The organism is Dankookia sp. P2 (genome assembly GCF_050632255.1).
Lineage (GTDB): Bacteria > Pseudomonadota > Alphaproteobacteria > Acetobacterales > Acetobacteraceae > Paracraurococcus.
The window spans coordinates 1,302,365-1,356,851 of the sequence record NZ_CP192581.1 but is presented as its reverse complement, the minus strand read 5'-3'; the positions used below and the strand labels follow the sequence as shown (position 1 = coordinate 1,356,851).

The window sequence follows — 54,487 nt, the reverse complement described above, 5'->3', positions numbered from 1 at the left end:
TTACAGCAGCTACACCTCGATCATACCGCTGCGGAACGTGGTGATGACGCGCGATGCCGAGCGGGGCCATGGCGCCTTCAACCGGCAGCGCTATTCGAACCCGGCGGTGGATGCGCCGCTGGCCGAGGCGCTGGCGACGATGGACGAGGAGCGGCGGCGCGACCTGACCCAGGCGGCGATGCGCGCGCTGCTCGAGGACAAAGGCGTCATCCCGGTCATCAATCTGAAGAACGCCTGGGCCGGGCGGCGCGACCGGGTGGTCTACGACCCGAGCCCGCCGAACATGACCGAGCCGCGGCTGGCGCGCCCGCCGGGTTGACCCGCGGTGGTGGCGGACGGAGGCTTGCCGGGACCATCCGCCAAGGACCCTCGTATGCCCGACGCCGCCCTGCTCGCCCGCCTCGCTGCCGCGGTGGAGGCGAGATTTCGAGCGAGAGGTCGCCTTCCTCGGCGACCTCGTCCGCTTTCCGAGCACCAGGGGCAACGAAGCGCCGCTGCAGGACTGGATGGCGCGCCAGCTTGCCGCGCGCGGCTATTCGGTGGACCGCCACACCCTGGCCGACGTGCCGCTGGCGCAGCACCAGAAGGCCAGCCCGATGGTCGAAGCCGATCCGGCGAAATCGAGTGCAGGTGGTCGCCACCCACCGCGCCAAGGACCCGACCGGCCGCAGCCTGATCCTGCAGGGCCATATCGACGTGGTACCGGAAGGCCCGGCCGATATGTGGACCTACCCGCCCTACAGCGCGACCATCAGGGATGGCTGGATGCATGGCCGTGGCGCGCATGACATGAAGTCGGGCGTCGCCGCCATGGTCTTCGCCATGGATGCGTTGAAGGCTGCCGGCCTCGAGCCCGCCGCCGATGTCCATGTGCAGACCGTGACGGAGGAGGAGAGCACCGGAAACGGCGCGCTCTCGACCCTGCTGCGCGGCTACCGGGCGGAGGCGGCGCTGGTGCCGGAACCCACCGGCGGCACCATCACCCGGGCGCATACCGGCACGCTCTGGTTCCGCATCGCGGTGCGTGGGGTGCCGGTGCATGTTGCGGTGGCGCAATCCGGCAGCAACGCGATTCTGTCCGCCTACCACCTGATCCAGGCGCTTCAGGAGCATACGAAGCGGATCAACCAGGAGGCCAAGGCGCACCCCTGGTACAAGGACATGGAGAGCCCGCTGAAGTTCAACCCCGGCATCATCCGCGGCGGCGATTGGGCGAGCTCCACCCCGGCCTGGTGCGAAGTGGACTGCCGCATTGGCCTGCTGCCCGGCACCGACGTGGCCGAGGCCCGCGCGGCGGTCGAGCGCTGTGTCGCGGAAGCCGCGAAGGGCGACAATTTCCTCGCCAACAACCCGCCCTCCGTCACCTGGCACGGCTTCCTGGCGGATGGCTACGTGCTGGAGCCGGGCAGCGAGGCCGAGGCGGTGCTGGCGGCGGCCCATACCCAGGTCTTCGGCGAGGCGATGCCCGCCCGGATCACCACCGCGGTCAACGACACGCGCTTCTACGGCCTCTATTTCGGCATTCCCGGCCTTTGCTACGGGCCGAAGGGGGAGGGGCGCATGCCTTCGACGAACGCACCGAGCTGGCGCATCTGAAGAAGACCACCCTGTCGATCGCCGCCTTCATCGCCGATTGGTGCGGCACCCGCCCGCTCGCCTGAAGGCTTGCGCCTGCCGGGGCATCCCTGACAAAGACCGGCCTTCCAGTTCGAGGAGGATGGTCATGCCCGCATCCGATGCGCGCGCGGCCCGGCCAGGATGGCGGCCGGTTGCCGTCGCTGCCGCCCTGCTGCTGCTGCCGGCCCTTGCTTCGGCGCAGGATGAGCCGAGGCCGCGGGCCGGCGCCGCGGCGCGGCCAGGCGGCGGGGCGGCCGGCACCCTGAGCTTGGCGCCGCTGCAGTCCGAACCGGGCTGATATCTGGGCCGAGGTCCGCAGCTGGGGCAAGGGCAAGACGCCCTCGGCCAGGCCCGAGCCGTCGCGGCGGAAGCCCGCCGCGACGGCCGATCGGCCGAGCGCCCGCCCGAGGCGACCGCGCCGAAGCCGCGTCGGGCGCGGCCCTGCGCCGCCGGGGCCGCCGGCTGTGGGCCGGGCCGGGCGCCAGTCGATCCCGGCTAGACCAGAAATTCCGGTCGGGTCAGGAGATTCCTGGTCTGGGCTTGGTTCAGCCGGCCACGCACGCCCCGAATGTTCCCGCCCAGGACAATCGCGGGCTGGCCCCTGCCATCCCGAATCACCCCGATTTATCACCCGGTCGCCCCGGGGCCGAAGCTCCGCAGGAAAGGCTTGACGGGCAGGGTGCGATCACGGCCCTATGTGCGAACATAATGGCAACATTGGCTTTCCGCCTGGGGTTTTTGCGCAGCGATTTTTTTGAACCCAACACCCGATATGGTGTTAGGATGGCAGTCTCGCTCCAATATCTTGTGTAGGAACCGTCCAACATGCAGTGCTCCGGTCCGGGGGATTGAGGGGGATGTGACCGTGTTCGATGCGGTACAGTTGGAAGGGGCATCACCAAGTCCAGGTGGACCGGACGCGCGACGCGCTGCTGACCGACTTCGGCAAGGCGACCGCTGGACGACCGCTACCTGCTGCCAGGTGAGGGCTACCAGGACCTGTTCGCCCGCGTCGCCAGCGCCTTCGGCGACGATGCCGCGCATGCGCAGCGGATCTACGACTACATCAGCAAGCTCTGGTTCATGCCGGCGACGCCCGTGCTGTCGAATGGCGGCACCACGCGCGGCCTGCCGATCTCCTGCTTCCTGAACGAGGCCTCGGACAGCCTCGACGGCATCGTCGGCCTGTGGAACGAGAATGTCTGGCTGGCCGCCAAGGGCGGCGGCATCGGCAGCTACTGGGGCAACCTGCGCGGCATCGGCGAGAAGGTCGGCCGCAACGGCAAGACCTCGGGCGTCGTGCCCTTCATCCAGGTGATGGATTCGCTGACCCTGGCGATCTCCCAGGGCTCGCTGCGGCGCGGCTCGGCCGCCTGCTACCTGCCGGTCTCCCACCCCGAGATCGAGGAGTTCATCGAGATCCGCCGGCCGACCGGCGGCGACCCGAATCGCAAGGCGCTGAACCTGCACCACGGCGTGCTGCTGCCGGACGCCTTCATGCGCGCGGTCGAGGCCGACGAGGACTGGGCGCTGACCAGCCCGAAGGACGGCGCGCTGGTGAAGAAGATCCCGGCCCGCGCGCTCTGGATCCGCATCCTCACGGCGCGGATCGAGACCGGCGAGCCCTACCTGATTTTCTCCGACCAGGTGAACCGGGCGATGCCGGCGCACCACAAGCTGGCCGGGCTCGAGGTCAAGACCTCCAATCTCTGCTCCGAGATCACCCTGCCGACCGGCCGCGACCAGCATGGCCGCGACCGCACCGCGGTGTGCTGCCTGTCTTCGCTGAACCTCGAGACCTGGTTCGAGTGGAAGGACAACCCGCGCTTCATCCCCGACGTGATGCGCTTCCTCGACAACGTGCTGCAGGAGTTCATCGACACCGCGCCGGACTCGATGGCGAAGGCGAAGTACTCCGCCATGCGCGAGCGCTCGGTGGGCCTCGGCGTCATGGGCTTCCACAGCTTCCTGCAGGGGCTGAACGTGCCCTTTGAGAGCGTGGTGGCGAAGGTCTGGAACAAGCGGATGTTCAAGCACATCCGCGAGCAGGCCGACATCGCCAGCCGCATCCTGGCGGAGGAGCGCGGGCCCTGCCCGGATGCCGCGGAATACGGCTTCATGGAGCGCTTCTCGAACAAGATGGCGATCGCGCCGACCGCCAGCATCTCCATCATCTGCGGCGGCGCCTCGCCTGGGATCGAGCCGATCGCCGCCAATGTCTACAACCACAAGACGCTGTCCGGCAGCTACATCGTCCGCAACCCTTACCTGAAGAAGGTGCTGGCGAAGCACGGGCGCGACGATGCCGAGACCTGGACCACCATCACGGTCAACAAGGGCAGCGTGCAGCACCTGGACTTCCTCACCGAGCAGGAGCGCGCGACCTTCCGCACCGCCTTCAAGCTCGACCAGCGCTGGGTGGTGGAGCATGCCGCCGACCGTACGCCCTATATCTGCCAGAGCCAGTCGGTGAACCTCTTCCTGCCGGCCAATGTCCACAAGCGCGACCTGCACCAGATCCATGTCATGGCCTGGAAGCGCGGCGTGAAGTCGCTGTACTACTGCCGCTCGCTGTCGATCCAGCGCGCCGACACGATCAGCGAAAAGGTGGTCGGGCAGGGCGACGTGATGGCGGCGCATGTGCCGCAGCCGCGGCCGATGGCGATCATGGCCAAGGCCGGCGAGAGCACGGATTACGAGGAATGCCTCGCCTGCCAGTAGGCAGGCCCATTCCGACGGGTTCCGCTTGATCCAGGGCTGTCCCCCGCATGGACAGTCCCCGTCCCGACCCTACATCCCCCAAGCACAACGAATGACGGGCATCATGGCCGACGGCAATTTCCTCCCGACCAGCATCCGGTCCGCTTCGACCTGCTGACCGCCAACCCGGTCTACAAGCCCTTCCGCTATCCCTGGGCCTATGACGCCTGGCTGATGCAGCAGCGCATCCACTGGCTGCCGGAGGAGGTGCCGCTCGCCGATGACGTCAAGGACTGGCAGAAGAACCTGACGCCGACCGAGAAGAACCTGCTGACGCAGATCTTCCGCTTCTTCACCCAGGCGGATGTCGAGGTGAACAACTGCTACATGAAGCACTACTCCCAGGTCTTCAAGCCGACGGAAGTGCTCATGATGATGTCGGCCTTCTCGAACACCGAGACGATCCACATCGCGGCCTATTCCCACCTGCTCGACACGGTGGGAATGCCGGAAGTCGAATACACCGCCTTCCTCAAATACAAGGAGATGAAGGACAAGTTCGACTACATGCAGGCCTTCTCGGTCGCCGACAAGACCGAGATCGCGAAGACGCTGGCGGCCTTCGGCGCCTTCACTGAGGGGCTGCAGCTCTTCGCCTCCTTCGCCATCCTGATGAACTTCCCCCGCTTCAACAAGATGAAGGGGATGGGGCAGATCGTCTCCTGGTCGGTGCGCGACGAGACGCTGCACTGCCTGTCCATCATCCGGCTGTTCCGCACCTTCGTGCAGGAGAACCCGGAGATCTGGACCGAGCAGCTGCAGCGCGAGCTCACCGAGATCTGCGCCACCATCGTCGAGCACGAGGATGCCTTCATCGACCTGGCCTTCGAGCTGGGAGGGGTCGAGGGCCTCGATGCCGAGCAGACCAAGCGCTACATCCGCTTCATCGCCGACCGCCGGCTGCAGCAGCTCGGCCTCGAGCCGCATTACAACATCGAGAAGAACCCGCTGCCCTGGCTGGACGAGATGCTGAACGCGGTGGAGCACACCAATTTCTTCGAGAACCGCTCGACCGAGTATTCCCGGGCGAGCACCGAAGGCAGCTGGGAGGATGTCTGGGCCTCCAGCATCGGCCAGGACTGGTCGGCGGCGCCGGCGGCGGCGCGAATAGCCCGCCATCCTTGGGGCAGGGACGGGCCTGCCCCGCTCAAGACCCCGCCGCGAAGAAACATTAAAAATCCGTTATGCGTGCCGGGGCCATGCGTGCTGGCCCGGGCCCCTTCCCGCCGCCACACGACGGGCCATGCTCAGGATCATCCGTCTCCTCGCCCTTCTTCTGGTCGCGCTGCTCGGCGGCGTCTGGGCCTATGCCTGGGTGACCCGCGCCCCGGGCGAGGGGCTTGGCGAAGCCTTCGCCGTCCGGCTGGGCCAGGTCTTCGGCGGCCAGATGCCGGTGCCCGGTGCCGGCGGGGTGCAGCTGCCGCAGGGGCTGGCGCTTGGGGGGCCCTTCAGCCTGGTGAACCAGGACGGTCAGCCGGTGACGGAGCGCGACTATGCCGGCCGCTGGATGCTGGTGTATTTCGGCTACAGCTTCTGCCCCGATGTCTGCCCGACCAGAGCTCGGCACCATGGCCGCGGCGCTCGACGCGCTGGGCAGCACGGGTGAGGCGGTCACGCCGGTCTTCATCACCGTCGACCCGCAGCGGGACACGCCGGCGGCGCTGGCCGATTATGTCAGCCGCTTCCATCCGCGCCTGCAGGGGCTGACCGGCACGCCCGAGCAGATCGCCGAGGTGGCGCGGCGCTACCGCGTCTATTATGCGCGCACGCAGCGGCCGGACATGACGGACTACCTGATGGACCATTCCAGCTTCATCTACCTGGTCGGCCCGGATGGCCGGGTCCGCTCGCTCTACCGCCCGGACCTGCGGCCGGAGGAGATCGCCGCGGCGGTTGCCGCCCAGATCAATGGTCGCCCAGGCTAGCCGGCGACCGTGCCGGAGGAAAGCCTGCCGGAATGAAGCGCTGGTCCGACCACACCTCGACCGATATTGCGGCGACGCAGCCATCGGAATATCGGTTTGGTCGGCCCCGGTTGCGCGCCTGTGGGTTTGATATGTTTTTTATGCCATAACCTGGAGGCCCGGCGCCGACCGGCCGGATCTGGAGATGAGTATGATGGTGGACGAGGCCTCGGACCTGGAAGGCGCCCGCGATGCCGCACGCGGCGCGGCGCCGCGGCATAGCCGCCGCCTGTCCGACAAGATCCTGATCGCCTTTCACCATGCCTGCGACCAAGCGGATTACGAGGTCGCCGAGCAGCTGCTCCGGATCCTCGAGATGATGCTGACGCGCCGCCCCGTCTCGCCGGACACCAACCGTCGCCGCAACATGGAAAGCCTGGTCGCGGCGCATGAGCGGCTTTGGTACCTGCGTCACCCCGAAACCCAGGAAAGCTGAGCCGCTTCAGCCCGGCAGCGCCGCGCCGTCCCGCAGGATCGCCTCCGCCGCCGCGCTGAAGCCGGCGGCGTCGTGCAGCACCAGCCCGGGATCGACTCGCGCCGGCCCGCGCCCGCCCCGCCGGGTCTGCAGCAGCACCCGCTTGGCCGGCAACCCGGCGCGCGGCCAGAAGGGCAGCAGCCGGGTCCCGCCGCAGCCCGCGGCCGCGAGCGCCGCCATGGCCGCATCCAGTCGCGCCGCCGGCAGGATCAGGCTCAGGCTGCCGCGCCGGGCCAGCGGCGCCGCCAGGAAGCGGGCCCAGTCCGCCAGGCTCGCCTCCTCATGCGTCGCCGCGCGCCGAATCGCCTCGGGCGGCGCTGTGCCGCCCGGCCAGAAGGGCGGATTGGCGAAGGCATGATCGCAGGGCGGCAGCCGGCGGGCGAGCGTCAGGTCCCGCACATCGCCCTCGATCACCTCCACTCGGCCGGCCGGCCCGTTAGCCGCGGCATTCGCCCTCGCCAGGGCAGCCAGCCCGGCGTCGCGTTCGACCGCGAGGATCGCCAGCCCAGCCACCCGGGCGGCAAGGCAGAGGAAACCGGCGCCGCTGCCGCAGCCGGCCTCCAGCACCCGCTGGCCGGGGAGGGCGGGCACGCCGGCGGCCAGCAGCACGGCATCCAGCCCGGCCCTGAGGCCGCGCAGCGCTGCCGCAGCCGCACCCGGCCGCCCAGCAGCAGGTCCTCGGTCAGCGCCGCGGCTTCGGTCATACGGTCTCCTCGCCAGCCTCGCGCAGCACCCGGCGGGCCTGGGCGAGGTCCTCCTCGGCAACCACCAGACGGCGCGGAAAGGCACCGATCCCGCCTTCCAGCGCGCTGATATGCGCGTCCAACACGGTGCAGGCGATGCCGGCATCGCGCAGCAATGCCAGCAGGAAACTTACGCGCACGGGGTCCGTGCTCTCGGCGACGACACGCATTACGTGCGAAATCCTTGTTTTCCCTGCGCTTGCCGCCATCTGGGAGCGTCGTTATGGTGCCGCCCCTTAGGACTGGGTCAAGTGACGTGGACGCGGAAGTGGGTGCGATGTCGGTAGCATCGCCGATCAACAGGGCCGCGTCCGGCGGTGAGGATGCGCTGACGGCGCTCACGGCGCTGGTGCGTGCGGATCTCGAATCCTGCAATCGCCTGATCGTCGACAAGATGCAGAGCCCGGTGGCGCTGATCCCGCAGCTTGCGGCGCATATCGTCGCGGCCGGCGGCAAGCGGCTGCGGCCGCTGCTGACGCTCGCCGCGGCGCGGCTCTGCGGCTATCGCGGCAACCGGCACGTGCTGCTCGCGGCCTGCGTCGAGTTCATCCACACCGCGACGCTGCTGCATGACGACGTGGTGGACGAAAGCGCGCTGCGCCGCGGCCAGGCCAGCGCCAATGCGCTGTTCGGCAACAAGCCTTCGGTGCTGGTCGGCGATTTCCTCTTTGCCCGGGCCTTCGAGCTGATGGTGGAGGACGGCTCGCTGAAGGTGCTCGGCATCCTCTCCGCCGCGTCCTCCACGATCGCCGAGGGCGAGGTGCTGCAGCTGGTCACCCAGAACGACACCACGACGACCGAGGCGCAGTACCTCCAGGTGATCGAGGGCAAGACCGCCGCCCTTTTCGCCGCCGCCACCCGCATCGGCGCCGTGGTCGCCGACCGGCCGCTGGCGGAGGAGGAGGCGCTCGACACCTATGGCCGTACCCTCGGCACCGCCTTCCAGCTGGTGGACGACGCGCTCGACTATTCGGCGGCGCAGGAGCAGCTGGGCAAGACGGTTGGCGACGACTTCCGCGAGGGCAAGATCACCCTGCCGGTCCTGCTGGCCTTCGAACGCGGGACCGAGGCCGAGCGCGGCTTCTGGCGCCGGGTGCTGGAGGAGCGCGAGCAGGGCCCCGAAGACCTGGCCGAGGCGCAGCGGCTGATCGCCAGGCACGGCGCCCTGCACGACACGGTGGAGCGCGCGCGGCTCTATGGCGACCAGGCGCTGGCGGCGCTGCGATCCTTCCCGGATGGGCCGGAGCGCCGGGCGCTGGCCGACATCGTCGAATTCTGCATCGCCCGGGCGCGCTGACCGGCCGACCGCGGCATCTCCGCAGGGTGTGATCCCGCGACTCCGGCCGGATCGATGCCGGGCCGGCAGCGTATCATTGCGACGCCTTGGTATGCGGCATTAGCCTCACCGGCCTGACCGACTGCGGGAGGATTGCCACCATGACACGCCAGGCCTGGATGCGGCTCCGCCGGGGCGTCCTGTCGCTCGCCATCGGCTGGGCCACGATGTTCGGCGCGGCGGCGCAGACCCCGCTCGAGCGTGGCCGCTACCTGGTCGAGACCATCGCCGCCTGCGGCAATCGCCACACGCCGAAAGGCCCCAACGGGCCGCTGCCCGGCAAGGCGCTGGCCGGCAATTGGGTGGTGGAGGATGTCCCGCCCTTCCGCGCCGTGGCCCCCAACATCACCCCGGACCGCACCACCGGCATCGGCGGCTGGACCGATGTGCAGATCGCCCGGGCGATCCGCGAGGGCATCCGCCCCGATGGCTCGGTGATCGGCCCGCCCATGCCGATCGGCCTCTATCGCGGCCTGGCGGATGACGACCTGGCGGCGATGGTCGCCTATCTCCGCAGCGTCCCGGCAGTCGCGCAGGTCGCGGAGAAATCCACCTACCGCATCCCGCTGCCGACGGCCTACGGCCCGCCGGTCGGACAGGTCGCGGCGCCGTCGCGGAGCGATGCCGTGGCCTATGGCGCCTATTTGGCCGGGCCAGTCGCGCATTGCATCGAATGCCACACGCCGATGTTTGAAGGCGGCCGGCGCGACACGACGAAGGTCGGCGCCGGCGGGCAGGCCTTCGCGGGACCCTGGGGCAGCGCGGTCGCGGCCAACATCACCTCCAGCCGCACCAGCGGGCTCGGCGCCTGGACCGATGCGGAGATCGAGCGGGCGATCCGCACCGGCGTCTCCCGCGACGGCCGCCGGCTGCATCCGCCGATGGCCTTCGCCCAGTATCGCGACATCTCGGCCGCGGACATGATGGCGCTGATCGCCTATCTCCGCAGCCTGCCGCCGGTGGAGCGCTAACCCGGATCGCAGGCGGGGAGGGCGGCGACGGCGGCGAGCGCCATCAGCTCGGCGCCGACCCACCATTCCTGCCAGGCGCCGAAGCTCAGCATCGCCGTCACGCTGGCCGCGGCCAACACCGCGGTCGCCACTGCCGGGCGGGGCGACCGCGCCGCGGCCCCGCCCAGCAGCAGCGCCAGCGCCGCACCCAGCAGCGCGCCCGGCAGGCCGAGTTCCAGCCAGAGCTGCAGTGCGCCGTTGTGCGGATGCAGCGGCAGAAGCATCGCCGACGGCAGCCACAGCGCCGCCCCGGGGCCGGTGAGATGGAAGCGCCGGAGCGCCTCGGCGGTCGGGGAATCGCGATGGCCCGGGATTTCCCGGCTTGCCTCCATCCCCCAGCCGGCCAGCGGCCTTTCGGTGATCCGGTCGGTGACGAAATCCCAGATCAGCAGCCGGTGCGCCGCCGAGGGAGATCCCATCGGCCGGCACGCCGCGCGCCAGCACCGGCCCCAGCACCGCCGGCATGGCCAGGATGGCGAGGCCGAGACCGGCGCCAAGCAGCCGCGGCGTCCAGCGCGGCGCCAAAAGCGCCGCCCCGCCGGCCAGGCCGCCGGCCACGACCGCCAGCTTCGCCGCCTCGCCCGGCAACAGCACCAGCACCACCGCGCCTGCCGCTAGGATCGCGCCCCGCAGCCAGCGGGGCAGGCCGGCCGCGGCCACCACCGGCAGCCAGAGTCCCATGGCCGAGGCAGCGGGCTTGAGGCCGAAGGCGAGCGTGACCGGCACTTCCTTCAACCCGCGCACCGCGGCGCGGACGGCATGGCCAGTCATGGCATCGATCGCCGCCAGCGCCAGGCCGGCGACCAGCCCGGCGGTCGCGGCCAGCAGCAGCCGGCGCCGTGCGGGCGCGTCCTCGGCGGCCATCACCCGGGCGGCGCCGGCGCCGAGCGCCACGAAGCCGCCGATCTGCAGCGCGGTGCCGAGCGCCCGCAGCGGCTCCGGCGCCCAGAGCGCGGTGACCGCGGCCCAGCCGAACAGCGCCAGCGCCACCCAGGCGGCGGCGCCCTGCGGCCAGGGCCAGGCGTCGTGCCGCCGGCGATGCGCGACGACTGTCAGCAGTAGGGCGATGGTGGCGATCGGTGCGATCGCCTTGGACTGCAGCACGCCGGCGACCGGCGCGACGGCCAGCGCGACCGCGAGCGGCAGGCTCGGCGCGGCAAGGGAGGCAGGAAGTTTCATGGCGCCGCGTCGGGTTCCGGGAAGGGTATGCCGCCCCGGCGCGCCACGCCCAGGCTCGGCCCGGGCAGTCCGCTGGCATCTCGAGGAGGGGCGGGATGGCCGAGGCAGACCCGGCCAGTACGAGGGGTGGTTGCGGACGGGCCGGCGGCGATCCCGCAGGACCGCCGCCGCGTCGCGTCAGACCGCCGCGATGCTCTCGCGGCGCAGCTCGACGGCCAGCTCGTCGAGCGCCCGGCCGACCCGGTCGAGCATCTCGTCGATCTCGGCCTCGGAGATGATCAGCGGCGGGGAGAAGCCCATGCTGTCGTTCATCATCGCCCGCATGATCACGCCGTGCTTCTCGGACAGCTTGGTCAGCCGCGGCCCGACCTTCTTCGCCGGGTCGAAGTTCTTCGCGCGGGCCTTGTCCTCGACCAGCTCGATCGCCGCGACCAGGCCGACGCCGCGGACCTCGCCGACCAGCGGGTGCTCCGCGAAGCGCTCGCGCAGCGCCGCCTGCATGTAGGGCCCGACCTTCCGGACATGGCCCAGCATGTCCATCTCGTCGTAGATCTTCAGCGTCTCGATGGCGACTGCGGCCGGCACCGGATGGCCGGAATAGGTGAAGCCATGGCCCCAGGTGCCGACGGTGGACGATCCCTCGGCGATACCGTGGAACACCCGCTCGTTCACCATGACCGCCGAGATCGGCAGGTAGGCGGCGCTCAGCGCCTTGGCGCAGACCAGGATGTCCGGCTGGATGTTGAAGGTCTGGCTGCCCCAGTAATTGCCGGTGCGGAAGAAGCCGGCGATCACCTCGTCGACGCACATCAGAACGTCGTATTTCTTGAGCACCGCCTGGATCTTCTCGAAGTAGCCAGCGGGCGGGATGATGACGCCACCGGCGCCCATGAAGGGCTCGGCATAGAAGGCGGCCACCGTCTCCGGCCCCTCCTTCAGGATCACCTCCTCCAACTCGGCGGCCAGGCGGGTCGCGAAGTCCTCCTCCGACTCGCCCGGCAACGCGTTGTGGTAGTGGTGCGGCGTGCCGACATGGATGAAGCCCGGCAGCGGCAGGTCGAACAGCTTGTGGTTCGCCGGCAGCCCGGTCATCGAGGCCGCGGCGAGCGTGATGCCGTGATAGCCCTTCAGCCGGCTGATGATCTTCTTCTTCTCCGGCTTGCCGATGGCGTTGTGCATGTACCAGAGGATCTTGATGACGCTGTCATTCGCCTCGGACCCGCTATTGGCGAAGAACACCTTGCTCATCGGCACCGGCGCGCGCTCTATCAGCATCTCCGCCAGGTCCACCATCGGCTCGTGCGACTTGCCGGTGAAGGAATGGTAGAAGGGGAGTTTCCGCATCTGGTCGGTGGCGGCCTGCACCAGGCGCTCGTTGTCGAAGCCGAGGCTCGCGCACCAGAGGCCGGCGACGCTCTCGATGTAGTCCTTGCCCTGGTCGTCATAGACCCGCACGCCCTTGCCGCGGTTGATCACCAGCGGCCCGGTGACCAGGTGCGCCTTGTGGTCGGTGTAGGGATGCAGCGCATAGGCGACGTCGCGGGCGGCGGTGGGATTGCGGGGCGGGGTCATCGGTGGGACCTTCTCTGCGGGATGCGGCAGTCTAGGCCCGGAATGCGCGGCGACCCAAGACCGCTTGCCGCACGCCCTTGTTGGGGCCGGGCGGATGGACGCTGGCCCTCGGTGGGTGCCAAGGTCCGCCCCGCCGGAAGAGGGATGCGTGGATGCGACGGACAGGGCCCGGGGGATCGGTGGTCGGGCGGATGCCGCGCGTGATCGGGCGCCGCGCGCTGTTGGCGGCGCCGGCCCTGGTTCCCGCCGCCGCCCTGCTTCCCCACGGAGCCCTGGCCCAGGCCCGCCGCCACGACCTCGAGCCCCTTGCCCTGCCGGTGAAGCAGGACGACACGGTGGCGCGCGGCTACCGGCGGGACGTGCTGGTCCGCTGGGGTGACCGCGTCACCTTCGACGCCCCTGCCTGGAATCCACGCCGCCCGGACCCGGAGGGCGCCGCCGCCCATTCGGCTGGGATGCCAGGGTCGCCGCCATCGCGGTGCCGACCCAGCAGGCGGCCGACGGCATCCCCCGCGCCGTGCTGGCGGTGCTGCACCCGACGGTGGACCCGGCCTTCGCCTTTCCCGGCGGGCGCGACCAGCCGGCCGCGGCGGCGGCAATGCAGGGCGCCTCCCTGCTCAACCTGGAAAAGCGCGGCCGCGGCTGGGTGGTGGTGGATGGCGGCTTCCAGAGCCGGCGCCTGGGCGGCGGCACGCTGTGCCGAGCCGGGGGGCCGGCGGGGGGCGGCAGCGTCCGTGGCCTGCTGGGCCTGGCCGGCGGCTGCGTCACGCCCTGGGGCACGCTGCTGCTGGCCGAAGGCGACCCTGGCCCCTGGCTCGCCCGCCTGGGCAATCTCGACCCACGCTTCGCCAACGCCGCCGGCTTCGGCTGGGTGGTCGAGCTCGATCCCTTCGACCCGCAATCGGTGCCGGTGAAGCGCACCGCGTTGGGCCGCTTCGCGCATGGCGACGTGGCGGCGACGTTGTCCCGCGACGGGCGCGCGGTGGTCTACATGACCGATCGCCGGGTCGGCGGCTTCCTGTTCCGCTTCGTCTCGGCCGGTCCGGCCACTGGCGAGGACGTGCTGGATGCCGGCGCCCTGTCGGTGGCCCGGCTGGATGGCGACCGCTTCACCTGGCTGCCGCTGCCGGCCGGGGTGCCGGACCCGGTGGCGGCGGCGGCGCAGGCCGGCGGCAGCCCGCTGGACACGCCGTCCGGCCTCGGGCTCGACCCGACCGGGCCGCGGCTGCTGCTGGCCTGCCATGGCAGCCCCGCCCGCCCGGCCGGGCATGTGATCAAGCTGACGGCGGCCGGCGGCGACGACGGCGCGGCGACCGCCGGGGCGGTGCTGCTCTTCGCCGCCGGCGACCCGCGCAGCGCCGAGGCGCGCTACGGCCGCGCCGGCCTGCCGCCCGGCAGCGCCTGGCCGGAGAATCCGGACACCGTCACGGTGGATGCGCGCGGCCGTGCCTGGATCGGCACCGATCGCGGCGGCAGGGTGGGGCCGCAGGCCGAGGGGCTGTTCGCCTGCGACCTCGACGGGCCGGGACGCGGGGTGCCGCTGCCGATCTATGGCGCACCGCGGGCGGCCTCGGTCGGCGGCGCGGCGCTGACCCCGGATGGCGAGGTGCTGTTCAGCGCCGTCCGCCATCCCGGCGCGGAGCCGGGCGGCAATTTCGACCGGCCGGCGACCCGCTGGCCGGGATCCAGGCCGGCGTGCCGCCCCGCTCGACCCTGATCGGGCTGGTGCGGAACGGCGGCGGTCCGGTGGGCGGTCCCGGGGGCAGGTAACCCGCCTGCCGTCCGGCGTCCTCAGTGCGGCGCCATCACCGCGCGGACCGCATCCGCCAGGGCGGCGCAGGCGCGGCGGGTGTCGTGCTTCGCCATCTCCTCCCGTGCCTGGGCGATGCGGTTCAGCGCGGTCTGCAGCGCCGGTGACGTGTCGCCATGGCTGACCGCCAGGCGGATTCGCGTCTCGGCCAGGGCCAGGTTGATGCCGGCGGCGCGCTCATGGTCGTCGCGGATGTCGTGGTCGGCGCCGAGCAGCAGGTCGAGCACCTGCTTCGCCTCGGGCGAGGCATTGGCCAGCGGCAGCAGGTGCGGTGCCGGCGGGTCCTTCGCATGGTCCGGCCCGGTCTTCATGCGAGGGACAAGCGCAAAGGAGAAGAGGTCGAGATAGGGGTGCTGCGCTGCGGCTGTCGGCATCGATCACTCCTTGCTCCCACCGCGGATGTGCGTGCGGCCGGGCGGCGGGGCCGCGGCGATGCTAGCGCCGTTCCGGGCCTGGCCCGCATCACGCGCGCGTGTGCGGCGGACGGGGCCTCAGCGCAGCGCGAAGCGGACCGGCACGGTCAGTTCGATCGAGTCGCCGGCAAGCTCCGCCGGGGCGGCGGGCAGCGGCGAGGCGCGCTCGATCATCGCCAGCACTGCGGCATCCAGCGTCGCATCGCCGGCGCTGCGGGCCAGCCGGTAGCCGAGCACGGTGCCGTCGCGCCGCATCCGGAAGTGCAGCATGGCGACTCCTGGGCGCCGCGGTACCGGGCGTCCTGCGGGTAGGTCTTGTGCCGTTCCAGCGCGGCGAAGAGCCGGGCGACGTAGCTGGCCGGCGGCGCCGCGGCGGGGGCCTGCACGACCGGCGCCGCGGCGGCCAGCGCGGCAGGGGTGCGGCTGCGGCGGGTTGCGGCGGCGCGGCGGCCGGCCGCGGCGGGGCCGGGCGGTGCCGTTGTGGTGCCGGTGGCCGTGGCAGGGGCGGCGGCATCGGCAACTCGGCCAGGGCGGGTTCGGCGATCTCCGGCGCGGGCGGCTCCGGCTCGTCCGGGGCCGGCGTCGCCTCGGCAACCGGCGGCTGGTGTTCGGGCGGGGCCTCGGCCACCGGCGGCGGCTCGGCGGGCGCCGGCACGGCTTCCGGCAGCCGCGTCGGCTCGGGCGGCGCAGGCTCCGGCAGGGCGGCGGCCGGCTCCGGTGCCGGCATCTCCAGCAGCATCACCGGCATGGGCTCGGGCGCCGGCGCCGGCATGCCGAACAGCAGCACGAGGCCGGCCGCCGCATGCAGCCCGGCCGAGCCGGCCCAGGCCAGGCCGCGGCCGATGTGCCGCGGCGCCGGACCGCTGGCCAGGAGCATCGGGTGGGGGATCGCCTGGGCCATGGCTCAGGGCACCGCCACAGGCTGCGAGACCAGCGCGACCCGCTGGATCCCGGCCCGCTGGACCAGCGCCATGACCCGCAGCACCTCGCCATACTCGATGCCCCGATCGGCGCGCAGATGCAGCGCGCGGTCGGGCGATGCCGCGTGCAGCGCGACCAGCCGCGGCTCCAGCGCCGGTTCGGCGATTGGCTCCTGGCCGAGGAAGAGCTCTCCCCGCGCGTCAGGCCGAGCTCGAGCGGCGGCTCGGGCGGGGTGAGCCGCGCCGCGGCGGCGCGCGGCAGGTCGACCTGGATGCCTGCGGTCAGCATCGGCGCCGTCACCATGAAGATCACCAACAGCACCAGCATGACGTCGACCAGCGGCGTGACGTTGATCTCGGCGACCGGGCGGGCCTCGTCGGCGTCCTCGCCGCCGGAGAGGTGCATCGCCATGCCGGCTACTCCGCCGCCGCGAGTCGCGCCGGGCGGCGCGACATCCGCAGGGCCAGCGCACCGGCCGCCGCCAGCGCTTCCTGCCGGATGCGGTGCAGACGGGTGGTGCAGCGGTTGTAGGCGATGGTCGCGGGGATGGCGGCGACCAGGCCGATGGCGGTGGCGAAGAGCGCCTCGGCGATGCCGGGTGCGACCGTCGCCAGGCTGGTGTCCTGCCGCGCGGCGATGCCGGCGAAGCTGTGCATGATGCCCCAGACCGTGCCGAACAGCCCGACGAAGGGGCTGACCGAGCCGATCGTCGCCAGCAGCGGCAGGCCGGGCTCCGCCTCGCGCAGGGTCGCGGCAATGGCGGCGCGCATGGCGTGTTCCAGCCGGCCGCGGAACTCGCCGGCGGTCTCGGCGGCATCGCGGCCTTCGCGCCATTCGGCCTGGCCGGCGCGGAGCGTCGCGGCGGCGAGGCCCCGGCCGGCCAGTGGCTCGCCGGTCGCCGCGGCCTCGGGCGGCCCGGCCGCGAGCAGCCGCGCCTCCGCGCCAAGCCGCGCAAGGTCCGCGCCTTCTCGAGGATGATCGCCCAACAGGCGAGCGAGGCGACCAGCAGCAGCGCCATCACACCCTGCACGACCGGGTCGGCCTGCAGCACCAGGGTCACGGGGGAGAGGTCGGGGACGGCGGGGGTCATGCGGGTTTCCCGGGAATGAAGGCGGGCCGGCGAGCGCGTCGGCGATTGCGGCGGCGGAGCAGCCAGGCGGCAAGGCCGGTGCCGAACAGCAGCGGCATGGCGAGGCCGGACAGGAAAACCAGGACGCGGCCCGGCAGGCCGAGCGCGGCGCCGCCATGCAGCCAGCGCTGCAGCGCCAGCGCGTCCTCGGCGCCGCCACGGGTGCGCGGGCCGCGCTCGTCCATCACCGCGCCGGAGGCGGGATCGAGCGTCGAGACTGCTGCGGACGCGGAGCTCGGCATCCGAGCCCTCCGGCCGCAGGGTGACGGTCCAGGGCTGGCGCGGGCGGGCGGGCGGCATCAGGCCGGTGACCACCTGGCCCGGCAGGTGCCGCAGTGCCGCCGCGACGATCGCATCGGCGTCGGGCGCCGCCGCATCGCGCGCGGTGGCCGGGGCGGCCTCGCGGGGCGGGGCGTCGCGTTGCGGTGGCGGGACGATGCCGAGCAGGGGGCGGAACCAGCCGGGGAAGACGATGGCGACGCCCGAAGCGGCGACCACGGCCAGCATGACCGCGATCCAGATGCCGGCAAGGCGGTGCAGGTCGAGGTTGAGCAGCAGCGCCGGCCGCCGGCGCAGCGTCACCAGCGCCCGGCCGAGGCCGCCGCCGCGCCGGCCACCACAGCCAGATGCCGGAGAGGCAGAAGCCGAGGGTCAGCACGCCGAGCCAGCCCACCGCCTGCCGCCCGCCGAAATCGCGCAGCAGCAGGGTGTCGTGCAACTCCCGCGTCACTGCGATGAAGCCGGCGCGGGCATCGCGCTCGCCGAGCAGCGCGCCGGTCGCGGGGTCTAAGGTGGCGGTCAGGGCGCCGCGCGCGCCGCGGGGCGGGGCGACGACCCAGACCGGCCAGACCGCATCCGGCGGGCGGATGCTGCCGACCTGGTGCCCGCCGGCTTCCGCCAGCCGCTGGATCGCGGCGTAGGAGAGCGCCGGGTCGGGCGGGCCGCTCGGGCGAAACAGCGCGGGGTGCAGCGCCGCGTCGATCTCCCGCTGCCAAGACAGGATGCTGCCGGTGGCGCCGAGCAGGGCAAGGACCAGCCCGAGGGCCAGCCCCACCCAGCGATGCGCGAGCAGGAGCGCGCGGCGCGGGGTCATCGCGGCAACCTGTCGGTTCGGCCCGGCCGAGGCCGAGGGGAGGGGCGGCTTGGCATGCGACCGGCATAGAGCGAATGCGAGTTAGTCGCAAATACGCTTTCGTGTAGCGGGTCGGGACCTGACGCCGGGGTGAACCGCAGCTTACGCGCAGTTAGGCCCTTGCCAGGGCGGATCGCCTGGGCTCTACGCTATGCAAATGCGAATGAGTCGCATTTACTTTGATCCAGCAGGACGACCAGCATGCCAGGACAGCAGCCAGGACCGATCGAACGCGCCAGCGCCGGGCACCGCTGGTCCGCCATGCCGCCGCTGCTGGCCATTGCCCTGGCGATTCCTGCCGGCGCTCTGGCGCAGACCCCGCCGGCGGACGGCGCCGCCATCGCCCTGCCGGAGATCGGCGTGAACGCCGCGCCTGCCGTCACCTCCGGCTATGCCACCCAGCGCACCACCTCGGCCACCAAGACCGACACGCCGCTGCGCGACGTGCCGCAGAGCGTCACCGTCATCACCCAGCAGGCCATCCGCGACATCTCCGCACAGAGATCTCGGCGATGTGCTGCGCTACGTCCCCGGCGCCGGCTACGCGCAGGGAGAGGGCAACCGCGACACCCCGGTCCTGCGCGGCCAGTCCACCACCTCCGACCTGTTCGTCGACGGATTGCGCGACGACGTGCAGTACTACCGCGACCTCTACAACATCGACCGGGTGGAGGTGCTGCTCGGCCCGAATGCGATGATCTTCGGCCGCGGCGGCACCGGCGGCGTCATCAACCGCGTGACCAAGCAGGCGGATTGGGAGCAGCGGCGGGAGGTGCGGCTGCAGGCGGGATCCTTCGGCCAGTGGCGCGGCAGCTTCGATCTCGGCCAGGCGATCAACGAGAACGCCGCCTTCCGCGTGCTCGGGATGTACGAGGAGAGCGACAGCTACCGCGACGGCGTCAACCTCAAGCGCTATGGCATCAACCCGACCTTCGCCTACCGCATCGGCGACCAGACCATCATCCGCGCCTCCTACGAGTATTTCCGCGACGAGCGCGTGGCGGATCGCGGCATCCCGTCCTTCAACGGCCGCCCGCTCGAGACCGGTCGCGCCACCTTCTTCGGCGATCCGGGCCGCAGCCCGGTGAATGCGCAGGTCAATGCGCTGAACCTCGGCGTCGAGCACCGCTTCGACAACGGCGTGCTGCTGCGCAACAACTTCCGCTTCGCCGATTACGACAAGTTCTACCAGAACGTCTTCCCCGGCGCGGTCTCCGCCAATGGCAGCACGGTGGCGATCAACGCCTACAACAACGCGACCCACCGTACCAACCTGATCAACCAGACCGACTTCGTCTTCGACGTGACGACCGGCCCCTTCCGGCACAAGCTGCTGGCCGGCGTCAAGCTGGCGCGGCAGGAGACTGAGAATTTTCGCAATACCGGCTACTTCACCTCGGTCGGCGCGAATGCCACCAGCTTCACGACCTCGCTCGGCGCGACGCGGATCAACGTGCCAGTCAGCTTCCGCCAGAGCGCGACGGATGCCAACAACAGCGGCGTCGCCACCACCGCCGCGGTCTATGTGCAGGACCAGATGCAGCTGCTGCCGAATGTGCAGTTGATCGGCGGGCTGCGCTTCGACCACTTCAATACCGACTTCACCAACAACCGCACCGGGCAGGGCTTCGACGTCACCGACAACAAGCTCTCGCCGCGCATCGGCCTGGTCTGGCAGGCCTTCGAGCCGGTCTCCTTCTATGCCAGCTTCAGCAACACCTACCTGCCGCGGGCGGGCGAGCAGCTCGCCTCGCTCACCCTGGCGAACCAGTCGTTGAAGCCGGAGCAGTTCACCAACTACGAGATCGGCGCCAAGTGGGATGTGCGGCCGGACTTCGCGGTGACCGCAGCGCTGTACAACCTCGACCGCACCAATGTCGCGGTGACCGACCCGAACGACATCACCCGGTCCATCCTGGTGGACGGCACCCGCACCCAGGGCTTCGAGCTCGGCGGGCGCGGCCGCGTCACCGACAAATGGAGCGTGCTGGGCGGCTGGGCGATCCAGAATTCGGAGATCACCAGCGACCAGTCGGCGACCATCCGCAAGGGCAACAACGTGCCTTTCGTCTCGCACAACACCGTCTCGCTCTGGAACCGCTACGACTTCCTGCCGCAGTTCGGCGCCGGGCTCGGCGTGGTGCACCAGTCCGGCTACTACGCCGCGACCGACAATGCGGTGCGGATCCCGGCCTTTACCCGCTTCGACGCGGCGCTGTTCTGGAACCTGACGGAGCGCGTCGCGCTGCAGGCGAATTTCGAGAACCTGTTCGGCGTGAAGTACTACCCCGTAGCCAACAGCAACAACAACATTACGCCGGGCGCGCCGTTTGCCGCGCGGTTCGCGCTGACGACGCGGTTTTGACGGGAAGGTCGGGGAGGGAAACAGGTGTTCCCTCCCCGAACCCCACCCTTCCCTTTTGGAAGGCGGCTGCCGCCACGCGGCGAGTGCCAGCCTCGGAAAAATAGATGAGGGGTCCGGGGAGAATACCTTCTCCCCGGCCTTCTACTTCACCCGCCACTCCTCCACCCAGAGCGAGGTCGGGTTCAGGTGCCCGGTCGGCCGCACATTCTCCAGCCATTGCGGCCAGACATGCGCATCCGCCCGGAACCACAGGGGAAGCGCCGGCAGGTCCGCCGCGTAGATCGCCTGCAGCCGGGACCACAGGACGCGGCGCTTGTCGCGGTCCAGCTCCTGCGGAATCGCTTCCAGCAGCGCGTCCATCTCCGGGTTGCGGTAGCCCGGATAGTTCTGGCCGGACCAGTTGCGCGCCTCGGTCGGGATCTCCTCGGAATGCAGGTTGCTGCGCGGCACGCTCTCCGGCGCGCTGATCCAGGCGAAGAGCGCGGCGCCCTGGGACTTCCGCTTCGACAGCGTCTCGGCGAAGAAGACCCGCGGCGGCTCGTTCCTGATCCGCGCCTCCACGCCCGCCTGGCGCCACATGCCCTGCAGGACCTGCTGCACCGCCTCGCGCGCCCGGTTGCCGGCGGTGGTCATCAGCTCGATCTGCAGGCGCTCGCCGGCGGCGTTGCGGCGGATGCCGTCGGGGCCGCGGGCCCAGCCAGCCTGCTCCAGCAGCGCCGCGGCGCGGGCCGGATCGAAGTTCCACTGCGGGACGGCCGGGTCGTGCATCGGGTCGAGCGGGTTGACGCTGCCATGCGCGACGGTCTGCCGGCCCTCGAACAGCCGGGCGACGATCTGCGCCCGGTCGATGGCGAGAAGCAGCGCCTGCCGCACCCGGACATCGGCAAGGATCGGGTTGTCGAGCCGCAGGTCGAGATGCTCGTAGATCAGCCCCGGCTTGTATTCGACCTTGAAGCGCCCGGCGGTGCGGCGCTCGAGCGCCGCCGCCTGCTCGACCGGCAGGCCGAGCTCGCCGGCGATCATGTCGACCTGCCCGGCCAGCAGCTGCGCTTCCAGCGCCGCGGTATTCTCCACCGTGCGGACCTGGATGCGGCGGAAGGCGGGGACGGTGCCCTGCCAGGCCGGGTTGCGCTCCAGCGTCACCCCGGCGCCGGGCTGCACCGCGGTGACGCGGTAGGGGCCGGACCAGAGCACGGGGTTCGCCGTCTCGGTGTCGTAGGCGGTGCGCTGGCGATAGGTGCGCGGCTCCTGCGTCCAGCGCGCCCGCTCGACATGCGCCGGCAGCGGCTGGAAGTCGCCGAGCGAGGCGAAGTCGAAGGTCACCTTGTCGAAGCGCAGCGTGATCGTGCGCGCATCCTCGACGATGAGCTCGTAGGCAGAGCGGTAGAACTCCGCCGGGCCGAAGCCGGTCTCGGGATTCCGCCCGGCCTCCCAGGCGAAGCGCAGGTCCTCGGCCGAGACCGGCGTGCCGTCGCCCAGCGCGCATCGGCGCGCAGCCTGTAGGTGACGCGGAGGCCGGGCTTGCCCTCCGGCGTCGTCTCCCGCGCCGCCAGGCCGTTCTCCAGCGTCGGCAGCGTCTCGCAGGGAAAGGCAGGTCAGCTGCCAGTCGACGCCATAGGCGGTAACGGGGCGGCGGGCGAAGCCGAGCACGTAGGACTTCGCCGCCATAGCGTCGATATTGGGGTGGAAGGTGCTGGGGAACTGGGTGATGCCGATGGCCAGCGTGTCGCGCTGGCCCGGCTCCTGGGCAACGGCGGGCGACCCCAGCAGGGCGAGGGCGGCGAGGGTCGGAAGGAAGCGGGCAGCCATCGAGAAGCTCCGTGCCGGGAGCCGGGGATGGTGACCCCGCGTCACCCCCGGCGCCAGGGCTGCCGGCTATTCCTTCTCCGCCCCGTCGCGGATGGCCCGGGCTTCCTCGACCGAGCCGATGCCGCCATGCGCCTTCGACCAGGCCACCGGGTCCTCGAGGAATTTCCGCACTTCCTTCAGCGCGCTCTCGGCGAAGTAGGGGCGCTCGCGGCAGACCTCCAGCACGTCCCACCAGGTGCAGAGGTGGTGCAGGTTCAGCCCCATCCCCTTCATCTGCTCGAAGCTGCCGGGGAAGACGCCGTAGTAGAAGACGACGAAGGTGTGGTCGCAGGTGGCGCCGGCGTCGCGCAGCGCCCTGGGCGAAGCGGATCTTCGACCCGCCATCCGTGGTCAGGTCCTCGACCAGCAGCGTGTTCTTGCCCTCGGGCACGTCGCCCTCGATCTGCGCACCGCGGCCGAAGCCCTTCGGCTTCTTGCGCACATAGGCCATCGGCGTCGCCATGCGGTCGGCGATCCAGGCGGCGAAGGGAATGCCAGCCGTCTCCCCGCCTGCCACCACGTCGATGGTCTCGTAGCCGACATGCCGGCCGATCTTCTCGAAGCCGAGGTCGCAGATCTTGTTACGGGCGCGTGGGAAGTAGATGATTTTGCGGCAGTCGATATAAACCGGGCTCTTCCAGCCGCTCGTGAAGGTGTAGGGCTCCTCCGGGCGGAAATTCACCGCCTTGATCTCCAGCAGGATTCGCGCGGTCGTCAGCGCGGCGTCCCGGTCCCAGTCGGAAGCGTGTTGCATGGCCATGGCGCATATCCCTGCCGGCGTCGTGTCGCCGTCTCGTAACCCCCGCGGGGTGCGGCGTCCATGACGGAGCAAGCGGCCGTATGGGCCCTAGCGGATCCGCGCGCCGGCACCGCGGCGCAGGCGCTGGGCATCGCCGAACGCCTGGGCCTGCCCTTCCGCACCGTCCCGCTTGCCTGGGGCGGCATGGCCGCGCTGCCCTGGCCCTGGCCGAGCCTCGGCGGTCTGACCCCCGCCGCGCGGGCCGCATTCCGGCCGCCCTGGCCGCGACTGGTGGTCTCGGCCGGGCGGCGCGCGGCGCCGGTGGCCCGCTGGCTCGGCCGCCGCAGGGCGAGGCTGGTGCATTGCATGCGGCCGGGCTTCGGCGCGGCGGAGTTCGACCTGCTGGTGCTCGGCCGGCATGACCGGCCGAAGGATGCCGCGAACATCCTCCCCATCCTCGGCGCCTGCCACCGGATGAGCCAGGCCCGGCTGGATGCGGCGCGGCAGGACTGGGCCGCTCTGGCCGAACTGCCATCGCCGCAGATCGCCCTGCTGGTCGGCGGGCCGGTGCGGGCCGAGGGCATGGACCCGGCCAGGGCCGCCGCGCTGGGTGCCGAGGTTGCGGGCTTCGCCGGCAGCCTGCTGGCCACCGCCAGCCGACGGACCGGGGCCGCTGCAACCGACGCGCTGGCCGCGTCGCTCACCGGCGTGCCGCATCGGCTGCACCGCTGGGGCGATGCCGGGCCGAACCCCTATGCCGGCTTCCTCGCCTGGGCCGATGCGGTGGTGGTCACCGGCGACAGCGTCTCGATGCTGTCCGAGGCGCTGGCGACCTCGGTGCCGGTCTTCATCGCCGACCCGGGCGGGCTCGGCCCGCGGCACCTGCGGCTGCATGGCGGGCTGATCGCCGCCGGCCAGGCGAAGATGCTGGCGGCGGCGCCGGCGCCCTTCGACCGGCCGCGGCTGGACGAGGCGTCGCGCGTGGCCGCGGAGATCCGTGCCCGCGGCTGGCTGTGATCGGGGCAGGGGTTACCGAAGCGCCGGCCGCGACGAAATGACCGGCATGATGCAGGCCATCCTCCGCACCGCCTTCCCGCTGCCCGCCGGCCGGGCCCGTCCCTTCACCTGGCCCTGGCAGGACCGCGCCGGGCGGTTCTCCACGCTGCGCGCCGTGGTCTTCGCTCTTCTCCTGGCTCCGGCCGCCTGGGTCGCGGCGGAAGCCGCGATCGGGAGCCTGGGGCCGGAGCCCTGGAAGGCGGCGCTGAAGGAAATCGGCCTCTGGGCCATCCGGCTGTTGCTGGTGACGCTGGCGGTGACGCCGCTTGGCAAGATCCTGGCCGAGCCACGCATCCTGGCGCTGCGCCGGCTGCTGGGGTTGACCACGCTGGCCTATGCCGCGCTGCACCTGGTGCTCTATGCGGGCCACGAGAATTTCGGCCTCTGGAAGGTCGCTTCCGAGATCGTGCTGCGGGTCTACCTGACCCTTGGCTTCGTCGCCCTGCTGGGGCTCGCGGCGCTGGGCTGGACCTCGACCGATGGCTGGATCCGGGCGCTCGGGCCGCGCTGGAAGCGGCTGCACAGCCTGGCCTTCCCGGTCGCCGCGCTCGGCGTGCTGCACTTCTACATGCAGTCGAAGACGGTGGTGTGGGAGGCGGTCATCGCCGCCGGCTTCCTGGCCTGGCTGCTGGCCTGGCGCGCGCTGCCGGCCGGCTGGCGCGGCCGCCTGCCGGTGCTGCTGGCCCTGGCGCCCTTCACTGCCCTGGCGGCGGCGCTGATCGAATATGCCTGGTTCGCGCTGACCACGAGCCTGCCGGCGGAACGCATCCTGCTGGCCAACCTCGATGTCAGCTTCGGCCTGCGCCCGGCGGTCTGGGCCGGGGTGGCGGCGCTGGCCGTGCCGCTGCTGGCCGGCGCCTGGCGGCTGCGTCAGAAGTAGCGGCGGAGGTTGGCCCGGATACGGTCCAGCACCGGCGTGCCGGGGTCGGGCAGCGGGAAGGGCGTGCCGGTGATGGTCTCGAAGGCCTCGATGTAGATCCGCGCGGCCTCGAGGTTCACCTCGCGGGGGATTTCCGGGACCGCGTCCTTGTAGGGGTCGCAGCGGGCGACGACCCAGGAGCGGACGGAATCCTTGTCGAAGCTCTGCGGCGCTTGGCCGGCCTCGAAGCGCTCCGGATAGCTGCCGGCGAACCAGTAGCGACTGGAATCCGGCGTGTGGATCTCGTCGGCCAGGACGATCCTGCCGTCGGCGTCGAAGCCGAACTCGTACTTGGTGTCGACCAGGATCAGGCCGCGCGCCGCCGCCATCTCCCGACCCCGGGCAAACAGCTTGAGGGCGAGGCCGCTCACTTCGTCCCATTGTGCCTGGGTGAGCAGCTTGCCCTCCACGATCTGCGCCGGGGTCATCTCCTCGTCATGGCCGGCATCGAAGGCCTTGCTGGTCGGCGTGAGGATGGTCTGCGGCAGCTTCTGGTTCGGCCGCATCCCGTCCGGGAAGTGGTGGCCATACATCTCCCGCCGGCCCGCCTTGTACATGGTCAGGATGGCGGTCGAGGTGGTGCCGGCCAGGTAGTCCCGCACCACCACCTCGACCGGCATGATCTCGAGCCGCTTGCAGACCAGCACGTTGGGGTCGGGGTATTCGATGACGTGGTTGGAGCAGAGATCGGCGGTCTGTTCGAACCAGTAGCGGGCGAGTTGGGTCAGCACCTGGCCCTTCAGCGGCACGGCCGTCAGGATGCGGTCGAAGGCGCTGAGCCGGTCGGTCGCCACGATCACCCGTCTGCCATCCGGCAGGTCGTAATTTTCCCGTACCTTGCCACGGTAGTGGTTCGGCAATCCGGGATGGCGGCGTCCCGCAGGACGAAATCGGCGTAGGGGGCAAGGTCGGCGGCGGAGGGGGGCATGGCGGGTCCCGGTCGGGCAGGGGCGAGGCGGGGGCATAGCACAACCGGGGCAGGGCGCACCTTTCCCGCGGGGGCTTGCCGGGGGGCGATGCGGCCTTCAGGTTGCGCGCCCTGATCGGAGGAACCGCCCATGGCGCGCAAGTACCGCATCGCCGTCATCCCTGGCGACGGGATCGGCAAGGAGACGACGCCCGAGGGGCTGCGCGTGCTGGACGCCGCGGCCCGCCGCTTCGGCTTCGAGCTCGAGCTCACCCATTACGACTGGTCCTGCGAGACCTATGCGCAGACCGGCAAGATGATGCCGGATGACGGGCTCGATCGCTTGAAGGACAGCGACAGCGTCTTCCTCGGCGCGGTGGGCTGGCCCGGCGTGCCGGACCATGTCTCGCTCTGGGGCCTGCTGATCCCGATCCGCCGCGGCTTCGACCAGTACGTCAACCTGCGCCCCTGCAAGCTGCTGCCCGGCTCCCGCACCCCGCTGGCCGACCGCCGCCCGGAGGACATCGACTTCTACGTCGTGCGGGAGAACACCGAGGGCGAGTACTCATCGGTCGGCGGCCGGATGTTCCCAGGCACCGAGCGCGAATTCGTCTCCCAGCAGAGCATCCTCACCCGCATCGGCACCGACCGGGTGATGAAGTATGCCTTCGAGCTGGCGATGACCCGCAAACGCAAGAAGCTGACCAGCGCGACGAAGTCGAACGGCATCACCTTCACCATGCCCTATTGGGACGAGCGCTTCGCCGAGATGGCCAAGCGCTACCCGGAGGTGACGACCGACCAGTTCCATATCGACATCCTCTGCGCCCATTTCGTCCAGCATCCGGATTGGTTCGACGTGGTGGTCGGATCCAACCTGTTCGGCGACATCCTCTCCGACCTTGGCCCGGCGGTGGCAGGGTCGATCGGCATCGCCGCCTCGGCCAACATCAACCCGGAGAAGGCCTTCCCGAGCATGTTCGAGCCGGTGCACGGCTCGGCCCCCGACATCGCCGGCAAATGGATCGCCAACCCGATCGGCCAGATCTGGTCCGGCGCCATGATGCTGGAGCATCTGGGGGAGAAGGCGGCGGCGGATGCAATTGTCGACACGATCGAGTCGATGCTGCGCGACGGCGGCCCGCGGACGCGCGACATGGGCGGCCAGGCCGGCACGGTCGATGTCGGCAAGGCGCTGGCCGAGGCGATCGCCCGCGCCTGACGCCGGCATGCGACACGGAACCGGGCGGCCTGCGCGCCGTCCGGTGATCCCGCGGCCCTTGAACCGGATCGAGGGTGTCGCTAGAGTTGACTGAGGTTGCGAGTGGATTCTCAACTGGCTCGCAGCCGGAGGGTACAGGAATGGGTCAGGCTACCATCCCCGTCAGCACCATCGTCCGCCGCTGCGAGCGCGCGGTGGTGACGGCGTACCGCGAATTGCGGGTGACGGGGAACGACGACCCCTCCGCCTTCCGCGCCTGCACCACGCTGTACCGCGTCCACCACCCGGAGGCCTCGGTACAGGAGGCCCGGCGCCTGGTGGCCGAATGGATCGACCATCATGTCGTCCGTGGCGATCCCGGCCCGACCGCGGGCTGCGAGTGCGACTGACCTGACGCCGATGGCCGGAGCGCGCCGAGACCGTAACTTGGCCTCGACGGCCTTCCGCCGAACCCTGCGGCGATCCTGAACGGGCGTCCCCAGGACCTGCATCGCCGGCGCGACGCAGCCAGGGCCGGGATGGTCCCGGTCGGTCGAGCCCTTTCGCGCTAATCGAGGGCCCAGGCGATCGAGGCGCGCGCCAGCGCATCGATGGTGTCGATGACCGGAAAGGGCAGGGTCGGCCCGGCGGCGATGCCGAGCGGGATCTCGGTGCAGCCCAGCACCACCGCCTGGGCGCCGCGCGCCGCCAGCCCCTGCGCTACCTCGGCCAGCGGCGGGTAGGCTTCCGCCACCCGGTTGGCCTTGACCAGGTCGATCGCCGGCGTGACCAGGCGTTGCATTGCGTCCCCGTCCGGCACCAGGCAGTCCCAGCCCGCGCCTTCCAGCCTGTCCTGGTAGAGCCGCATCGCCAGGGTCGCCGCGGTGCCCATCAGCCCGATCCGTCCGGGCGCCACATCTTGCCGGGCCAGGTCGGCGGCGGCCGCATCGACGATGTGCAGGATCGGCAGCGGGGTGGCGTCCCGCATCGGCTCGAACCAGCCATGCGCGGTATTGCAGGGGATGGCGATGGCGCCGCAGCCGGCGGCCTGCAGCCCACGGATCCCGCGCAGCAGGGCCGGCAGCGGGTCCGCCCCGCCTTGCAGCTTCGCCGCGGTGCGCGGCGGCACCCGCGGGTCGGACCAGAGCACCGCGGGGATATGTGCCTGGTCCTCCGCCGCCGGGGTCAGCAGCGTCAGCCGCACCATGAAGTGCGCGCTGGCCAGCGGTCCCATCCCGCCCAGGACACCCAGTACCTTGTCGACCACCACCGTACCCCGTCGCTGCCGGGATGCAGTGTGCCCGATCACGGCAGCCGCATGAAGTTGGCGCTGGCCGTCGCGCGCGACATCATCGCCCGCATGTCCGGATCCTCGTGCCCGCGCTCGGCGGTCAGCGCCTCCATCGGGCAGAAGAACTCGTGCGGATGCGCCACTTGGCTGCGGGCGAAGCCCTCGTAGTGGCGGCTCTTGAGCCCGAAGACCACGCGGATGTCGCGCACCGGCAGGGTCAACGGCTGACCAGGCTCCTCCTCGAGCATGCGGATCAGCCGCCAGCGTGGCGTCAGGGTCGTTCGGCTGCACCGGCGCCAGTAGCCAGGGCACTGGGCAGACCGCCAGCAGCGAGGAAGTCGAGGGCGCGAAGCGGGAGCGCTTGTCGAGCAGGTTCTGCAGCGAGGAGCAGGCCTCGATGCAGAGGATATCGACGTAGGGATCGACTGCCGAGGGGCTGAAATGCAGCCACATGCCGTCCGGCAGGGTCCGCAGCCGGTCGGAGCCCGGCAGCTTCAGGAAAGGGTGGGCCGGGCCATCGGCATCGCCGGGGCGGCCGCGCAGCCAAGTCCCCGGCTGTTTCGTGCTGGGGACGACGCCGGGGGGACGCTGGGGCCATTTCCGCAACTGGCTCCTGACCTTGCGGTCAAGGGCCACGTGGCAGGCCGCGGGCAAAGCCTCGCTCATGGGGAGCATTCCTGAGGTTCTATTCATCAACAAGGAGAATGCTGCGGTCACGAACGGGTGTAATCAAGGGCTATTCGCCTCTGGCGTGTAATCGCATGTGTATTCCGCAATCACTCCGCCGCGATCCATTGATAATGTTTTGAATACTTTTATAATTGTTATAGAGGCAGAAATGAAAGAACCCGCCGGATCGCTCCGGCGGGTTCATCAGGCTAAGTAGCAGACGGCTGGATCAGCCGCGACGGGTCACCGGCACATAGTCGCGCTGGCCGGCGCCGGTGTAGATCTGCCGCGGCCGGCCGATGCGCTGCGACGGGTCCTCGATCATCTCCTTCCACTGGCTCACCCATCCGACGGTGCGGGCGACCGCGAACAGCACGGTGAACATGCTGGTCGGGATGCCCATCGCCTTCAGGATGATGCCCGAATAGAAATCGACGTTCGGGTAGAGCTTGCGCTGGATGAAGTAGTCGTCGGACAGCGCGATCCGCTCCATCTCCATCGCCATGTCGAGCAGCGGCTCGTCCTTGATGCCGAGCTCGGCCAGCACCTCGTGGCAGGTCTCCTTCATGATCTTGGCGCGCGGGTCGAAGTTCTTGTAGACCCGGTGGCCGAAGCCCATGAGCTTGGTGTGGGAGTTCTTGTCCTTCACCTCGGAGATGAACTGCGGGATGTTCTCCGGCGTGCCGATCTCGCCGAGCATCTTCAGCACCGCCTCGTTGGCGCCGCCATGCGCCGGGCCCCAGAGCGCGGCGATGCCGGCGGCGATGCAGGCGAAGGGGTTGGCGCCGGTCGAGCCCGCGAGCCGGACCGTCGAGGTCGAGGCGTTCTGCTCATGGTCCGCGTGCAGGATCAGGATGCGGTCCATGGCGCGCGACAGGATGGGGTTCGGCTTCCAGGGCTCCGCCGGCACGGCGTTGAGCATGTAAAGGAAGTTCTCCGCATAGCTCAGGTCGTTGCGAGGATACATGAAGGGCTGGCCGATCGAGTACTTGTAAGCCCAGGCCGCGATGGTCGGGATCTTGGCGATCAGCCGGAAGCAGGCGATCTCCCGCGCCTTCGGGTCGTTGATGTCGAGGTTGTCGTGGTAGAAGGCGGCCAGCGCGCCGACCACGCCGCAGATCACCGCCATCGGGTGCGCGTCGCGGCGGAAGCCGTCGAAGAACCGCCGCAGCTGCTCGTGCACCATGGTGTGGTAGGTGACGCCCTTGCGGAATTCCTCCAGCTGGGCCGGGGTCGGCAGGTCGCCATAGAGCAGCAGGTAGGAGACCTCGATGAAGTCGGACTGCTCGGCCAGCTGCTCGATCGGGTAGCCGCGGTAAAGCAGCACGCCCTGGTCGCCGTCGATATAGGTGATCTTGCTGTCGCAACTGGCGGTCGCGCCGTAGCCGGGGTCGAAGGTGAAGACGCCGAGGTCACCGTAGAGCTTGCGGATGTCGACCACGTCGGGGCCGATGGTGCCGGACAGCACCGGCAGGCTGGTGCTGCGGTTCGACCCATCCAGCGTGACGGTGATGGTCGGCTTTGCCGCCCCGGTTGCCGAGCTGCTCATGGCATATGCGTCCTCGAGGAATGCAGCGCCTCACGACGGGGCCTCTGCGTGGTGCGGTGCAAGATATCGGCGCGGGCTGGGGGTTGGCAACGCGCCTTGGCACGAAGCGCGAACGCGGCCTGTCCCCGGCGGTTCAGAAGCCGCGTCGCCAGGCCTCCGGCGCCGGCTGCGCCGCGGACCACAGGCCGCGCCCGCCCTGTCGGGCGGCGGCCTCGGCGGCGGCGAGGCCGGGTGCCGCACTGCCGGACGCCAGCGCCCAGCCGGCGGCGACCAGGGCGGCGCCCAGCTCGATCCCGCCGGCCTCGCAGGTGCCGAGCGCCCGGCCGCGCCGATCCGCGCCGCTGATCTGGCAGGCGAGGTCGCGCCCGGCGACCAGACGGGCCAGGGCCTCGGCCGCGGCGGCGCCGCAATCCGTGGTCCCGCCCGCTGCGTCGCGGCAGCGTGCCTGGCCGCGGGCCGGCGCTTGCACCGCCTGCAGCCGCAGCACCTGGTCGCCGAGCCGCAGCGTCTCGCCGTCCAGCACGCGGACCTCGCCGGCGGCGGAGGCCAGGGCGGGCAGCGGGCGGGCGGAGCCCAGCAAGTCGCGCGGCACCGCCACCGAAAGCAGCAGGCCGAACAGCCCGATGCCGGTCGCGATGGCCAGTGGCGCCCGCAGACGGGCGGCGGGGCTGGGTCGGAAGATGCGGCGGGTGCGCATGGGCCGAGGCGTATCGTGTCCGATACGGACTCCGCAAGCCTCGGGTCGCCCCATCGCCAATCGAGAATGCCCGGTGCTTCAGGCGCGGGTCCAGGAGGGTCCCGCAACCATCAGATCTTCCCAGGCTTGCATCGCCCGGCCGCGCGCGGCGCTGACGCGGGCGGTGGCGAAGCCCTCCACCGCGCCGATCGCCCAGGCCGGCACGCCGCCGCCCAGCGTGGCGACCAAGCTGCGGGCCACGGCAGTATCGTTGGCGATGCCCAGCTCCTCCTGCACCGCCGAGAGCCGCTTCTGGAAGCGGCGGGTCGCCTTGCCGGGCCAGAGGGGGGCGAAGAGCTCGGCCGCGTAGCGCAGCCGCTTGGCCTCCAGCCGCACCTCGTGCAGCGCCTCGGCGGAGTGGTCCTCGATGTCCTCGCCTTCGGAGCAGAGCTTGTGCCAGCGCTTGTCGAGCAGCGCGGCGGCGGATCCGGGCAGGCTCTCCTCCAGCCGCGCGAGCCGGTCCGGCTCGGCCTCCAGCCGCCAGGGCCGCTGCAGCAGCAGGCCGAGCCCGGCCAGCACCAAGCGGCGGAAGGCCGGACCGTCGAGCTCCGCCCGCAGCGCCGCATAGGCGGCCTGCCGCTTCGCCTCGGCCGCCTTCAGCAGCGCGGCGATCCGCTTGTCGCCTGGCATCGCTTCGCCGACCTGGGCGCCGAGGCCACCGAGGAAGACGTCCCAGTCGCGCGCCGGGCCCAGCCGGTCGGCCAGCGTCTTCAGCCCGGCATCGAAGGACTGCAGCGCCGGGCAGCCGGCCGCCGGACGGAAGACCTTGAGGACGGAGCGCAGCCGGCGCAGCCCGACCCGCATCTGGTGCACGCCCTCGGGGCCCGCGCCGAGGCGGCAGGCGGGGGCGTGGTGGAGCATGACTTCCAGCAGGTGGCCGACAGCCCCGAGCAGCGCCTCCTCGACCGTGCCGGCCTCGGCAAGGTCGGGCGGGCCGCGGCGGCGGGCGCGCGGTGCCTCGCCGCGGGCCAGGGCGCGGCCTTCCTCGGCGAGCGCCGCCCGGGGCGGCAGCAGGGGCAGGTCGGCGGCCAGCCGGCCGGACAGGCCTAGCACCGCTTCCGGCGCGCCGTCAAGCAGCAGCCGGGCGACCGGCGCCTCGTCCGCCACGGCGCGCAGCTTGCCGGTGATCAGGGCTGCCTGGACCGGGCCCTCGGGCGTCGCCAGGGGGACCAGGCTGCGCCGGCCGCTGAAGGCGGCGATGGGCACCAGCGGCCCATCCGGCAGGTCCGGCGCCTTGACCGTCTCGGCCGGGCTGCCGGGCAGCCAGGGCGGCCCGGCCTCCGGCATCGTCCGCAGCATCCGCCGCAGCCCGCGCTGCGATTGCTCGAGCGCCAGGCCGCGCCCGGCCAGGACGCCATTGGCGGTATCGAGCCAGATCAGCTCCTCCGCCGTCCCGCGCGTGCGGCCGCCGCGGGCGCCGGCGATGGCCGGATGGCGGGACAGTCGCCCGGCTGCAGCCGGATCGAGGCTGAATTCGACAGCCAGCCGCGGCCCCGCCGGCCCGGCGCCGGGATCCGGCGCGGGCGGTGCTTCGGCGATGGCACTCTCGAGGCTGTTCAGCTGATCGACTCCGCCGCATCGGCCGCGAGCAGGTCCCGGGGCTGGATGAATCGTATCAATCGTCCACCCCCGGCTCAAGCAGGTGCCAGGGGCTGGCGATGCTGAATTCGACCAGGGCGCCGGTCGGGTACCCTTCCGCCAGGCGTTGTGCCGTGGGGCTGCCGCGGCCCATGGCGCTGATCCCCGGATCAATCCCGGCGATCTCCATCGCCAGCTCGTGCAGGCCGGGGTTGTGACCGATCACCAGCAGGCTGCGGGCGGTCTCCGGCACGTCCTGGATCGCCGCCAGCATGGCGCGCCAGGGCGCGAGGTAGAGCGCGTCCATCGGCTCGACCAATGCCGGGTCGTCGAAGGGGGTGAGGGCTTCCAGGGTCTGCAGGGTGCGCCGGGCGGAGGAGACCAGCACGATGTCGGGCGCCAGCCCGAGCTCCCGCATCGCCTGGGCCATGGCGGCAGCGGCCCGGCGGCCACGCGCATTGAGCGGCCGGGCGTGGTCGGAAAGGGCCGGATCGTCCCAGGAGGACTTCGCGTGCCGCAGCAGCAGGAGCTGTCGCATAGGGGCGCATGTTGGCACGCCCGGCCGGGCTTGTCCTGCCCCCATCACCGGGTTTCCCGCGGAGTGGCGCCCCTTCCCGTTCCGGTGCCCTGGCCTATCTTCCGCCTGCCGCCGCCGGAGTAACCCCGCCGCATGCCCGCCGCCTTGCCGACCTCGCCCGCCGTGCCCCGGCGCCTGGCCCGCCGCAGTCTGCTGGCACTGCCGGCCGCGCTGGCCGCCGGCCCGGCCCCGGCGGTGCCGCCCGAGCTGCGCTTCCGGGTGATGCGGGAGGGGAGTGCGATCGGCACCCATCGCGTCGTCTTCGCCGCGGGCGCGGCAGGGCTGACCGCGCGGACCGAGGTTGATATCGCGGTGAAGCTGCTGGGCGTCACCGTCTTCCGCTTCACCCACCGGTTCGAAGAGGCCTGGGCCGGCGACCGGCTGGCCAGCGCCAGCGCGCGGCTCGACCGCAACGGCAGCCTGTCGGAGATGCAGGCGGTGGCGGCGGAGGATGCGATCCTGGTGCAGGGCAGTGCCGGCCGCTTCCGCCTGCCCGCCGAGGCGGCACCGCTGTCCTGGTGGGACAGCCGGCGGCTCGACCGGCCGCTCTTCGCCAACGACACCGGCAAGCCCGAGATGCTGCGCTGGATCCACACCGCGCTGCCGGGCGGTGGCACGCTGTGGCGGGCGACGGGCGAGGAGGAGTCGGAGGCGACCTATGCCGCCGACGGCACCTGGACCGGCTGGAAGACGAAGGCCGAGGACGGCAGCACCGTGATCTACGAGCCGGCGTGATGCCAGGTCTTCTTCGCGTCGTCCTCGGCGACCAGTGCTCGCGCGGGCTGGCCTCGCTCCGCGACCTCGACCCGGCGCGGGACGTGGTGCTGCTGGCGGAGGTGATGGGCGAGTGCACCTATGTCCGGCACCACAAGCAGAAGATCGTCCTCGTCCTCTCGGCGATGCGGCATTTCGCACGCGCCCTGGCGGCGCGCGGCGTGCGGGTGGACCACATCCGGCTGGACGACCCGGAGAACACCGGCACGCTGGCCGGGGAGGTGGCCCGGGCCGTGGCGCGGCACGCGCCGGAGGGCATCGTCTGTACCCTGCCCGGCGAATGGCGCGTGCTGGAGGACATGCGCGGCTGGGAGGCGGCGACCGGCCTGCCGGTCGACATCCGCGACGACGACCGCTTCCTCTGCGATCTCGGCTGGTTCCGTCGCTGGGCCCAGGGAAAGAAGCAGCTGCGGATGGAGTTCTTCTACCGCGAGATGCGCCGCGCCAACGGCCTGCTGATGGACGGTGAGGCTCCTGCCGGGGGCGCCTGGAACTACGATTCCGAGAACCGGAAGAAGCTCGAGCCGGGCCTGGTACCGCCGGCACCGCGGCGCTTTCCTCCGGATGTGATCACGCGCGAAGTCAGCGCCCTGGTCGAGTCGCGCTTCCCCGGCCATTTCGGCACGCTCGACGCCTTTGCCTGGCCAGTGACGGCGCGGCAGGCCGAGGCGGCGCTGGCCGATTTCATCGCCGCCCGGCTGCCGCGCTTCGGCGACTACCAGGATGCCATGGCGACCGGCGAGCCGGTGCTGTTCCACGCCCTGGTCTCGACCAGCCTCAATGCCGGGCTGCTCTCCCCGCGCGCCTGCTGCGAGGCGGCCGAGGCGGCCTGGCGCGCCGGCCAGGCGCCGCTGAACGCGGTAGAGGGCTTCATCCGGCAGATCCTCGGCTGGCGGGGAATTCGTCCGCGGCGTCTACTGGCTGAAGATGCCGGACTATGCCGGGCTGAACGCGCTGGCGGCGACCCGGCCGCTGCCCTGGTCCTGGTGGTCGGGCGAGACGCGGATGAACTGCATCGCCCAGGCGGTGCGGCAAACCCGCGACCTGGCCTATGCCCACCATATCCAGCGGCTGATGGTGACGGGGAATTTCGCGCTGCTCGCCGGGCTCGACCCGGCGCAGGTGAACGAATGGTACATGACGGTCTATGCCGATGCCTATGAATGGGTGGAACTGCCGAATACCCACGGCATGGCGCTGCATGCCGATGGCGGGGTCATGGGCAGCAAGCCCTATGCGGCCAGCGGCGCCTACATCAACCGGATGTCGGATTACTGCCGCGGCTGCGCCTATGACGTGCGGCAGGCGACCGGGCCCGAGGCCTGCCCCTTCAACGCGCTCTACTGGGACTTCCTAGCCCGGCACGAGCGCCGCTTCGCCAACAACCCGAGGATGGCGATGCCGCTGCAGACCCTGCGGAAGATGGACCCGGCGAAGCGGCAGGCGCTGCGCGACAGCGCGGCGGCCTTCCTTGTCGGGCCGGAGATGGCGCCCGGGCCCTCAGCCCAGGATGAATCCACGGGCTTGCAGGTGGTGGATGCCGGCCAGCTCGATCTCGCCCTCCGGCCCTGAGGGCCGCTCCGGCGGGTAGCCCGGCAGGAAATACCACTGGGCAGAAACATACTGCAGGATGGTGTTGCCGTCCTCATAGGCGACGCGGATCTGCAGGGCGTAGGTGGCTTCGAACGGCTCCTCCCCGAGGAAGGCGGCGCCGGGCACCGGAGACCCGGACTGGCCGCTGCGGCTGGCGAGCACGGAGAAGTCCAGCAGGTCGTGCCCTTCGTGGAAGTCGAGGATCACGTCGCGCCGGCCGGGCCCGACGCCGCTCTCGGCTCCCCCATAGACCCCGATCGAGCGGGTGAAGACGAAGGTGTCGTCGCCGGAGCCGCCGGCCAGCAGGTCCTTTCCGCTGGTCCCGATCAGCGTGTCGCGGCCCGCGCCGCCGAGCAGCGTGTCGTTCCCGCCGCCGCCATCCAGCAGGTCGTCGCCGCTGCCGCCCAGGATGAGATCGGCCTTGTCACTGAGCCAATTGGCCGAGGCAGGGCCTTCGATGAAGGCCAGCGTGCTGGGATGGGTACCACCCAGCAGCCTGTCGTCACCGGGGCCGCCGAGGATCGTGTCCTGGCCGAGGCCGCCGACCACGAGGTCATTGCCGGGCCCGGCAACGAGCAGGTTGCCCTCGCCGGCCGGGGGAAGACGAGGCTCCGTTCGTCCCGGTCGCCCAGCAGCCCGTCGTCGCCCGCCCCGCCGATCAGTGTGTCGGGACCTGCGTCGCCGATCAGGTCGTCCTTGCCGGCGCGGCCGATGAGCAGGTCGGCCCCTGCCGTCCCCTGAAGCGTGTCTGCCGCAGCGGTGCCGATGATCTTTGCCATCTGCCATCCTCCTCCGCTCCTTTGGCATGAGGGTAAGCCCCGGCGGCGCGGGCCGTTGCCTGTCCGTCGGCGGAAGCGCACCGCGCGTGGGCCGGCTTGCATCCACGGCGCCGTAGGCGCGACACCGGACATCAAGGCCGTGCCGGGGGCGCCAATGCCCGTCCCGCGCCGGAGCGCGCTGCTCCGCCGCGCCCGCCCTGGCCGAGGGCTTCCGAGCCGGTGGGTCCGGGTGATCGTTCCCGTCCGGTCTGGCAAGCGCTGGTCGAGGGCTCCGGCGCCGCGGCGGAACAGGGAGGGCAGGGCATGGCCTATGAAGTGGAATGGATGCGGCTGACGGCCGAGGAGCTGCGCGCCCGCGCCGCCGAGGATGCGCTGGTCATCATCCCCGTCGCCTCGCTGGAGCAGCACGGGCCGCACATGGCGACCGGCGTCGACATCATCCTGGCGACCGGCGTCGCCGCCCGAACCGCGGCCGGCATCGCCGCCGCCGGCGCGCCGGTGGTGGTCACGCCCTGCGTCTGGACCGGCCTGGCCGAGCACCACATGGATTTCGGCGGCACGGTGACGCTCGATTTCGAAAGCTTCTCGGGCGTCCTGCGCGGCGTGGTGAGGTCGGCCGCGCGGCATGGCTTCAAGCGGGTGATGCTGCTGAACGGCCATGGCGGCAATGCCGAGGCGGTGATGGTCGCGGCTTCCGAGTTCACCATCGAATACGGCATCAAGGTCGCCGCCGGCACCTATTGGCACATGGTGCCGGAGGTGATCGCGCCGATCCTCGAGAAGCAGTCCGGCCTGATGCATGCCTGCGAGGCGGAGACCTCGATGATGCTGGCGCTGCGGCCCGACAGCGTGCGCATGGACCGGCTGGCCGAGGCGCATGGGCCGATGTCGACCCGCGTCGCCGGCCAGCCGCCCGGCCTCGCGCTGCGGCGGTCCTTCCGCGCCATCTCCGAGACCGGCGTCATCGGCGATGCCCGCCCGGCGACGGCGGCGAAGGGGAGGCACTGCTGGCGGCGATCGGCCAGGCCCTGGCCGGGCTGCTGCTGAACAAGGCGCTCTGGGCATGACCGAAAGCCCTGTCCTCGCCGGGCATGCCGCCTGGGCGGCGCTCGCCGTGCCGCCGCCCGGCATGGCCTTCGCGCGGGAGGAAGGCCGGCTCGACCCCGCCGAGTTCACCGCCGTGGTGCGCGCCTCCGGCCTAGTGCGGCCAGTGGACGACGCGGCGCGGATGGCGGCGATGCTCGCCGGGTCGAACCTGGTGGTCACCGCGCGCGACGCGGCGGGGCGGCTGGCCGGCGTGGCGCGGTCCTTCACCGATTTCGCCTATGGCTGCTACCTGTCCGATCTCTGCGTCGATCCGGCCTTCCAGGGCCGCGGCGTCGGGAAGGCGCTGATCGCCGAGACCAAGCGGATCATCGGCCCGGGCTGCATGCTGCTGCTGCTCTCGGCGCCGGACCCGATGACTTGGTACCCGGAAGCTCGGCATGGAGCGCGTGGCCAACGGCTTCATCATCCGCCGGGACGGCTAGCGCTATCGGTCCGCGTCAGAACCGCAGGTCGATCCAGGACAGGTGCCCACCCTTGCCGGCGCCGGTGTCGAGGAAGACCGCGCGGCCGCCGGCCTCGCCGTCCAGCACGAAGGGCCGCCCATCCGGGAGCGGCGGTCATGCCCGCAATAGACCACCATCCCCGCCGGGATGCGGTCCACCCAGTCATCCAGCCGTTCCGGATAGCCATCCGCCTGGAGCCGGCCAGTGACCTGGCCGAACATCGCGCGCGACAGCAGCGGGTCGGGTTTCCGGGTGCCGGCATCGGGAGGCGGCGGCCGGCCAAGCATGGCGGGATGCCAGCCAGCATGGACGAAGAGCCAGCCGCCGAGCTGCAGCCAGGCCGGCGCCGCGCCAATCTCGGCGATGGCCCGCGCCGCTAGCGCCTCGCCATCCGGCGCCTCCCGCATTGCGCCAGCGTCCGCCCCAGGCCCTCTGCGGCGAAATGCACCCGCTGGCCCAGCAGCGCGCGGCGCAGCTTGTGATCATGGTTGCCGAGCAGGAAGCGGCCGCGCCGCGCATCCAGCAGGCCGAAGGCCAGCCGCAGCACCGCCGGGCTGTCCGGCCCATGGTCGGTCAGGTCGCCGAGCTGCAGCAGGAAGAGCTGCGCGGCCTCGGCCCCGGCCACGGCATGCGCGAAGGCCACCGCATCGCCATGCACGTCGCCCACCACGCGCAGACCGGCGAAGCCGCGCCGGCGCAGGTCGGCGAGGGCGGCATCGGTCATGCCGCGGGCTCCATGCCGTCCCCCGGCGCACCGCCCGCAGCGCCCAGCGTGGCGAAGGCCGCCAGTGCCCGCGTACGGCCCGCGGCATGGTCGATCACCGGCTGCGGATAGTCGCGCCCGAGCACCAAGCCCGCGCCGCGCAGCACCTCCGCCGGGGCTTCCCAGGGCCGATGCAGCCACTTGTCCGGCAGCCGTGCCAGCTCCGGCACGAAGCGCCGGACATAGCGGCCCTTCGGGTCAAATTCTCTCGCCCTGCAGCACCGGGTTGAAGACGCGGAAATAGGGCGCCGCGTCGCTGCCGCTTCCTGCCACCCATTGCCAGGAGGCGCTGTTGGAGGCGAGGTCGGCGTCCACCAGCGTGTCCCAGAACCAGGCGGCGCCGTCCTGCCAGGGTTGCAGCAGGTGCTTCACCAGCAGCGAGGCGGCGATCATGCGGACCCGGTTGTGCATCCAACCATGCCGCCAGAGCTGCCGCATGCCGGCATCGACGACAGGATAGCCGGTCCGCCCGCGCTGCCAGGCGCGCAGCAAGGCGGCATCGCGCCCCCAGGGGAAGCGGGCGAAGCGCTCGCGCAGCGCGCACTCCGGCAGCTCCGGCCGGTGCCAGAGCAGGTGGTAGGAGAATTCCCGCCAGAGGATCTCCGACAGGAAAGGCCAGGATCGCGAAAGCTCGCCCGGCTGCGCCTGGCGCACTGCGTGCCAGACCTGGCGCGGTGAAAGCTCGCCCCAGTGCAGGTGCGGCGAGAGGCCGGAGGTCCCGTCGGTGCCGGGGTCATTACGCTGCGCCGCATAGCCGCTGACAGGTCCGGCGACGAAGCGGGCGAGGCGGGCCTCCGCGCCGGCCTCACCCGGTGTCCAGAGCGCCGGGAAATCCGCTGCCCAGTCGGGCTCGCCGGCGACCGGATAGAGCGCGAGGCTGTCGAGCGTGTCGCCCGGCGGCCGATCGGCGACCGGGCGCAGCTGCCCAGGCGCCAGGATGGGGAAATCCGGCTCGCCCATCGCGGCCACCGCCTTGGCGAAAGGCGTGTAGACGGCATAGGGTTTGCCGCTGCCGCTCGTCACCTGGGTCGGCTCCCGCAGCACGGAGGAGGTGGCGAGGCGCAGCCGGCGGCCGGCGGCCTCCAGCGCCTCGGTCACCCGGCGATCGCGCTCGCGCGCCCAGGGCTGATAGAGCCGCCCGGCGAGGACGTCCGGCGCGCCGATCGCGGCGGCGAGTGCCGGAATGACAATCTCGGCGCGGCCGCGCACCAGCAGCAGCGGCGCGCGCGCGCGGCGAGGTCCCGTCCCAGCGCCTCGAGCGATCGCCGCAGCCACCAGCGGGAAGCAGCGCCCGGTGCCCAGCGCCCCGCCGCCGCGTCGTCCAGCACATAGACCGGCAGCAAGGGCCGGTCGGCCACCGCCTGCAGCGCGGAATTGTCGGCGAGGCGAAGGTCCTGGCGGAACCAGAGCAAGGCGGGGCTGTCCATCGCGCCAATGTAGGGTGGCTGGCGCGAAACGCGACACTCCGCCTTGACGCCGCGGTGGTGGGGCCGGCGCCGGCCGGCCTTCCGCCGCGTCAGCCCGCCGCCGTTCCCACGGCCTCGGCGCCCGTGACCGGGCGCTTCGCCCGGCTCGGCGCGACCGGCATGCTGTAGCAGCGGTCGCTGCCCAGCAGGAACACCCGCGCGCCGCGCGGGAAGAGGCCGGCGATCGCCGGGTCGCCGGCATCGAGGCCGCCGGTATAGGCACCGAAGGCCGGCAGCATGACGCGCCAGGCATCGGCGATGAAGCAGGGCCGGGTCACGCCGCCGCAGCGTGTCGCCATGGTGGCCTTGGGGTGGAAATGGCCGGAGATCTCGCTCGGCTTCACCGCGCCGCGCCGCGCCTCGTGCCGGAAGACCAGCTTGCCGTCCTGCAATTCCTCGACCGCCGTGCCCGGCAGGCCGGCGGGCGGGACGGGGTCGTGGTTGCCGAGCACCCAGACCATCTCGATGCCCGCCAGCAGCCGGTGCAGCAGCGCCGCATCCTCGGCGGCCATGCGGCCGGAGCCCGCGGCATCGTGGAAGCTGTCGCCGAGCGCCACCAGCCGCGCCGGCCGCCAGCGGCGCAATGCGAGTTGCAGCTTCTGCAGCGTCTCCCGCGTGTCGTAGGGTGGCACCATCCGCCCCCTTGGGCGAAGTGGCTGCCCTTCTCCAGGTGCAGGTCGCCGACCACCAGGGTCTTCCGCGCCGGCCAGGCGAGCAGCCCGGCGGGGTCGAGCATCAGCCGCTCCCCGGCCACATGCAGCGGTGCCGGGGTCATGCGCCGGTCACGCTCTTCGGGGCGTTGCGGATGAAGCGGTTGTAGCGCGGCTTGTCCGGGCGCCTGTGGCGCGGCTTGTCGACCACGCCGGCGCGGACCCGCACCCCTTCGGTGACATCGGCCAGCAGGCCGGCGAAGATCTCGTCGCCATCGGTCACCTCCTCGACTAGGGCCGCCGCCTCGGCCAGCAGCGCATCCTCGGCGCCGCCGGCGACCCATTCGCGGCCTTCCTCGATCAGCGCCGGCACCGCGAGGGGGAGACGCGGCCGAGCCGCATGTGGCGGATGCGGCCCTTCGCGCGCGCCAGCACCAAGCCGATGCGGGCGACATCCGTCAGGCCGCCCGCGGCTTCCTGCCGCGTCGCGCGCAACAGCACGTGGTCGGGTTCGTGCTTGCGCAGCACGTCGTAGATCAGGTCGGAGTTCATGGTCATCTGGCGGCCGGACTTCTCCTGCCCGGGATGGTTCTTCTCGATCAGCCCGGCGATGGTGGCAATGTTGCGGAAGGTGCGGCGGAGCATGGAGCTCTCGGCCATCCATTCCTCGAGGTCCTCGCCGAGGATGTCCTCCTCGAACAGCGGCTCGACCTCTGTCGGCTCGAAGGCCGACCAGGTGGCGATGACGTAGTCGGTGGCGAGGTAGCCCATCGGCGCGTAGCCCAGGCGCTCCATCCGCTTGGTGACCAGCATCCCCAGCGTCTGGTGCGCCAGCCGCCCCTCGAAGCAATAGGCGACCATGAACCAGCGGCCGCCGCGCGGGAAGGTCTCGACCAGCAGCCCTTCGCGGTCGGGCAGGGCCGAGCGCTTCTGCTGCAGCCGCAGCCAGTCACGCACGGGGTCGGGCAGCAGGCGCCAGCGCCGGGGATCGTGCAGGATCTCCCGCACCCGGGCGGCCAGCCAGGTGGAGAGCGGCAGGCGCGCCCCGGCATAGGTCGGCACCCGCAGCTCGCCCTCGCCGCCGCGGGAGACGACGGCACTCATCGCGTCCAGCGCCTCGAAGCGCAGCGCCTGTCCCGCGAACATGAAGTTGTCACCGGGCTCGAGGGTCGAGACGAACCATTCCTCGACCTCGCCCAGCACCGGGCCGCCGCGGAGGCGCACCTTCACCATCGGCGTCTCGACGATGGTGCCGAGGTTCATCCGAAGCTGCCGCGCCACCCGCTGGTCCCGCACATGCACCACGCCTTCCGAGATCGCGGAACAGCTTGCGGAAGCGCTCATAGACCCTGAGCGCGTAGCCGCCGTCCTCGACGAAGCGCAGCGTGTCGTCGAAGTCGCGCCGGGTCAGCGCCGCATAGGGCGCGGCGCAGGTGACTTCGGCGAAGAGGTCGTCCGGCAGGAAAGGACCGGCGCAGGCCATGGCCAGGACATGCTGCGCCAGCATCGTCGAGCCCGCCCGGCCGCGGCGGGTCGCCGTCCAGCTCCTCGTGCCGCACCGCCTGGATCGCCGCGGTGCATTCGATCACCTCGAAGCGGTTGGCCGGCACCAGCAGGGCCTGGGAGGGCTCGTCCATCCGGTGGTTGGCGCGGCCGACGCGCTGCAGCAGCCGCGCGACCCCCTTGGGCGCGCCGACCTGGATCACCTGGTCCACCGCGCCCCAGTCGATGCCGAGGTCGAGCGAGGCGGTGGCGACCACCGCGCGCAGCTTCCCCTCGCTCATCGCCGCCTCGACCTTGCGGCGCTGCTCGACCGTCAGGCTGCCGTGGTGGAGGGCGATCGGCAGCACCGCGTCGTTCAGCCGCCACAGCGCCTGGAAGACCAGCTCGGCCTGGGCGCGGGTATTGACGAAGACGATGGTGACCTGGGCGTCCCGGATGCGGCGGTAGATGTCGGGGGCGCTGGCGAGGCCCATATGGCCGCCCCAGGGCAGCCGTCCCTCCGGCAGCTGGACCGAGAGTTGCGGCGCGGCGCCGCCGCGGACCTGCACCAGCCGGACATCGGCGGGATCGCCTGTGGGGAGAGGAAGGCGCGGAGTGGCTCCGGATGCGCAACGGTGGCCGAGAGCCCGACCCGCCGCACCGCCGGCGCCAGCCGCCCGAGCCGCGCCAGGCCGAGCGCCAGCTGGTCGCCGCGCTTCGTGCCGGCCAGGGCATGGATCTCGTCCACCACCACGGCGCCCAGCCCGGCGAAGGATCGCCGGCCTCCGGGTTGGCCAGCAGCAGCAGCAGGCTCTCCGGCGTGGTCAGCAGGATGTTCGGCGGGTCTTCCCTTTGCCGGGTGCGGCGGTTCTGCGGGGTGTCGCCGGTGCGGGTCTCGATCCGGATGGGCAGGGAGAGCTCGTCCACCGGGGCCATCAGGTTGCGGGCGATGTCCACCGCCAGCGCCTTCAGCGGCGAGACATAGAGGGTATGCAGGCCCGGGCGCGGCCGCGCCGCCAAGTCGATCAGGCTGGGCAGGAAGCCGGCCAGGGTCTTGCCGCCGCCGGTCGGGGCGACCAGCAGGGCGGATTGCCCCGCCTCCGCCGCGCGCCACAGGGCGATCTGGTGCGCCCGGGGCGTCCAGCCGCGCCCGGCGAACCAGGCGGCAAAGGTTCCGGCAATGTTCCCATCTGCCGGGCAATATGGCGGCGCCGGTGCGCTGCGTGAAGCGGCCGTTTCGCCTATCGGCAGGCGAAGCGCAGGGTCGCCCGGACGCCCTGGGCGCCATCCAGCTTCAAGGTCGCATGCGCCTGCCGCGCCAGCCGGGGATCAGGTGCAGGCCGAGGCAGCCCTGCGGGGTGTTCCGGCGGGGGATCTCCGGCAGGCCAATGCCGTCATCCGCCACCACCACCTCGCCCAGGCCCGGCCCGGCGCGGCGGACCGTGAGGCTGACCCTCCCGGGGCCGTCGCCGGGAAAGGCGTGCCGGGCGGCATTCACCACCAGCTCGCTGACGATCAGGGCCAGCGGCGTCGCCTGCGCCACCGGCAGCGACAGGGTGTCCTCCAGGTGCAGCTCGAGCGTCAGGCCGGGCCGGCCATTCACCTCCAGCGCGGTGCGGGCAGTGGTCTCGAGCTCCGGCCCCAGCTCGACCCCTGCATCCGGCGCTACGCGGAACATGCGGTCCTGCACCAGGGTTGCCAGCATCACCCGCATCGCCGCCCCGCGCAGCGCCGCTGCCACTGAGGGGTCGCTCGCCCGGCTGGCCTGCAGGCTGAGGAAGGAGGTGGTGGCCTGGGCGTTGTTCTTGACCCGGTGGTGCAGCTCCGACAGCAGGTTCTCCCGCTCCTCCAGCGCCTGGCGGTGGTCCTCCAGGGCCTGGCGGGTATCGGTGTAGTCGATGCAGCTGCCGATGAAGCCGGCGAATTGGCCCGCCACCTCGAACGGCCGGCCCTTGTCCAGCAGCCAGCGCCACGCGCCGTCATGCCGGCGCAGGCGGTAGTCCATGGAGAAATTCGCGCCGGGCCACGAAGGCATCGGTGTAGGTCTGCAGGCAGCGGTCGCGGTCGTCCGGGTGGACGCCCTCCACCCAGCCATTGCCGAGCTCCTGCTCCAGCGCGCGGCCGGTGAAGTCGAGCCAAGGCTTGTTGAAGAAGTCGCAGCCCATCGACAGGTCTGCGCGCCAGATCAACACGGGTGCGTGGTCGGCGAGCGCGCGAAACTGCGCCTCGTCACCCAGTGTCTCCAGCCCGCCCGGCTCCGCGTCCTCAGCCGCCATGCGGCACACAGCCTCCACCTTGACCTTCGACGGTGCCGTTGCGGACCCGGTCCTTGGTGACGCATGACATGGCTGCCAGTTCCGTGGAGATTCCAGGAAAGTGCTTGTCTGGTGTTGCGGCGGTCACATTTTGGGACCTGCCAGGTGGGACGCGGTGCGACCCCGCGGCGAACCGGCCGGGGGATCCGCCTTATCCATGCCACCGCATCCAGAATCCTGGCTTCGCGTCACGCCGCAGGGGCTGTTCTGCGAACCGGGTGACTTCTTCATCGACCCGCAGCGGCCGGTGGATCGCGCCGTCGTCACCCATGGCCATGCCGACCATGCCCGGCCCGGCCATGCTGCGGTGCTGGCGACGCCCGCGACTCTGGCGATCATGCGCGCCCGGATGGGGGAGGCTGGAGCCGGCACGGTGCAGCAGGCGATCCGCGCGGGCGAGACCCTGGTGCAGAACGGCGTCGCCATCCGCCTGGTGCCGGCCGGCCACGTGCTGGGCTCGGCCCAGGTGGTGCTGGACTGGCAAGGGGCACGCGCCGTGATCTCCGGCGACTACAAGCGGCAGCGCGACACGACCTGCGCGCCCTTCGAGCCGGTGCCGTGCGACGTCTTCGTCACCGAGGCGACCTTCGCGCTGCCGGTCTTCCGCCACCCGCCCCCGGAGGAGGAAGTGGCGAAGCTGTTGAAGAGCCTGGCCCTGTTCCCCGAGCGCACGCATGTCGTCGGCTGCTATGCGCTGGGCAAGTGCCAGCGGCTGATCCGGCTGCTGCGGGAGGCCGGCTGGGACGCGCCGATCCACCTGCACGGCGCGCTGGCGAGGCTGTGTGCCTTGTACGAGGAGCTTGGCGTGCCGCTCGGCCCCTTGGCGCCGGCGACGGTCGCCAACAAGGCGGCGCTGCAGGGGGCGATCGTGCTGGCGCCGCCCTCGGCGGTGCAGGAGCGCTGGGCGCGGCGGCTGGCGGAGCCGGTGGTGGCCGTGGCCAGCGGCTGGATGCGGGTGCGGCAGCGGGCGAGGACGCGCGGCGTGGGATTGCCTCTGGTCATCTCCGATCATGCGGACTGGGACGACCTGAACCGCACGATCGACGAGGTCGGCGCTCCCGAGGTCTGGGTGACGCATGGCCGCGACGACGCGCTGGTGCATGCCATGGCGCTGCGCGGCATCCGCGGCCGGGCGCTGCACCTGGTGGGGCTGGGCGAGGAGGAGGAGGACGCACCGGTGGCTGCCGCGGAGCAGGGCGCATGAGCGTCCCCGCCTTCGCCGCCTTGCTCGAACGCCTGGTCTTCACCCCTGGCCGCAACGCCAAGCTGGCGCTGCTGCGCGACTGGTTCGCGACACAGCCGGACCCCGATCGCGGTGTCGGGCTGGCGGCGCTGACCGAGGAGCTGGTCTTCACCGCCGCCAAGCCGGCGCTGATCCGCGACCTGGTGGCGGCGCGCACCGATCCGGTGCTGCTGGCGCTGAGCCATGACTATGTCGGCGACTTCGCCGAGACGGTGGCGCTGATCTGGCCGCAGCGGGAAGGCGTGAACGCGCCGCCGCCGAGCCTCTCCGAGGTGGTCGAGGCGCTCGAGCTGACGCCGAAGGGCGAGCTGCCGGCGCTGATCGCCGGCTGGCTCGACACGCTGGATGCGTCCGGGCGGCTGGCGCTGATCAAGCTGATCACCGGGGGCTGCGCGTCGGCGTCTCCGGCCGCTTGGCGCGCGTCGCGCTGGCGGACTGGTCCGGCCAGGCGGTCGAGCAGATCGAGGAGGTATGGCACGGCGTCGCCCCGCCCTACCTGCCGCTGTTCCGCTGGCTGGAAGGCCGCGACGAGAAGCCCGACCCGCGCGAGGCGCCGGTCTTCCGCCCGCTGATGCTGGCGCATCCGCTGGAGGATGCCGATGTCGCGTCACTGCGGCCCGAGGACTGGCGTGCCGAGTGGAAATGGGACGGCATCCGCGTGCAGCTGACGGCAGGGCCCGGCGGGCGGCGGCTTTGGTCGCGCGGCGGCGAGGACATCTCTGGCGCCTTCCCCGAGGTCACCGAGGCGATGGACTTCCACGCCGTGCTGGATGGCGAGCTGCTGGTGATCCGCGACGGCGCCGTGGCGCCCTTCGCCGACCTGCAGCAGCGGCTGAACCGCAAATCCGTCTCGGCGAAGCTGCAGAAGGACTACCCCGTCGGCGTCAGGCTCTATGACCTGCTGTTCGAGGCCGGCGAGGACCTGCGCCCACTGCCCTTCGATGCCCGCCGCGCCCGGCTGGAGGATTGGGTGGCGCGCGTCTCGCCGGCGCGGATGGACCTTTCGGCGCAGATCGCCTTCGTCTCGGTCGCGCAGCTGTCCGAGGTGCGGGACGGGGCGCGCGCCGCCTCGATCGAGGGGCTGATGCTGAAGCGGGCCGACAGCCCCTATGTCGCCGGGCGGCAGAAGGGGCTGTGGTGGAAATGGAAGCGCGACCCGCTGTCGATCGACGCGGTGCTGATGTATGCCCAGCGCGGCCACGGCAAGCGCAGCGGCTTCTACAGCGACTACACCTTCGGCCTCTGGCGGCCGGATGGGGCAGGGGGCGAGGAGCTGGTGCCGGTGGGCAAGGCCTATTCCGGCTACACGGATGAGGAACTGGGCTGGCTGGACAAGTGGATCCGCAACCACACCACCGGCCGCTTCGGGCCGGTGCGGGAGGTGGAGAAGGCGCTGGTGCTGGAGGTGATCTTCGACGCCGCGCAGCTCTCCACCCGGCACAAGTCCGGCGTCGCGCTGCGCTTCCCGCGCATCGCCCGCATCCGCACCGACAAGCCGGCGAGCGAGGCGGACCGGCTGGAGATGCTGATGGCCTATGTCGAGAGCGGCGTTCCCGCCGAGGATGCCGCCGAAGACTGATCACGGAGCCTTGCGCCAGCAACCGTCCCGGATCGGATAGGGTTCCCCCGCGGCCCGATCCGATGCCGCCTCTCGCGAGAACGGCAGGAAGACCGTGCGGCCGCGCATGACGGAGCATTCCGCCGGGTGCCCGTCCCGGGCGTCCACGCCCTCGGGGAGGAGATCATGCGTCCGAAGCCGCATTTCAGCACCTGCCGTGCCCTGCTTCTCGCCACCGTCGCCCTTGCCGTGCCGATGGCGGCACGCGCGCAGGCGCGGCACGACGGGCATGCCGCGCCCGCCGCCCAGCAGCACGACCATTTCCGCATCAACCCCAGCCTGGCCCAGGCCGAGAGCGCGCGCGCCGCGCTGCCGCGCCGCACCGAGCTCGGCGGCCATGTCCCCGACCTGCCGCGCGGCGCCGCGGCGCCGACCAGCGCCGATCCGCCGGTGCTCAACCCCGAGCTCGGCAGCCTGACCTGGCCGGCCGGAACGACGAATGCCGAGGCGCAGGCCTGGTTCAACCAGGGCTATCGCTACGCCTGGGGCTTCAACCATGCCGAGGCCGCGCGCGCCTTCCGCATGGCCCAGGCCGCCGATCCCGATTGCGCCATGTGCCTGTGGGGCGAGGCCTGGGTGCTCGGCCCGCATATCAACTTCATCATGGAGGAGGATGCCGGCCGCCGCGCCTATGCCGCGCTGGAGCGCGCCCGCCAATTGGCGCCGCAGGCAGGCGAGCTGCGCGCGGCGCTGATCGACGCCCTGTCGCAGCGCTACGCCGCCGACCCGAAGGCGGAGCGCAAGCCGCTCGACCAGGCCTTCGCCGATGCGATGCGCAAGGTGCAGGCGCGCTGGCCGGCGGACCCCGAGGTGGCGATGCTGACCGCCGATGCGCTGATGAACCTCTCGCCCTGGGACTATTGGGAAGATGCCGGCCGCAGGCCGAAGGGCGCGACGGCGGAGACCCTGGCGCTGCTGGAAGGCGTGCTCGGCACGCGGCCCTCGGCGATCACCGCCAACCCGCTGCACCCGGGCGCGATCCACCTCTACATCCACACGGTCGAGGCCTCCGACCATCCGGAGCGCGCGGCGACGCATGCGGCACGCCTCGCGGCGCTGATGCCGGGCGCGGGGCATGTCGTGCACATGCCGGCGCATATCTGGTACCGGCTGGGGATGTGGCGCGACAGCCTCGAGGCCAACCTCCGCGCCGTCGCGGCGGACGAGGCGCAGATCGCCCGCGGCGGGGCCAGCGCGCTCTATGCCCAGGGCTATTTCGCGCACAACGTCCACTTCGTCATGGTGTCGTCGATGATGGGCGGCGACGGGCCGCGCGCGGTGGAGGCGGCCACGCGGCTGGCCGCCATCGTCTCGGACGACGCCAAGCGCGCCTTCCCCGGCCTGACCCAGCCGGTGGTCTCAGCGCCCTTCGTCGCGCATGCGCGCTTCTCCACGCCGGAGACGATCCTGGCGCTGCCGGCGCCGGCGGCGGAGTTCCCCTATATCCGCGCGCACTGGCACTATGCCCGCGGCGTCGCGCTCGCGCGAGTCCGGTCGCGCCGGTGAGGCGCGCGCCGAGGCGGCGGCGATCGGCGAGCTGGCGGCGCTGCCCGCCATCCAGGCGCTGCCGGCGCAGGGCGTGCCGGCGCCCGAGGTGCTTGGCATCGCCATGCGCGTGGTGAGCGCCCGCATCGCCCAGGCTGCGGGCGACCAGGCCGCCGCGGCGACGCTCTTCGCCGAGGCCGCCGCCGTCCAGGACACGCTGCCTTATATGGAGCCGCCCTTCTGGTACTACCCGGTCCACCAGTCGCTCGGCGCCGCGCTGCTGGCGCAGGGGAAGCCGGCCGAAGCCGAGGAGGCCTTCCGCCAGGCGCTGAAGCGGGTGCCGAACAATGCCTGGGCGGCGGCGGGGCTGCTGCGGGCGGCCGAGATGCGTGGCGACGGCGAAGGCGCCGCCGTCGCCCGGGCAATGCTGCAGAAGAGCTGGTTCGGCGCGCAGCCGCCGGCGGTGGAGCGGCTGTAGCCGTAGCGGCATCCGGCGGGGCGATTGACCCCGCCGGATGCGCATGGTGCGCTGCCCCTTCCAAGCCAGAGGGGAAACGTCCATGCCACTTCCGCCCAACCGCCTGAAGCAACGCCTGGCGAAGGACGAGCTCGCGCTCGGCTTCGGCGTGCACCACCTGCGCACCAGCGGCACCGGCATGATCGCCGCCGCGGCCGGCTTCGACTGGCTGTTCATCGACATGGAGCACGGCGCCATGAGCGTGCACGAGGCGACGCAGATCGCCATCGCCGCGCTGAACCAGGGCGTCACGCCCGTGGTCCGCTGCTGCAAGGACGCGCTGTTCGAGGGCACGCGGGCGCTCGACAACGGCGCCATGGGCGTGGTCGTGCCGCATGTGGACACGGCCGAGGAAGCCAGGGCGGTCGCGGCCGCCTACCGCTTCCCGCCGATCGGCACCCGGAGTTGGGGCGGCCCGCCCTTCGCGTACAACATGCTGCCGCCGTCCAACGCCGAGGCGCAGGCCGAAGCTGAACGAGGCGATCCTGGTCTGCGTCATGATCGAGACTCCGGAAGCGGTGGAGGCAGCCGACAGCATCGCCGCCGTCCCGGGGATCGACGCGTTGATGATCGGCACCAGCGACCTGACGGCCAGCATGGGCATCAGCGGCCAGATCGGCCATCCGCGCGTGAAGGCGGCCTATGAGTCGGTGGCGAATGCCTGCAAGCGGCACGGCAAGACGCTCGGCATGGGCGGGGTCTACGACGAGGTGCACGCCTCGACCTATATCGGCCTTGGCGCGCGCTTCCTGCTCTCCGGCAACGACCAGTCCTTCCTGATGGCCGGGGCGAGCGCGCGCGCAAAGTTCTTGCGCGGCCTGCAGCCGGCGGGCTAGCGACCTCCGATCGGCCCGGGGCGCCTCCCCCGGGCCGGGAGGATCATGTCCATGTGCAACATCTTCGCCTCGCAGGATCCGGCGACCTATGCCTGCGAGACGCGCGCCATCCGCCTGCACGGCCACTGCACCAGCATCCGGCTGGAAGCCGCCTTCTGGCGCATCCTGGAACGGATCGCCGCGGCCGAGGGCACCTCGGTGGCGCGCTTCCTCGTCACCCTGCATGACGAGGTGCTGACGCGGCGCGGCGAGATCGGCAATTTCGCCTCCCTGCTGCGGGTCACCTGCCTGCTCTGGCTGGAGAACCAGGATCAGCACGCGGCGGAGGTGGCGGCGCGGGTGCTGAAGGCCGCGTGATTCCGCCGGCGCAGTAGCCCGCTACTACCTGCGCCCCGCGCGGCCCTGGCAAGCCTCCCCCAGCAGTGCGGGGAGCCACCATGGCCAAGCTGATCCATTCGATGATCCGCGTTCTCGATGAGGCGCGGTCGGTCGATTTCTACCGTCGCGCATTCGGGCTGGAGGTGGCCGACCGCCTCGCCTTCGACGGCTTCACCCTGATCTACCTGCGCACCGCGGAAGGGCCCTTCGAGCTCGAGCTGACGGTCAACCATGGCCGCACCGAGCCCTACGAGCTCGGCGACGGCTATGGCCACTTGGCCGTGGTGGTCGAGGATCTCGCGGCCGAGCATGCGCGGATGTCCGCGGCCGGCATCGAATGCGGCCCGATGCGCGAGATGGCGCATGGCGGCAAGCCGATGGCGAAATTCTTCTTCATCACCGATCCAGACGGCTACAAGACCGAGGTGCTGCAACGGTTCGGCCGCTTCAACTAAGACGCGATCAGGGAGGAACCAAGAAATGAGAGAAGTGGACAAGCGCACCTCGGTGCGCCGCCGAAGTCTTCCTGCGCGGCGCCGCGACGGCCCCGGCGGCGGCCGCCGCGGTCGCGGCCGGCATGACCATCACGCCGGACGCGGCCTGGGCGGCGGACCTGAAGGCGATCAAGCCGGCCACGATGACCGTGCTGGCCCGCGCCGCGCGCGACATCTTCCCGCATGACCGCTTCCCCGACCGCTTCTACATCGCCGCCGTCCTGCCCTATGACGACACGGCCTCGGGCGATGCCGCGCTGCGCAAGCTGCTGGAGGACGGCGCCACCGCGCTGGATGCCGAGGCGAAGAAGCGCTTCGGCCGCGACTACATCCGCGTGGCCTCTGAGGACCAGCGCGTCGAGATCCTGAAGGGGATGGAGAAGGGCGCCTTCTTCCAGAAGCTGCGCGGCGATCTGGTCGTCTCGCTCTACAACCAGAAGGAGGTCTGGGAGAAGCTCGGCTACGAGGGTGCCTCCTACGAGCACGGTGGCTACATCGAGCGCGGCTTCAACGACATCGACTGGCTGCCGGAGGCCTGACCCATGGCGACATTCGACCTGAACGACGACAGCGTCGTCGTCATCATCGGCTCCGGCGCCGGCGGCGGCACGCTCGGCAACGAGCTGGCGCAGAAGGGCGCCAAGGTGGTGATCCTTGAGGCTGGCGGCCGGCACGAGATCGAGGACTTCATCAACGACGAATGGGCCAGCTTCAGCCAGCTCGCCTGGGCGGATGTGCGCACCACTGGCGGCTCCTGGCGCATCCACAAGGATTTCCCCAACCTGCCGGCCTGGATCGTCAAGGCGGTGGGCGGCACCACCACGCATTGGGCCGGCGCCTCGTTGCGCTTCCAGGAGTACGAGTTCAGGGCGCGCACGCATTACGGCGCGGTCGAGGGCGCCAACCTGCTGGACTGGCCGATCACGCTGGCCGAGCTCGAGCCCTACTACGCAAGGGCCGAGGACAAGATGGGCGTGACCGGGACCAACGGCATCCCGCGCCTGCCCGGCAACAACAACTACAAGGTGCTGGCGGCCGGGGCGAAGAAGCTCGGGTACAAGGATTTCCACACCGGCAACATGGCGATCAACTCGGAGCCCCGGGCCGATCGCACCTCCTGCCACCAGCTCGGCTTCTGCTTCCAGGGCTGCAAGATGGGGGCGAAGTGGAGCACGCTCTACACCGAGATCCCGGCGGGCGAGGCGACCGGGCGGCTCGAGGTGCGGCCGGGTGCCATGGTGCTGAAGATCGAGCATGACGCGCGCGGCCGCGCCACCGGCGTGGTCTATGCCGACAAGGAAGGTCGCCAGCAGCGCCAGCGCGCGCGCGTCGTCGCGGTCGCCGGCAACAGCATCGAAAGCCCGCGCCTGCTGCTGAACAGCGCGTCCAGCATGTTCCCGAACGGCATGGCCAACTCCTCCGGCCAGGTCGGGCGCAACTACATGCGCCACACCACCGGCAGCGTCTACGCCACCTTCGAGAAGCCGGTGCACATGTACCGCGGCACCACCATGGCCGGCATCGTCCGCGACGAGGCGCACCACGACCCGAAGCGCGGCTTCGCCGGCGGCTACGAAGCTGGAGACGCTCTCGCTCGGCGTGCCCTTCATGGCCGCCTTCCTCGAGCCCGGCGCCTGGGGCCGCGGCTTCACCTCCGCCATGGATGCCTACGACCACATGGCCGGCCTCTGGATCGTCGGCGAGGACATGCCGCAGGCGGACAACCGCGTGACGCTGGACTCTGCGGCGAAGGACAGGCACGGCCTGCCGGTCGCCAAGGTGCATTTCGACGACCACAGGAACGACATCGCCATGCGCGACCACGCCTACGGGCAGGGCCGCGCGCTGTACGAGGCGGTGGGCGCCACCCGTACCTTCGAGACCACACCCTATCCCAGCACCCACAACCTCGGCACCAACCGCATGAGCGCGAACGCGAGGGACGGCGTGGTGGACAAGTGGGGCAAGGCGCATGACCTGCCCAACCTCTATGTCTCGGACGGCAGCCAGTTCACCTCCGGCGCCGCCTGCAACCCGACCTTGACGATCGTCGCCCTGGCGATCCGCCAGGCGGAGCACATCGCCGGCCGGATGTCCCGCGGCGAGGTCTGAACCGGCCCGCCGGGAAGGGGCCCGTCCCGGCAGCGGGGCGGGCCTTTTTCGCGAGCGGTTTGCATTTGCGCCAGCGCAAGGCAGAGCGGCGCCCTTCCCGGGCAGGCTTTCCACGGGACGCCGCGGAAGGCACTTGCGAATGGTTCTCATTATCTCTATCAACGGGATCGCCACCCCCGGAGTGACGCCATGACCGCCCGTCCGAAGCGCCGCATCCTCGGCCTGCTCGCCGCGATCGGCCTGCTTCCCGCCGCCGTCGTCGCGCCGGCTGGGGCCGAGGAGGTCAACCTCTATTCCTCCCGCCACTACGACAGCGACCGCGCGCTCTACGAGGCCTTCACCAAGGAGACCGGCATCCGGGTCCGGCTGATCGAGGGCGATGCCGACCAGCTGATCGAGCGGATCCGCTCCGAGGGCGCCAACAGCCCGGCCGATGTCTTCATCACCGTGGACGCCGCGCGCCTTGCCCGCGCCGCCGGGGCCGGCATCCTGCAGCCCTTCAAGTCCGAGGCGGTCGAGAAGCGCATCCCGCAGGCCTTGCGCTCGACGGACGGATCCTGGTTCGCAATCTCCCAGCGCGCCCGCGTCATCATGTACGACAAGGAGAAGGGCGCGCCGCAGGGCCTCGCCCGCTATGAGGACCTGGCCGGCCCGGCCGGCGCCGGGCTCTGCGTGCGCTCCTCCAACCACCCCTACAACATCAGCCTGGCCGCCTCGATCCTGGCGGCCGATGGGCCGGAGAGGACCGAGGCCTGGGCGAAGGGTGTCGCCGCCAACCTCGCGCGCCCGCCGCAGGGCGGCGACCGCGACCAGTTCCGCGCCATCCCCGCCGGGCAGTGCACCCTGGCGCTGGCCAATACCTACTACCTCGCGGCCTTCGGCGCCTCGCAGAAGCCGGACGACCAGGCGCTGTTCAAGCGGATCGGCGTCATCTTC

51 protein-coding genes and 14 pseudogenes (1 of these 65 only partly in view) are annotated in these 54,487 nt (G+C 71.4%); 32 read left to right on the top strand and 33 right to left on the bottom strand.

Annotation, left to right across the window (positions count from 1 at the left end):
- Positions 1–624: 624 nt before the first annotated feature.
- From ACQ86J_RS08130 to ACQ86J_RS08100, 7 genes and pseudogenes are all read left to right on the top strand, one after another.
- The gene (locus tag ACQ86J_RS08130; RefSeq protein WP_431272333.1) at positions 625–1,596 is read left to right on the top strand and encodes an ArgE/DapE family deacylase; all 972 of its coding nucleotides are present in this window, start codon (positions 625–627) and stop codon (positions 1,594–1,596) included.
- A gap of 127 nt (positions 1,597–1,723) precedes the next feature.
- On the top strand, positions 1,724–1,915 hold the full coding sequence (locus tag ACQ86J_RS08125) for a hypothetical protein (RefSeq protein ID WP_431270726.1): 192 nt from the start codon (positions 1,724–1,726) through the stop codon (positions 1,913–1,915).
- 567 nt (positions 1,916–2,482) lie between these two features.
- Positions 2,483–4,338: pseudogene (locus ACQ86J_RS08120) on the top strand (ribonucleoside-diphosphate reductase subunit alpha).
- Positions 4,339–4,488: 150 nt separating this feature from the next.
- A pseudogene (locus tag ACQ86J_RS08115) lies at positions 4,489–5,448 on the top strand (ribonucleotide-diphosphate reductase subunit beta); the annotation flags it as partial.
- Positions 5,449–5,620: 172 nt separating this feature from the next.
- Entirely contained in the window at positions 5,621–5,983 is a 363-nt protein-coding gene (locus ACQ86J_RS08110; RefSeq protein WP_431270725.1) for an SCO family protein, read from the top strand.
- Entirely contained in the window at positions 5,946–6,302 is a 357-nt protein-coding gene (locus ACQ86J_RS08105) for an SCO family protein (protein WP_431272332.1), read from the top strand. The genes ACQ86J_RS08110 and ACQ86J_RS08105 overlap by 38 nt, the downstream gene beginning before the upstream one ends.
- Before the next feature lie 193 nt (positions 6,303–6,495).
- A complete protein-coding gene (locus ACQ86J_RS08100; RefSeq protein WP_431272331.1) occupies positions 6,496–6,777 on the top strand; it encodes a hypothetical protein in 282 nt (93 codons plus the stop codon).
- A 6-nt stretch (positions 6,778–6,783) separates the two neighbouring features.
- On the opposite strand, the gene ACQ86J_RS08095 is transcribed toward ACQ86J_RS08100, so the two are convergent.
- Positions 6,784–7,425: a methyltransferase domain-containing protein gene (locus tag ACQ86J_RS08095; protein ID WP_431270724.1), complete on the bottom strand. Its 642-nt coding sequence runs from the start codon at positions 7,423–7,425 to the stop codon at positions 6,784–6,786.
- Positions 7,426–7,516: 91 nt separating this feature from the next.
- Positions 7,517–7,729 (bottom strand): DUF2007 domain-containing protein, encoded by a 213-nt coding sequence (locus tag ACQ86J_RS08090; RefSeq protein WP_431270723.1) that lies wholly within the window; start codon positions 7,727–7,729, stop codon positions 7,517–7,519.
- A gap of 107 nt (positions 7,730–7,836) precedes the next feature.
- Between ACQ86J_RS08090 and ACQ86J_RS08085 the strand changes: the two genes are divergently transcribed.
- Together ACQ86J_RS08085 and ACQ86J_RS08080 are read left to right on the top strand one after the other, a co-directional pair.
- Complete coding sequence (locus ACQ86J_RS08085; RefSeq protein WP_431270722.1) at positions 7,837–8,856, top strand: polyprenyl synthetase family protein; 1,020 nt, start codon at positions 7,837–7,839, stop codon at positions 8,854–8,856.
- A gap of 140 nt (positions 8,857–8,996) precedes the next feature.
- A complete protein-coding gene (locus tag ACQ86J_RS08080; RefSeq protein ID WP_431270721.1) occupies positions 8,997–9,866 on the top strand; it encodes a c-type cytochrome in 870 nt (289 codons plus the stop codon).
- Here the strand turns inward: ACQ86J_RS08080 and ACQ86J_RS08075 are convergent.
- Together ACQ86J_RS08075 and ACQ86J_RS08070 are read right to left on the bottom strand one after the other, a co-directional pair.
- The gene (locus ACQ86J_RS08075; protein WP_431270720.1) at positions 9,863–10,324 is read right to left on the bottom strand and encodes a hypothetical protein; all 462 of its coding nucleotides are present in this window, start codon (positions 10,322–10,324) and stop codon (positions 9,863–9,865) included. The two genes, ACQ86J_RS08080 and ACQ86J_RS08075, sit on opposite strands and share 4 nt — an antisense overlap.
- A 937-nt stretch (positions 10,325–11,261) precedes the next feature.
- Positions 11,262–12,656 (bottom strand): aspartate aminotransferase family protein, encoded by a 1,395-nt coding sequence (locus ACQ86J_RS08070; protein WP_431270719.1) that lies wholly within the window; start codon positions 12,654–12,656, stop codon positions 11,262–11,264.
- Between the two features lie 478 nt (positions 12,657–13,134).
- Between ACQ86J_RS08070 and ACQ86J_RS08065 the strand changes: the two genes are divergently transcribed.
- Entirely contained in the window at positions 13,135–14,373 is a 1,239-nt protein-coding gene (locus tag ACQ86J_RS08065) for a PhoX family protein (RefSeq protein ID WP_431270718.1), read from the top strand.
- Positions 14,374–14,447: 74 nt separating this feature from the next.
- Here ACQ86J_RS08065 and ACQ86J_RS08060 read toward each other — a convergent pair whose 3' ends face one another.
- The 6 genes and pseudogenes from ACQ86J_RS08060 to ACQ86J_RS08035 all read right to left on the bottom strand — a co-directional run bounded on the left by ACQ86J_RS08060 (position 14,448) and on the right by ACQ86J_RS08035 (position 18,022).
- Positions 14,448–14,840, bottom strand: a complete 393-nt coding sequence (locus ACQ86J_RS08060) for a hypothetical protein (protein WP_431270717.1) — start codon at positions 14,838–14,840, stop codon at positions 14,448–14,450.
- A gap of 117 nt (positions 14,841–14,957) precedes the next feature.
- Complete coding sequence (locus tag ACQ86J_RS08055; protein ID WP_431270716.1) at positions 14,958–15,149, bottom strand: energy transducer TonB family protein; 192 nt, start codon at positions 15,147–15,149, stop codon at positions 14,958–14,960.
- Between the two features lie 634 nt (positions 15,150–15,783).
- Positions 15,784–16,127: pseudogene (locus ACQ86J_RS08050) on the bottom strand (biopolymer transporter ExbD).
- A gap of 89 nt (positions 16,128–16,216) precedes the next feature.
- Positions 16,217–16,786 (bottom strand): MotA/TolQ/ExbB proton channel family protein, encoded by a 570-nt coding sequence (locus ACQ86J_RS08045; RefSeq protein WP_431270715.1) that lies wholly within the window; start codon positions 16,784–16,786, stop codon positions 16,217–16,219.
- 100 nt (positions 16,787–16,886) lie between these two features.
- Positions 16,887–17,171: a PepSY domain-containing protein gene (locus ACQ86J_RS08040; RefSeq protein WP_431270714.1), complete on the bottom strand. Its 285-nt coding sequence runs from the start codon at positions 17,169–17,171 to the stop codon at positions 16,887–16,889.
- Positions 17,114–18,022, bottom strand: a complete 909-nt coding sequence (locus ACQ86J_RS08035; protein WP_431270713.1) for a PepSY domain-containing protein — start codon at positions 18,020–18,022, stop codon at positions 17,114–17,116. Before ACQ86J_RS08035 ends, ACQ86J_RS08040 begins: the two co-directional genes overlap by 58 nt.
- A gap of 553 nt (positions 18,023–18,575) precedes the next feature.
- On the opposite strand from ACQ86J_RS08035, the gene ACQ86J_RS08030 reads away from it, so the two are divergent.
- On the top strand, positions 18,576–20,426 hold the full coding sequence (locus ACQ86J_RS08030; RefSeq protein WP_431270712.1) for a TonB-dependent receptor: 1,851 nt from the start codon (positions 18,576–18,578) through the stop codon (positions 20,424–20,426).
- Between the two features lie 141 nt (positions 20,427–20,567).
- On the opposite strand, the gene ACQ86J_RS08025 is transcribed toward ACQ86J_RS08030, so the two are convergent.
- Complete coding sequence (locus ACQ86J_RS08025) at positions 20,568–22,235, bottom strand: peptide ABC transporter substrate-binding protein (protein ID WP_431270711.1); 1,668 nt, start codon at positions 22,233–22,235, stop codon at positions 20,568–20,570.
- Positions 22,236–22,301: 66 nt separating this feature from the next.
- Positions 22,302–23,034: pseudogene (locus ACQ86J_RS08020) on the bottom strand (orotate phosphoribosyltransferase).
- Positions 23,035–23,094: 60 nt separating this feature from the next.
- Between ACQ86J_RS08020 and ACQ86J_RS08015 the strand changes: the two are divergent.
- Both ACQ86J_RS08015 and ACQ86J_RS08010 read left to right on the top strand, forming a co-directional pair.
- Positions 23,095–24,030: a mitochondrial fission ELM1 family protein gene (locus tag ACQ86J_RS08015; RefSeq protein ID WP_431270710.1), complete on the top strand. Its 936-nt coding sequence runs from the start codon at positions 23,095–23,097 to the stop codon at positions 24,028–24,030.
- Between the two features lie 46 nt (positions 24,031–24,076).
- Complete coding sequence (locus ACQ86J_RS08010) at positions 24,077–24,949, top strand: sulfite oxidase heme-binding subunit YedZ (RefSeq protein WP_431270709.1); 873 nt, start codon at positions 24,077–24,079, stop codon at positions 24,947–24,949.
- Here ACQ86J_RS08010 and ACQ86J_RS08005 read toward each other — a convergent pair.
- Positions 24,940–25,953 (bottom strand): phosphoribosylaminoimidazolesuccinocarboxamide synthase, encoded by a 1,014-nt coding sequence (locus ACQ86J_RS08005; protein ID WP_431270708.1) that lies wholly within the window; start codon positions 25,951–25,953, stop codon positions 24,940–24,942. The genes ACQ86J_RS08010 and ACQ86J_RS08005 overlap by 10 nt on opposite strands.
- A gap of 93 nt (positions 25,954–26,046) precedes the next feature.
- Between ACQ86J_RS08005 and ACQ86J_RS08000 the strand changes: the two genes are divergently transcribed.
- Both ACQ86J_RS08000 and ACQ86J_RS07995 read left to right on the top strand, forming a co-directional pair.
- A complete protein-coding gene (locus ACQ86J_RS08000) occupies positions 26,047–27,117 on the top strand; it encodes a tartrate dehydrogenase (RefSeq protein WP_431270707.1) in 1,071 nt (356 codons plus the stop codon).
- A 140-nt stretch (positions 27,118–27,257) separates the two neighbouring features.
- Positions 27,258–27,506 carry a hypothetical protein gene (locus ACQ86J_RS07995; RefSeq protein ID WP_431270706.1) on the top strand — a complete coding sequence of 83 codons (249 nt, stop codon included), beginning with the start codon at positions 27,258–27,260 and terminating at the stop codon, positions 27,504–27,506.
- 158 nt (positions 27,507–27,664) lie between these two features.
- On the opposite strand, the gene ACQ86J_RS07990 is transcribed toward ACQ86J_RS07995, so the two are convergent.
- The 6 genes from ACQ86J_RS07990 to ACQ86J_RS07965 form a co-directional block, all read right to left on the bottom strand.
- On the bottom strand, positions 27,665–28,363 hold the full coding sequence (locus tag ACQ86J_RS07990) for an aspartate/glutamate racemase family protein (RefSeq protein WP_431270705.1): 699 nt from the start codon (positions 28,361–28,363) through the stop codon (positions 27,665–27,667).
- Between the two features lie 38 nt (positions 28,364–28,401).
- The gene (locus tag ACQ86J_RS07985) at positions 28,402–28,635 is read right to left on the bottom strand and encodes a hypothetical protein (protein ID WP_431270704.1); all 234 of its coding nucleotides are present in this window, start codon (positions 28,633–28,635) and stop codon (positions 28,402–28,404) included.
- A 650-nt stretch (positions 28,636–29,285) separates the two neighbouring features.
- Positions 29,286–30,605, bottom strand: coding sequence for a citrate synthase (gltA, locus tag ACQ86J_RS07980; RefSeq protein WP_431270703.1), 1,320 nt, complete (start codon positions 30,603–30,605; stop codon positions 29,286–29,288).
- A 133-nt stretch (positions 30,606–30,738) separates the two neighbouring features.
- The gene (locus ACQ86J_RS07975) at positions 30,739–31,302 is read right to left on the bottom strand and encodes a thermonuclease family protein (protein ID WP_431270702.1); all 564 of its coding nucleotides are present in this window, start codon (positions 31,300–31,302) and stop codon (positions 30,739–30,741) included.
- 78 nt (positions 31,303–31,380) lie between these two features.
- Positions 31,381–32,979 (bottom strand): CHAD domain-containing protein, encoded by a 1,599-nt coding sequence (locus tag ACQ86J_RS07970; protein WP_431270701.1) that lies wholly within the window; start codon positions 32,977–32,979, stop codon positions 31,381–31,383.
- On the bottom strand, positions 32,957–33,457 hold the full coding sequence (locus ACQ86J_RS07965) for a SixA phosphatase family protein (protein WP_431270700.1): 501 nt from the start codon (positions 33,455–33,457) through the stop codon (positions 32,957–32,959). Before ACQ86J_RS07965 ends, ACQ86J_RS07970 begins: the two co-directional genes overlap by 23 nt.
- A gap of 132 nt (positions 33,458–33,589) precedes the next feature.
- Here ACQ86J_RS07965 and ACQ86J_RS07960 point away from each other — a divergent pair, with 132 nt between their 5' ends.
- From ACQ86J_RS07960 to ACQ86J_RS07950, 3 genes are read left to right on the top strand one after another with little or no spacing between them, the layout of a single operon-like run.
- Positions 33,590–34,231 carry a DUF6134 family protein gene (locus tag ACQ86J_RS07960; protein WP_431270699.1) on the top strand — a complete coding sequence of 214 codons (642 nt, stop codon included), beginning with the start codon at positions 33,590–33,592 and terminating at the stop codon, positions 34,229–34,231.
- The gene (locus ACQ86J_RS07955; RefSeq protein ID WP_431270698.1) at positions 34,231–35,433 is read left to right on the top strand and encodes a cryptochrome/photolyase family protein; all 1,203 of its coding nucleotides are present in this window, start codon (positions 34,231–34,233) and stop codon (positions 35,431–35,433) included. The genes ACQ86J_RS07960 and ACQ86J_RS07955 overlap by 1 nt, the downstream gene beginning before the upstream one ends.
- Positions 35,345–35,842: a hypothetical protein gene (locus ACQ86J_RS07950; protein ID WP_431270697.1), complete on the top strand. Its 498-nt coding sequence runs from the start codon at positions 35,345–35,347 to the stop codon at positions 35,840–35,842. The genes ACQ86J_RS07955 and ACQ86J_RS07950 overlap by 89 nt, the downstream gene beginning before the upstream one ends.
- On the opposite strand, the gene ACQ86J_RS07945 is transcribed toward ACQ86J_RS07950, so the two are convergent.
- Positions 35,771–36,412 carry a hypothetical protein gene (locus ACQ86J_RS07945; protein ID WP_431270696.1) on the bottom strand — a complete coding sequence of 214 codons (642 nt, stop codon included), beginning with the start codon at positions 36,410–36,412 and terminating at the stop codon, positions 35,771–35,773. The two genes, ACQ86J_RS07950 and ACQ86J_RS07945, sit on opposite strands and share 72 nt — an antisense overlap.
- A 107-nt stretch (positions 36,413–36,519) precedes the next feature.
- Positions 36,520–36,642 (bottom strand): annotated as a pseudogene (locus ACQ86J_RS07940) (hypothetical protein); the annotation flags it as partial.
- 303 nt (positions 36,643–36,945) lie between these two features.
- On the opposite strand from ACQ86J_RS07940, the gene ACQ86J_RS07935 reads away from it, so the two are divergent.
- Together ACQ86J_RS07935 and ACQ86J_RS07930 are read left to right on the top strand one after the other, a co-directional pair.
- Positions 36,946–37,689, top strand: coding sequence for a creatininase family protein (locus ACQ86J_RS07935; RefSeq protein WP_431270695.1), 744 nt, complete (start codon positions 36,946–36,948; stop codon positions 37,687–37,689).
- A pseudogene (locus tag ACQ86J_RS07930) lies at positions 37,613–38,020 on the top strand (hypothetical protein); the annotation flags it as partial. The gene ACQ86J_RS07935 and the pseudogene ACQ86J_RS07930, both read left to right, overlap by 77 nt.
- Before the next feature lie 166 nt (positions 38,021–38,186).
- Here ACQ86J_RS07930 and ACQ86J_RS07925 read toward each other — a convergent pair.
- The 12 genes and pseudogenes from ACQ86J_RS07925 to ACQ86J_RS07870 form a co-directional block, all read right to left on the bottom strand.
- Positions 38,187–38,916, bottom strand: a pseudogene (locus ACQ86J_RS07925) (metallophosphoesterase).
- Positions 38,913–39,197, bottom strand: coding sequence for an FAD-binding domain-containing protein (locus tag ACQ86J_RS07920; protein ID WP_431272330.1), 285 nt, complete (start codon positions 39,195–39,197; stop codon positions 38,913–38,915). The pseudogene ACQ86J_RS07925 and the gene ACQ86J_RS07920 overlap by 4 nt, the downstream one beginning before the upstream one ends.
- Complete coding sequence (locus ACQ86J_RS07915; RefSeq protein WP_431272329.1) at positions 39,154–39,915, bottom strand: cryptochrome/photolyase family protein; 762 nt, start codon at positions 39,913–39,915, stop codon at positions 39,154–39,156. The genes ACQ86J_RS07920 and ACQ86J_RS07915 overlap by 44 nt, the downstream gene beginning before the upstream one ends.
- A 42-nt stretch (positions 39,916–39,957) precedes the next feature.
- Positions 39,958–40,382: pseudogene (locus tag ACQ86J_RS07910) on the bottom strand (deoxyribodipyrimidine photo-lyase); the annotation flags it as partial.
- A gap of 89 nt (positions 40,383–40,471) precedes the next feature.
- On the bottom strand, positions 40,472–41,056 hold the full coding sequence (pdeM, locus tag ACQ86J_RS07905) for a ligase-associated DNA damage response endonuclease PdeM (RefSeq protein ID WP_431270694.1): 585 nt from the start codon (positions 41,054–41,056) through the stop codon (positions 40,472–40,474).
- 136 nt (positions 41,057–41,192) lie between these two features.
- Entirely contained in the window at positions 41,193–41,444 is a 252-nt protein-coding gene (locus tag ACQ86J_RS07900; protein WP_431270693.1) for a hypothetical protein, read from the bottom strand.
- Positions 41,432–42,415 carry a hypothetical protein gene (locus ACQ86J_RS07895; RefSeq protein ID WP_431270692.1) on the bottom strand — a complete coding sequence of 328 codons (984 nt, stop codon included), beginning with the start codon at positions 42,413–42,415 and terminating at the stop codon, positions 41,432–41,434. The genes ACQ86J_RS07900 and ACQ86J_RS07895 overlap by 13 nt, the downstream gene beginning before the upstream one ends.
- Positions 42,416–42,446: 31 nt before the next feature.
- Positions 42,447–42,554, bottom strand: a pseudogene (locus ACQ86J_RS07890) (hypothetical protein); the annotation flags it as partial.
- 223 nt (positions 42,555–42,777) lie between these two features.
- Positions 42,778–43,047, bottom strand: a pseudogene (locus ACQ86J_RS07885) (helicase-related protein); the annotation flags it as partial.
- Positions 43,048–43,408: 361 nt separating this feature from the next.
- Positions 43,409–43,633 (bottom strand): annotated as a pseudogene (locus ACQ86J_RS07880) (DEAD/DEAH box helicase); the annotation flags it as partial.
- Positions 43,634–43,847: 214 nt separating this feature from the next.
- The gene (locus ACQ86J_RS07875; protein WP_431270691.1) at positions 43,848–44,558 is read right to left on the bottom strand and encodes a sensor histidine kinase; all 711 of its coding nucleotides are present in this window, start codon (positions 44,556–44,558) and stop codon (positions 43,848–43,850) included.
- Entirely contained in the window at positions 44,533–44,829 is a 297-nt protein-coding gene (locus ACQ86J_RS07870) for a PAS domain-containing protein (protein ID WP_431270690.1), read from the bottom strand. The genes ACQ86J_RS07875 and ACQ86J_RS07870 overlap by 26 nt, the downstream gene beginning before the upstream one ends.
- Positions 44,830–45,025: 196 nt before the next feature.
- Here ACQ86J_RS07870 and ACQ86J_RS07865 point away from each other — a divergent pair, with 196 nt between their 5' ends.
- The 12 genes and pseudogenes from ACQ86J_RS07865 to ACQ86J_RS07810 form a co-directional block, all read left to right on the top strand.
- Entirely contained in the window at positions 45,026–46,072 is a 1,047-nt protein-coding gene (locus ACQ86J_RS07865; protein WP_431270689.1) for a ligase-associated DNA damage response exonuclease, read from the top strand.
- Positions 46,069–47,690, top strand: a pseudogene (locus ACQ86J_RS07860) (cisplatin damage response ATP-dependent DNA ligase). Before ACQ86J_RS07865 ends, ACQ86J_RS07860 begins: the two are co-directional and overlap by 4 nt.
- Positions 47,691–47,855: 165 nt before the next feature.
- On the top strand, positions 47,856–49,235 hold the full coding sequence (locus ACQ86J_RS07855; protein WP_431270688.1) for a hypothetical protein: 1,380 nt from the start codon (positions 47,856–47,858) through the stop codon (positions 49,233–49,235).
- Positions 49,192–49,692: a tetratricopeptide repeat protein gene (locus tag ACQ86J_RS07850; RefSeq protein WP_431270687.1), complete on the top strand. Its 501-nt coding sequence runs from the start codon at positions 49,192–49,194 to the stop codon at positions 49,690–49,692. Before ACQ86J_RS07855 ends, ACQ86J_RS07850 begins: the two co-directional genes overlap by 44 nt.
- A gap of 37 nt (positions 49,693–49,729) precedes the next feature.
- Positions 49,730–50,077, top strand: a pseudogene (locus ACQ86J_RS07845) (aldolase/citrate lyase family protein); the annotation flags it as partial.
- Positions 50,067–50,567: an aldolase/citrate lyase family protein gene (locus ACQ86J_RS07840; RefSeq protein ID WP_431272328.1), complete on the top strand. Its 501-nt coding sequence runs from the start codon at positions 50,067–50,069 to the stop codon at positions 50,565–50,567. The pseudogene ACQ86J_RS07845 and the gene ACQ86J_RS07840, both read left to right, overlap by 11 nt.
- A 51-nt stretch (positions 50,568–50,618) precedes the next feature.
- Positions 50,619–50,924, top strand: coding sequence for a ribbon-helix-helix domain-containing protein (locus ACQ86J_RS07835; RefSeq protein WP_431270686.1), 306 nt, complete (start codon positions 50,619–50,621; stop codon positions 50,922–50,924).
- Between the two features lie 80 nt (positions 50,925–51,004).
- A complete protein-coding gene (locus ACQ86J_RS07830) occupies positions 51,005–51,400 on the top strand; it encodes a VOC family protein (protein WP_431270685.1) in 396 nt (131 codons plus the stop codon).
- A 122-nt stretch (positions 51,401–51,522) separates the two neighbouring features.
- Positions 51,523–51,978, top strand: a complete 456-nt coding sequence (locus ACQ86J_RS07825; RefSeq protein WP_431270684.1) for a gluconate 2-dehydrogenase subunit 3 family protein — start codon at positions 51,523–51,525, stop codon at positions 51,976–51,978.
- 3 nt (positions 51,979–51,981) lie between these two features.
- Positions 51,982–52,833, top strand: a pseudogene (locus ACQ86J_RS07820) (GMC family oxidoreductase N-terminal domain-containing protein); the annotation flags it as partial.
- Positions 52,834–53,047: 214 nt separating this feature from the next.
- Complete coding sequence (locus tag ACQ86J_RS07815; RefSeq protein WP_431270683.1) at positions 53,048–53,551, top strand: GMC oxidoreductase; 504 nt, start codon at positions 53,048–53,050, stop codon at positions 53,549–53,551.
- Positions 53,552–53,740: 189 nt separating this feature from the next.
- Positions 53,741–54,487: the 5' portion of an extracellular solute-binding protein gene (locus tag ACQ86J_RS07810; protein WP_431270682.1), read on the top strand. 294 nt of this gene lie beyond the right edge of the window; only the first 747 of its 1,041 coding nucleotides appear in the window; it begins with the start codon at positions 53,741–53,743; its stop codon lies off the right edge, out of view.

Bases quoted from the DNA above. Each gene is read 5' to 3' on its own strand.
- ACQ86J_RS08125 (WP_431270726.1), top strand. From the start codon at position 1,724: ATGCCCGCATCCGATGCGCGCGCGGCCCGGCCAGGATGGCGGCCGGTT.
- ACQ86J_RS08110 (WP_431270725.1), top strand. From the start codon at position 5,621: ATGCTCAGGATCATCCGTCTCCTCGCCCTTCTTCTGGTCGCGCTGCTC.
- ACQ86J_RS08105 (WP_431272332.1), top strand. From the start codon at position 5,946: ATGGCCGCGGCGCTCGACGCGCTGGGCAGCACGGGTGAGGCGGTCACG.
- ACQ86J_RS08100 (WP_431272331.1), top strand. From the start codon at position 6,496: ATGGTGGACGAGGCCTCGGACCTGGAAGGCGCCCGCGATGCCGCACGC.
- ACQ86J_RS08090 (WP_431270723.1), bottom strand. From the start codon at position 7,729: ATGCGTGTCGTCGCCGAGAGCACGGACCCCGTGCGCGTAAGTTTCCTG.
- ACQ86J_RS08085 (WP_431270722.1), top strand. From the start codon at position 7,837: ATGTCGGTAGCATCGCCGATCAACAGGGCCGCGTCCGGCGGTGAGGAT.
- ACQ86J_RS08080 (WP_431270721.1), top strand. From the start codon at position 8,997: ATGACACGCCAGGCCTGGATGCGGCTCCGCCGGGGCGTCCTGTCGCTC.
- ACQ86J_RS08075 (WP_431270720.1), bottom strand. From the start codon at position 10,324: ATGGGATCTCCCTCGGCGGCGCACCGGCTGCTGATCTGGGATTTCGTC.
- ACQ86J_RS08070 (WP_431270719.1), bottom strand. From the start codon at position 12,656: ATGACCCCGCCCCGCAATCCCACCGCCGCCCGCGACGTCGCCTATGCG.
- ACQ86J_RS08060 (WP_431270717.1), bottom strand. From the start codon at position 14,840: ATGCCGACAGCCGCAGCGCAGCACCCCTATCTCGACCTCTTCTCCTTT.
- ACQ86J_RS08055 (WP_431270716.1), bottom strand. From the start codon at position 15,149: ATGCTGCACTTCCGGATGCGGCGCGACGGCACCGTGCTCGGCTACCGG.
- ACQ86J_RS08040 (WP_431270714.1), bottom strand. From the start codon at position 17,171: ATGCCGAGCTCCGCGTCCGCAGCAGTCTCGACGCTCGATCCCGCCTCC.
- ACQ86J_RS08035 (WP_431270713.1), bottom strand. From the start codon at position 18,022: ATGACCCCGCGCCGCGCGCTCCTGCTCGCGCATCGCTGGGTGGGGCTG.
- ACQ86J_RS08025 (WP_431270711.1), bottom strand. From the start codon at position 22,235: ATGGCTGCCCGCTTCCTTCCGACCCTCGCCGCCCTCGCCCTGCTGGGG.
- ACQ86J_RS08015 (WP_431270710.1), top strand. From the start codon at position 23,095: ATGACGGAGCAAGCGGCCGTATGGGCCCTAGCGGATCCGCGCGCCGGC.
- ACQ86J_RS08010 (WP_431270709.1), top strand. From the start codon at position 24,077: ATGATGCAGGCCATCCTCCGCACCGCCTTCCCGCTGCCCGCCGGCCGG.
- ACQ86J_RS08005 (WP_431270708.1), bottom strand. From the start codon at position 25,953: ATGCCCCCGCCTCGCCCCTGCCCGACCGGGACCCGCCATGCCCCCCTC.
- ACQ86J_RS08000 (WP_431270707.1), top strand. From the start codon at position 26,047: ATGGCGCGCAAGTACCGCATCGCCGTCATCCCTGGCGACGGGATCGGC.
- ACQ86J_RS07995 (WP_431270706.1), top strand. From the start codon at position 27,258: ATGGGTCAGGCTACCATCCCCGTCAGCACCATCGTCCGCCGCTGCGAG.
- ACQ86J_RS07985 (WP_431270704.1), bottom strand. From the start codon at position 28,635: ATGCTCGAGGAGGAGCCTGGTCAGCCGTTGACCCTGCCGGTGCGCGAC.
- gltA (WP_431270703.1), bottom strand. From the start codon at position 30,605: ATGAGCAGCTCGGCAACCGGGGCGGCAAAGCCGACCATCACCGTCACG.
- ACQ86J_RS07975 (WP_431270702.1), bottom strand. From the start codon at position 31,302: ATGCGCACCCGCCGCATCTTCCGACCCAGCCCCGCCGCCCGTCTGCGG.
- ACQ86J_RS07965 (WP_431270700.1), bottom strand. From the start codon at position 33,457: ATGCGACAGCTCCTGCTGCTGCGGCACGCGAAGTCCTCCTGGGACGAT.
- ACQ86J_RS07960 (WP_431270699.1), top strand. From the start codon at position 33,590: ATGCCCGCCGCCTTGCCGACCTCGCCCGCCGTGCCCCGGCGCCTGGCC.
- ACQ86J_RS07955 (WP_431270698.1), top strand. From the start codon at position 34,231: ATGCCAGGTCTTCTTCGCGTCGTCCTCGGCGACCAGTGCTCGCGCGGG.
- ACQ86J_RS07950 (WP_431270697.1), top strand. From the start codon at position 35,345: ATGGTGACGGGGAATTTCGCGCTGCTCGCCGGGCTCGACCCGGCGCAG.
- ACQ86J_RS07935 (WP_431270695.1), top strand. From the start codon at position 36,946: ATGGCCTATGAAGTGGAATGGATGCGGCTGACGGCCGAGGAGCTGCGC.
- ACQ86J_RS07915 (WP_431272329.1), bottom strand. From the start codon at position 39,915: ATGGGCGAGCCGGATTTCCCCATCCTGGCGCCTGGGCAGCTGCGCCCG.
- pdeM (WP_431270694.1), bottom strand. From the start codon at position 41,056: ATGGTGCCACCCTACGACACGCGGGAGACGCTGCAGAAGCTGCAACTC.
- ACQ86J_RS07895 (WP_431270692.1), bottom strand. From the start codon at position 42,415: ATGAGCGCTTCCGCAAGCTGTTCCGCGATCTCGGAAGGCGTGGTGCAT.
- ACQ86J_RS07875 (WP_431270691.1), bottom strand. From the start codon at position 44,558: ATGGACTACCGCCTGCGCCGGCATGACGGCGCGTGGCGCTGGCTGCTG.
- ACQ86J_RS07870 (WP_431270690.1), bottom strand. From the start codon at position 44,829: ATGGCGGCTGAGGACGCGGAGCCGGGCGGGCTGGAGACACTGGGTGAC.
- ACQ86J_RS07865 (WP_431270689.1), top strand. From the start codon at position 45,026: ATGCCACCGCATCCAGAATCCTGGCTTCGCGTCACGCCGCAGGGGCTG.
- ACQ86J_RS07855 (WP_431270688.1), top strand. From the start codon at position 47,856: ATGCGTCCGAAGCCGCATTTCAGCACCTGCCGTGCCCTGCTTCTCGCC.
- ACQ86J_RS07850 (WP_431270687.1), top strand. From the start codon at position 49,192: ATGCCCGCGGCGTCGCGCTCGCGCGAGTCCGGTCGCGCCGGTGAGGCG.
- ACQ86J_RS07840 (WP_431272328.1), top strand. From the start codon at position 50,067: ATGTGGACACGGCCGAGGAAGCCAGGGCGGTCGCGGCCGCCTACCGCT.
- ACQ86J_RS07835 (WP_431270686.1), top strand. From the start codon at position 50,619: ATGTGCAACATCTTCGCCTCGCAGGATCCGGCGACCTATGCCTGCGAG.
- ACQ86J_RS07830 (WP_431270685.1), top strand. From the start codon at position 51,005: ATGGCCAAGCTGATCCATTCGATGATCCGCGTTCTCGATGAGGCGCGG.
- ACQ86J_RS07825 (WP_431270684.1), top strand. From the start codon at position 51,523: ATGACCATCACGCCGGACGCGGCCTGGGCGGCGGACCTGAAGGCGATC.
- ACQ86J_RS07815 (WP_431270683.1), top strand. From the start codon at position 53,048: ATGGCCGCCTTCCTCGAGCCCGGCGCCTGGGGCCGCGGCTTCACCTCC.